Annotated in this window: 52 protein-coding genes, 4 tRNA genes and 2 pseudogenes (1 of these 58 running past the window's edge); 18 read left to right on the top strand and 40 right to left on the bottom strand. The window is 56.1% G+C overall.

Annotated features, from left to right (window positions below; translation table 11 throughout):
* Positions 1–33: 33 nt before the first annotated feature.
* From hemG to pepQ, 4 genes are read right to left on the bottom strand one after another with little or no spacing between them, the layout of a single operon-like run.
* Complete coding sequence (hemG, locus tag AB1287_RS16605; protein WP_435618478.1) at positions 34–585, bottom strand: menaquinone-dependent protoporphyrinogen IX dehydrogenase; 552 nt, start codon at positions 583–585, stop codon at positions 34–36.
* Positions 586–596: 11 nt separating this feature from the next.
* Positions 597–2,048, bottom strand: a complete 1,452-nt coding sequence (gene trkH, locus AB1287_RS16610) for a Trk system potassium transporter TrkH (protein WP_312628837.1) — start codon at positions 2,046–2,048, stop codon at positions 597–599.
* A 40-nt stretch (positions 2,049–2,088) separates the two neighbouring features.
* A complete protein-coding gene (locus tag AB1287_RS16615; RefSeq protein WP_435618479.1) occupies positions 2,089–2,703 on the bottom strand; it encodes an IMPACT family protein in 615 nt (204 codons plus the stop codon).
* Positions 2,703–4,034: a Xaa-Pro dipeptidase gene (pepQ, locus tag AB1287_RS16620; RefSeq protein WP_435618480.1), complete on the bottom strand. Its 1,332-nt coding sequence runs from the start codon at positions 4,032–4,034 to the stop codon at positions 2,703–2,705. Before pepQ ends, AB1287_RS16615 begins: the two co-directional genes overlap by 1 nt.
* Positions 4,035–4,222: 188 nt before the next feature.
* Between pepQ and fadB the strand changes: the two genes are divergently transcribed.
* Together fadB and fadA are read left to right on the top strand one after the other, a co-directional pair.
* Positions 4,223–6,412, top strand: coding sequence for a fatty acid oxidation complex subunit alpha FadB (gene fadB / locus AB1287_RS16625; protein ID WP_435618481.1), 2,190 nt, complete (start codon positions 4,223–4,225; stop codon positions 6,410–6,412).
* 9 nt (positions 6,413–6,421) lie between these two features.
* Complete coding sequence (gene fadA / locus AB1287_RS16630) at positions 6,422–7,585, top strand: acetyl-CoA C-acyltransferase FadA (RefSeq protein ID WP_435618482.1); 1,164 nt, start codon at positions 6,422–6,424, stop codon at positions 7,583–7,585.
* A gap of 119 nt (positions 7,586–7,704) precedes the next feature.
* Here fadA and fre read toward each other — a convergent pair whose 3' ends face one another.
* Both fre and ubiD read right to left on the bottom strand, forming a co-directional pair.
* On the bottom strand, positions 7,705–8,406 hold the full coding sequence (fre, locus tag AB1287_RS16635; protein ID WP_312628827.1) for an NAD(P)H-flavin reductase: 702 nt from the start codon (positions 8,404–8,406) through the stop codon (positions 7,705–7,707).
* A 40-nt stretch (positions 8,407–8,446) separates the two neighbouring features.
* Positions 8,447–9,931: a 4-hydroxy-3-polyprenylbenzoate decarboxylase gene (gene ubiD / locus AB1287_RS16640; protein WP_312628825.1), complete on the bottom strand. Its 1,485-nt coding sequence runs from the start codon at positions 9,929–9,931 to the stop codon at positions 8,447–8,449.
* Positions 9,932–10,104: 173 nt separating this feature from the next.
* Between ubiD and rfaH the strand changes: the two genes are divergently transcribed.
* Positions 10,105–10,593: a transcription/translation regulatory transformer protein RfaH gene (rfaH, locus tag AB1287_RS16645; protein WP_312628824.1), complete on the top strand. Its 489-nt coding sequence runs from the start codon at positions 10,105–10,107 to the stop codon at positions 10,591–10,593.
* Positions 10,594–10,595: 2 nt separating this feature from the next.
* Here rfaH and tatD read toward each other — a convergent pair whose 3' ends face one another.
* The 9 genes from tatD to udp all read right to left on the bottom strand — a co-directional run bounded on the left by tatD (position 10,596) and on the right by udp (position 18,505).
* Positions 10,596–11,378: a 3'-5' ssDNA/RNA exonuclease TatD gene (gene tatD, locus AB1287_RS16650; protein ID WP_435618483.1), complete on the bottom strand. Its 783-nt coding sequence runs from the start codon at positions 11,376–11,378 to the stop codon at positions 10,596–10,598.
* A gap of 39 nt (positions 11,379–11,417) precedes the next feature.
* The gene (tatC, locus tag AB1287_RS16655; protein WP_312628821.1) at positions 11,418–12,194 is read right to left on the bottom strand and encodes a Sec-independent protein translocase subunit TatC; all 777 of its coding nucleotides are present in this window, start codon (positions 12,192–12,194) and stop codon (positions 11,418–11,420) included.
* A gap of 2 nt (positions 12,195–12,196) precedes the next feature.
* The gene (gene tatB, locus AB1287_RS16660; RefSeq protein WP_312628820.1) at positions 12,197–12,733 is read right to left on the bottom strand and encodes a Sec-independent protein translocase protein TatB; all 537 of its coding nucleotides are present in this window, start codon (positions 12,731–12,733) and stop codon (positions 12,197–12,199) included.
* A gap of 3 nt (positions 12,734–12,736) precedes the next feature.
* Positions 12,737–13,000, bottom strand: coding sequence for a Sec-independent protein translocase subunit TatA (tatA, locus tag AB1287_RS16665; protein ID WP_435618484.1), 264 nt, complete (start codon positions 12,998–13,000; stop codon positions 12,737–12,739).
* Positions 13,001–13,075: 75 nt separating this feature from the next.
* Positions 13,076–14,716 (bottom strand): ubiquinone biosynthesis regulatory protein kinase UbiB, encoded by a 1,641-nt coding sequence (gene ubiB, locus AB1287_RS16670; protein WP_312628818.1) that lies wholly within the window; start codon positions 14,714–14,716, stop codon positions 13,076–13,078.
* Positions 14,713–15,318, bottom strand: a complete 606-nt coding sequence (ubiJ, locus tag AB1287_RS16675) for a ubiquinone biosynthesis protein UbiJ (protein ID WP_312628817.1) — start codon at positions 15,316–15,318, stop codon at positions 14,713–14,715. The genes ubiB and ubiJ overlap by 4 nt, the downstream gene beginning before the upstream one ends.
* A 12-nt stretch (positions 15,319–15,330) precedes the next feature.
* A complete protein-coding gene (gene ubiE, locus AB1287_RS16680) occupies positions 15,331–16,086 on the bottom strand; it encodes a bifunctional demethylmenaquinone methyltransferase/2-methoxy-6-polyprenyl-1,4-benzoquinol methylase UbiE (protein ID WP_312628816.1) in 756 nt (251 codons plus the stop codon).
* Positions 16,087–16,153: 67 nt separating this feature from the next.
* On the bottom strand, positions 16,154–17,605 hold the full coding sequence (rmuC, locus tag AB1287_RS16685; RefSeq protein WP_435618485.1) for a DNA recombination protein RmuC: 1,452 nt from the start codon (positions 17,603–17,605) through the stop codon (positions 16,154–16,156).
* Between the two features lie 138 nt (positions 17,606–17,743).
* Positions 17,744–18,505, bottom strand: coding sequence for a uridine phosphorylase (gene udp / locus AB1287_RS16690; RefSeq protein WP_312628813.1), 762 nt, complete (start codon positions 18,503–18,505; stop codon positions 17,744–17,746).
* A gap of 254 nt (positions 18,506–18,759) precedes the next feature.
* Here udp and AB1287_RS16695 point away from each other — a divergent pair, with 254 nt between their 5' ends.
* A complete protein-coding gene (locus AB1287_RS16695; protein ID WP_312628812.1) occupies positions 18,760–19,566 on the top strand; it encodes a dienelactone hydrolase family protein in 807 nt (268 codons plus the stop codon).
* Between the two features lie 98 nt (positions 19,567–19,664).
* Here the strand turns inward: AB1287_RS16695 and metE are convergent, their stop codons facing one another.
* Positions 19,665–21,926, bottom strand: a complete 2,262-nt coding sequence (gene metE / locus AB1287_RS16700) for a 5-methyltetrahydropteroyltriglutamate--homocysteine S-methyltransferase (protein WP_435618486.1) — start codon at positions 21,924–21,926, stop codon at positions 19,665–19,667.
* 117 nt (positions 21,927–22,043) lie between these two features.
* On the opposite strand from metE, the gene metR reads away from it, so the two are divergent.
* Positions 22,044–22,997: an HTH-type transcriptional regulator MetR gene (gene metR / locus AB1287_RS16705; protein WP_435618487.1), complete on the top strand. Its 954-nt coding sequence runs from the start codon at positions 22,044–22,046 to the stop codon at positions 22,995–22,997.
* Here metR and AB1287_RS16710 read toward each other — a convergent pair.
* On the bottom strand, positions 22,885–23,784 hold the full coding sequence (locus AB1287_RS16710; protein ID WP_435618488.1) for a carboxylate/amino acid/amine transporter: 900 nt from the start codon (positions 23,782–23,784) through the stop codon (positions 22,885–22,887). The genes metR and AB1287_RS16710 overlap by 113 nt on opposite strands.
* Before the next feature lie 475 nt (positions 23,785–24,259).
* Between AB1287_RS16710 and AB1287_RS16715 the strand changes: the two genes are divergently transcribed.
* Complete coding sequence (locus tag AB1287_RS16715) at positions 24,260–25,708, top strand: S-type pyocin domain-containing protein (RefSeq protein ID WP_435618489.1); 1,449 nt, start codon at positions 24,260–24,262, stop codon at positions 25,706–25,708.
* A gap of 1 nt (position 25,709) precedes the next feature.
* A complete protein-coding gene (locus AB1287_RS16720; RefSeq protein WP_435618490.1) occupies positions 25,710–25,967 on the top strand; it encodes a bacteriocin immunity protein in 258 nt (85 codons plus the stop codon).
* A gap of 120 nt (positions 25,968–26,087) precedes the next feature.
* Here AB1287_RS16720 and AB1287_RS16725 read toward each other — a convergent pair.
* Positions 26,088–26,856: pseudogene (locus tag AB1287_RS16725) on the bottom strand (Tn3 family transposase); the annotation flags it as partial.
* Between the two features lie 2 nt (positions 26,857–26,858).
* Between AB1287_RS16725 and AB1287_RS16730 the strand changes: the two are divergent.
* Positions 26,859–26,996 (top strand): annotated as a pseudogene (locus AB1287_RS16730) (EAL domain-containing protein); the annotation flags it as partial.
* Here the strand turns inward: AB1287_RS16730 and yigL are convergent.
* Both yigL and pldB read right to left on the bottom strand, forming a co-directional pair.
* A complete protein-coding gene (yigL, locus tag AB1287_RS16735; protein ID WP_312628803.1) occupies positions 26,983–27,789 on the bottom strand; it encodes a sugar/pyridoxal phosphate phosphatase YigL in 807 nt (268 codons plus the stop codon). The pseudogene AB1287_RS16730 and the gene yigL sit on opposite strands and share 14 nt — an antisense overlap.
* 30 nt (positions 27,790–27,819) lie before the next feature.
* Positions 27,820–28,812: a lysophospholipase L2 gene (gene pldB, locus AB1287_RS16740; protein WP_435618491.1), complete on the bottom strand. Its 993-nt coding sequence runs from the start codon at positions 28,810–28,812 to the stop codon at positions 27,820–27,822.
* Positions 28,813–28,922: 110 nt separating this feature from the next.
* On the opposite strand from pldB, the gene rhtB reads away from it, so the two are divergent.
* A complete protein-coding gene (rhtB, locus tag AB1287_RS16745; RefSeq protein ID WP_435618492.1) occupies positions 28,923–29,543 on the top strand; it encodes a homoserine/homoserine lactone efflux protein in 621 nt (206 codons plus the stop codon).
* Here rhtB and rhtC read toward each other — a convergent pair whose 3' ends face one another.
* The 3 genes from rhtC to pldA all read right to left on the bottom strand — a co-directional run bounded on the left by rhtC (position 29,544) and on the right by pldA (position 32,992).
* Positions 29,544–30,164 carry a threonine export protein RhtC gene (gene rhtC / locus AB1287_RS16750; RefSeq protein WP_312628797.1) on the bottom strand — a complete coding sequence of 207 codons (621 nt, stop codon included), beginning with the start codon at positions 30,162–30,164 and terminating at the stop codon, positions 29,544–29,546.
* 63 nt (positions 30,165–30,227) lie between these two features.
* A complete protein-coding gene (recQ, locus tag AB1287_RS16755) occupies positions 30,228–32,057 on the bottom strand; it encodes an ATP-dependent DNA helicase RecQ (RefSeq protein WP_435618516.1) in 1,830 nt (609 codons plus the stop codon).
* A gap of 65 nt (positions 32,058–32,122) precedes the next feature.
* Positions 32,123–32,992, bottom strand: coding sequence for a phospholipase A (gene pldA / locus AB1287_RS16760; RefSeq protein ID WP_312628843.1), 870 nt, complete (start codon positions 32,990–32,992; stop codon positions 32,123–32,125).
* Between the two features lie 155 nt (positions 32,993–33,147).
* On the opposite strand from pldA, the gene yigI reads away from it, so the two are divergent.
* The 4 genes from yigI to AB1287_RS16780 all read left to right on the top strand — a co-directional run bounded on the left by yigI (position 33,148) and on the right by AB1287_RS16780 (position 36,380).
* Positions 33,148–33,615, top strand: a complete 468-nt coding sequence (gene yigI, locus AB1287_RS16765) for an acyl-CoA thioesterase YigI (RefSeq protein WP_312628796.1) — start codon at positions 33,148–33,150, stop codon at positions 33,613–33,615.
* Positions 33,616–33,665: 50 nt separating this feature from the next.
* A complete protein-coding gene (gene rarD / locus AB1287_RS16770; RefSeq protein WP_312628795.1) occupies positions 33,666–34,559 on the top strand; it encodes an EamA family transporter RarD in 894 nt (297 codons plus the stop codon).
* A gap of 110 nt (positions 34,560–34,669) precedes the next feature.
* Positions 34,670–35,656: a fatty acid desaturase gene (locus AB1287_RS16775; RefSeq protein ID WP_435618493.1), complete on the top strand. Its 987-nt coding sequence runs from the start codon at positions 34,670–34,672 to the stop codon at positions 35,654–35,656.
* Positions 35,646–36,380 (top strand): phosphate/phosphite/phosphonate ABC transporter substrate-binding protein, encoded by a 735-nt coding sequence (locus tag AB1287_RS16780; protein ID WP_435618494.1) that lies wholly within the window; start codon positions 35,646–35,648, stop codon positions 36,378–36,380. Before AB1287_RS16775 ends, AB1287_RS16780 begins: the two co-directional genes overlap by 11 nt.
* Here AB1287_RS16780 and corA read toward each other — a convergent pair.
* The 8 genes from corA to lptM form a co-directional block, all read right to left on the bottom strand.
* Entirely contained in the window at positions 36,358–37,308 is a 951-nt protein-coding gene (gene corA / locus AB1287_RS16785) for a magnesium/cobalt transporter CorA (RefSeq protein WP_312628790.1), read from the bottom strand. The genes AB1287_RS16780 and corA overlap by 23 nt on opposite strands.
* A 149-nt stretch (positions 37,309–37,457) precedes the next feature.
* Positions 37,458–37,514 carry a YsgD/CorL family protein gene (gene ysgD, locus AB1287_RS16790; RefSeq protein ID WP_366509402.1) on the bottom strand — a complete coding sequence of 19 codons (57 nt, stop codon included), beginning with the start codon at positions 37,512–37,514 and terminating at the stop codon, positions 37,458–37,460.
* Between the two features lie 148 nt (positions 37,515–37,662).
* On the bottom strand, positions 37,663–39,825 hold the full coding sequence (gene uvrD / locus AB1287_RS16795) for a DNA helicase II (RefSeq protein ID WP_435618495.1): 2,163 nt from the start codon (positions 39,823–39,825) through the stop codon (positions 37,663–37,665).
* A gap of 137 nt (positions 39,826–39,962) precedes the next feature.
* Positions 39,963–40,679, bottom strand: coding sequence for a 5-amino-6-(5-phospho-D-ribitylamino)uracil phosphatase YigB (gene yigB / locus AB1287_RS16800; protein ID WP_435618496.1), 717 nt, complete (start codon positions 40,677–40,679; stop codon positions 39,963–39,965).
* Positions 40,679–41,581 carry a tyrosine recombinase XerC gene (xerC, locus tag AB1287_RS16805; RefSeq protein WP_435618497.1) on the bottom strand — a complete coding sequence of 301 codons (903 nt, stop codon included), beginning with the start codon at positions 41,579–41,581 and terminating at the stop codon, positions 40,679–40,681. The genes yigB and xerC overlap by 1 nt, the downstream gene beginning before the upstream one ends.
* A complete protein-coding gene (locus AB1287_RS16810; protein WP_312628783.1) occupies positions 41,578–42,285 on the bottom strand; it encodes a DUF484 domain-containing protein in 708 nt (235 codons plus the stop codon). Before AB1287_RS16810 ends, xerC begins: the two co-directional genes overlap by 4 nt.
* The gene (dapF, locus tag AB1287_RS16815; protein WP_435618517.1) at positions 42,282–43,106 is read right to left on the bottom strand and encodes a diaminopimelate epimerase; all 825 of its coding nucleotides are present in this window, start codon (positions 43,104–43,106) and stop codon (positions 42,282–42,284) included. The genes AB1287_RS16810 and dapF overlap by 4 nt, the downstream gene beginning before the upstream one ends.
* Before the next feature lie 36 nt (positions 43,107–43,142).
* Positions 43,143–43,346: an LPS translocon maturation chaperone LptM gene (lptM, locus tag AB1287_RS16820; protein ID WP_312628782.1), complete on the bottom strand. Its 204-nt coding sequence runs from the start codon at positions 43,344–43,346 to the stop codon at positions 43,143–43,145.
* A 138-nt stretch (positions 43,347–43,484) separates the two neighbouring features.
* Here lptM and cyaY point away from each other — a divergent pair, with 138 nt between their 5' ends.
* Entirely contained in the window at positions 43,485–43,805 is a 321-nt protein-coding gene (gene cyaY / locus AB1287_RS16825) for an iron donor protein CyaY (protein WP_312628780.1), read from the top strand.
* Between the two features lie 86 nt (positions 43,806–43,891).
* On the opposite strand, the gene cyaA is transcribed toward cyaY, so the two are convergent.
* Positions 43,892–46,438, bottom strand: coding sequence for a class I adenylate cyclase (gene cyaA / locus AB1287_RS16830; protein WP_312628779.1), 2,547 nt, complete (start codon positions 46,436–46,438; stop codon positions 43,892–43,894).
* Positions 46,439–46,774: 336 nt separating this feature from the next.
* Here cyaA and hemC point away from each other — a divergent pair, with 336 nt between their 5' ends.
* The 4 genes from hemC to hemY are packed head-to-tail and all read left to right on the top strand — an operon-like array spanning position 46,775 to position 50,864.
* The gene (hemC, locus tag AB1287_RS16835; RefSeq protein WP_435618498.1) at positions 46,775–47,716 is read left to right on the top strand and encodes a hydroxymethylbilane synthase; all 942 of its coding nucleotides are present in this window, start codon (positions 46,775–46,777) and stop codon (positions 47,714–47,716) included.
* The gene (gene hemD / locus AB1287_RS16840; RefSeq protein WP_435618499.1) at positions 47,713–48,453 is read left to right on the top strand and encodes a uroporphyrinogen-III synthase; all 741 of its coding nucleotides are present in this window, start codon (positions 47,713–47,715) and stop codon (positions 48,451–48,453) included. The genes hemC and hemD overlap by 4 nt, the downstream gene beginning before the upstream one ends.
* 21 nt (positions 48,454–48,474) lie before the next feature.
* Entirely contained in the window at positions 48,475–49,665 is a 1,191-nt protein-coding gene (hemX, locus tag AB1287_RS16845; protein ID WP_435618500.1) for a uroporphyrinogen-III C-methyltransferase, read from the top strand.
* 2 nt (positions 49,666–49,667) lie between these two features.
* Positions 49,668–50,864: a protoheme IX biogenesis protein HemY gene (hemY, locus tag AB1287_RS16850; protein WP_435618501.1), complete on the top strand. Its 1,197-nt coding sequence runs from the start codon at positions 49,668–49,670 to the stop codon at positions 50,862–50,864.
* 645 nt (positions 50,865–51,509) lie between these two features.
* Here the strand turns inward: hemY and AB1287_RS16855 are convergent.
* From AB1287_RS16855 to AB1287_RS16890, 8 genes are all read right to left on the bottom strand, one after another.
* Positions 51,510–51,586: transfer RNA gene (locus AB1287_RS16855), tRNA-Pro, on the bottom strand.
* A gap of 41 nt (positions 51,587–51,627) precedes the next feature.
* A tRNA-Leu gene (locus AB1287_RS16860) sits at positions 51,628–51,713 on the bottom strand.
* Positions 51,714–51,735: 22 nt separating this feature from the next.
* Positions 51,736–51,811 (bottom strand) — tRNA-His (locus tag AB1287_RS16865).
* Between the two features lie 56 nt (positions 51,812–51,867).
* A tRNA-Arg gene (locus AB1287_RS16870) sits at positions 51,868–51,944 on the bottom strand.
* A gap of 102 nt (positions 51,945–52,046) precedes the next feature.
* Positions 52,047–53,432 carry a bifunctional threonine/serine APC transporter ThrP gene (locus AB1287_RS16875; RefSeq protein ID WP_435618502.1) on the bottom strand — a complete coding sequence of 462 codons (1,386 nt, stop codon included), beginning with the start codon at positions 53,430–53,432 and terminating at the stop codon, positions 52,047–52,049.
* A gap of 203 nt (positions 53,433–53,635) precedes the next feature.
* Entirely contained in the window at positions 53,636–54,376 is a 741-nt protein-coding gene (gene wecG / locus AB1287_RS16880; RefSeq protein WP_312628769.1) for a lipopolysaccharide N-acetylmannosaminouronosyltransferase, read from the bottom strand.
* 11 nt (positions 54,377–54,387) lie between these two features.
* On the bottom strand, positions 54,388–55,734 hold the full coding sequence (gene wzyE, locus AB1287_RS16885) for an ECA oligosaccharide polymerase (RefSeq protein ID WP_435618503.1): 1,347 nt from the start codon (positions 55,732–55,734) through the stop codon (positions 54,388–54,390).
* Positions 55,731–56,798: the 3' portion of a TDP-N-acetylfucosamine:lipid II N-acetylfucosaminyltransferase gene (locus tag AB1287_RS16890; protein ID WP_435618504.1), read on the bottom strand. The gene runs 12 nt beyond the window's last position; the window shows 1,068 of its 1,080 coding nt (coding positions 13–1,080); its start codon lies off the right edge, out of view; it ends in the stop codon at positions 55,731–55,733. The genes wzyE and AB1287_RS16890 overlap by 4 nt, the downstream gene beginning before the upstream one ends.

Genomic DNA, 56,798 nt, shown 5'->3' on the forward strand with positions numbered 1-56,798 from the left:
AAAAAAACTTTCTGACCGCTCAAATTCCAGGCTTTACGCTGGTTTTACGCCCGAATTGCGCACAAGTTGCGCGATTTCGTGGGCGAAATGGGTAACCTGCTGCCAGTCGGTATACACCACCTCTTTACTGGTATCCGTTTCGCCGCCGGTCATTTTCATTATCAGGCGGATCATCATGCGGTCATACCAGCTATAGCGCGGGTAACGCAGTGCACCAGCAAAGACGGCGCAGCGATCGGGTTCCCACGGTGAGCTCAGCAAAAACTTGCGAGTATAGTTGTTAGTCTGTGGCGTGCGCTTTTCAGGTTTGCGTGCAACCAGGTTCACGGAATAAAACGCGCTCGGCAACTGCTGCAATGCCTGCTGATTCTTTTTGACAAAGCTCTCCAGCGCGGAATGGAAATGACCGTAACGAATAGATGCGCCAATCACGACGCCGTTGTATTTCTGCCAGTCAATGCTCTCCGCACGATGCAGGTTCACCATGTCGACATCGAAAGCCTGCTCTTTTAATTCTGACGCAAGTGAAGCTGCAATCTCACGCGTTTGCCCGTCCCGGGTAGAAAAGAGAATCAATATTTTCACAAACGCTCCTGTTATTCGCGCCAGAAAGTCGGTGTAAACAGCACCAACAGCGTAAAGACTTCCAGACGACCAAACAGCATATTGGCAATCAGGATCCATTTAGCCACGGGATTCATGCTGGCGAAGTTATCCGCCACTACGCCCAACCCGGGACCGAGGTTATTCAGCGTTGCAACAACGGAAGCAAATGCTGAGAAATCGTCAACGCCCGTCGCAATGATAGCCAGCATACTGACGATAAACACCAGCGCGTAAGCAGAGAAGAATCCCCATACCGCTTCGAGTATGCGTTCCGGCAACGCACGGTTGCCAAGCTTGATGCTGTAGACGGCATTCGGGTGCACCAGGCGTTTTAATTCACGGTTTCCTTGCTTAAAGAGAAGCAGGATACGAATAACCTTCAGGCCACCGCCCGTCGAGCCCGCACAGCCACCGATAAATGCTGAACATAAAAGCAGTACCGGCAGGAACAACGGCCAGCGCGCAATGCTGTCCGTGGTAAATCCTGCGGTTGTCGCCATCGACACCACCTGGAAGAACGCCTGGTTGAGCGTTGTGAGCGCCGAGTTATAGACATCGTGGAACCACAACACCAGCGTACAAATGATAACCAGCGTTAGCTGCACGCCAATAAACATGCGAAATTCCGGGTCGCGCCAGTACACCTTCAAATTGCGACCGCTTAATAAAGAGAAGTGCAGGCCATAGTTACAGCCCGAGATCAGCAAGAAGATAGCAATAATGCTGTTGATGGTAGGACTGTTGAAATAACCCACGCTGGCATCGTGCGTAGAAAAGCCGCCGATAGCGATGGTGGCAAAGCTATGACCAATGGCGTCGAACGCAGGCATCCCGGCAAACCACAGAGCCAGCGCACAAGCGACGGTCAGCAGAACATAAATCAGCCACAGCGTTTTCGCCGTTTCGGCAATGCGCGGGCGCATCTTATTATCTTTCAACGGCCCCGGCATTTCTGCACGATAGAGCTGCATCCCCCCAACGCCAAGAATAGGCAGGATGGCCACCGCCAGCACGATGATCCCCATCCCGCCAAACCATTGCAGCATCTGCCGGTAGAAAAGAATCGCGTGGGGTAAAGAATCCAGGCCCACCAGCGTGGTTGCGCCGGTCGTTGTCAGGCCAGAGAAAGATTCAAAGAAGGCATCAGTGATGGTCAGATTAGGCTGTTCGGCAAAGATAAACGGCAGCGCACCGACGCTGCCCAGCACGGTCCAGAACAGCACAACAATCAGAAACCCTTCGCGGGATTTCAGCTCCCCTTTTTGCTTACGGTTCGGCCACCACAGCATCGCGCCAATCGCCAGCGCGACGAAAAAGGTCTGGGTAAATGCCCGCCCGGCCCCGTCTTTATAGATCAACGCAACCAGCCCAGGCACAATCATGGTGCCTGAAAACAGAATGACCAGCAGGCCGACGATTCGGGTTATGGCACGAAAATGCATCTCTGCCGCTTCCTTTGATAAGCAAAAAGTAGACCGGGGATTATTCGTCAATCCTGCATAATTGCAATGAACCGCGACTAAAATCCGCCAGCTTTGCGGAAAAAGCCGTCAGTTCGGCCTGCGGAAGTGCCACCTTAAGATGCACATCGGCCTGATAATCGCTGCTGACGATTTTCCCGGAAAATTGCGCCAGAAGCGCCTCGATACCGGACAGCTGTCCGTAATCGCACTGCAAAGTATATTCGGTTAACGGCATCTTGCGCTGCGTGGTGAGCTCCGCCAGCGCCTGATGCACGCCGCCGCCGTAGGCTTTCACCAACCCGCCTGTCCCCAGTAAAATTCCGCCGTAGTAACGAACCACTACAGCGGTAATTTCACCGATGCCGCTGCCCATCAGCTGTGCCAGCATCGGCTTGCCTGCCGTTCCGGCCGGTTCCCCGTCATCTGAGAACCCAAGCTGTTGCGAATCGTTGGGCGGCCCGGCGACCCACGCCACGCAGTGGTGGCGCGCATCCGGATGCTCAGCCCTGACGGACTCGACAAACGCTTTCGCCGCGTCCACTCCCTCAGTATGGGCAAGCAGCGTAATGAAGCGGCTTTTTTTGATCTCTTCGACCACGGTCACCGGCGCAGCCGGGATGAGCCAGCTGTCCATCAGGCCAGCTTCAGATCCCGGGTCATGTTTTCAATACTGTTCTCGTGGATCACGACGTTATCTTCGATACGAATACCGCCGAATGGCTTCATTGCTTCAATTTTCTGCCAGTTGAAGTGCTTGCTGAATTGCCCTTCACGCCACGGCGCCAGCAGGGATTCAATAAAGTAGATGCCCGGCTCGATAGTCAGCACCATGCGCAGTTGCAGAATGCGGGTGCAGCGCAGATACGGGTATTTCGACGGCGCTGCCAGATGCGTGCCGGTATCATCCTGCATAAACCCGGCTACGTCGTGTACCTGCAGGCCCAGTGGATGGCCGATGCCGTGCGGCATAAATGGCCCTGTCAGATCGTTTTCGACCATAGCTTCTTCGCTCATATCGGTCACAATCTGATGCTTACGCAGCAGCTTAGCGATGCGCTGATGGAACTGGACGTGGTAGTCAACATAGCTCACACCCGCTTTCAGTGTGTCGATAAGCGCCAGCTGTTCAGCGTTCACATCTTTAATCAGTTGAGCAAACTCGGTATCGCTGTTACCCGCCCACGTACGGGTCAGGTCGGCCGCATAGCCGTTGTATTCGGCACCGGCGTCCAGCAGGAAACTGCGCATCTCAGACGGCGCGCGATGATCAAGTTTGGTGTAGTGCAGAACCGCAGCGTGCTCATTCAACGCGACGATATTGCCGTAAGGCACATCGGTGTCACGATGGCCCGTTGCTGTCAGGTACGCCTGATTGATGTCGAATTCACTCATCCCGGACAGGAATGCTTCCTGCGCCGCTTTGTGTCCGTTCACCGCCGTTTTCTGCGCTTCGCGCATGCAGGAAAGTTCGTAGTCGGTTTTATAAGAGCGGTAGTAGTGCAGGTAATCAATCACCCCTTTCGGATTAATGTTCGCTGCCGCAATATCCAGACCCAGCGCGCGTTCCGCCACAGGCCCAATATAAGCAACGTTGCCGCGCGCCGCAGGCAGCTGGCTGCCGATGCCGTCCGCTTTAGGCAGGGCGATAACCTCAACCTCTTCAGTCCAGAACGAAGTCGGAAGCGGTTCCACGTTGTGCCAGTAATCCACCGGCAGGTAGAACCACAGCTTCGGCTTGTTCACACCGTCCACCAGCAGCCAGCAGTTTGGCACCTGCGTGACCGGCACCCAGGCCTTGAACTGTGGGTTCACTTTGAACGGATAGGCGTGATCGTCAAGAAAGACGTTGAACAGCTCGCCGGAATGAATCAGTAAGGCGTCGAGCTTAAATTTTTCCAGTACGTTACGCGTGCGCTCCTGTAACGTAGCAATATGATTCTTATAGAGTGTGGCCAGTGAATCCATGTTTTACCCTTCTCTTTTTTTGAGGCGAATTCCCGCATCTTAGCACATCGGTTTCACCCTGCGTGATTTCTGCCGAGCGTGATCCAGACGTCATTTTCTTAATGACTAATTTGCATTTTATTAACATAAAATCCACACTCCGTCTCATCTGGTAAGACCAGTAACTCTACTGGATTCAGGAGACTGACATGCTCTACAAAGGCGACACCCTGTACCTCACCTGGCTGGAAGATGGCATTGCCGAACTGGTGTTCGATGCCCCCGGCTCGGTTAACAAGCTCGATACCGCAACCGTAGCCAGCCTTGGCCAGGCGCTGGACGTCCTCGAAAAACAGCAGGATCTGAAGGGCTTACTGCTGCGCTCCGAAAAAGCCGCGTTTATCGTCGGTGCGGACATTACCGAATTCCTCGGCCTGTTCCAGGTGCCACAAGAACAGCTGAGTCAGTGGCTGCATTTTGCCAACAGCGTATTTTGCCGGCTGGAAGATCTTCCCGTCCCGACTATTTCCGCCATCAACGGCTACGCGCTGGGTGGCGGCTGTGAATGCGTACTGGCAACCGACTACCGTCTGGCAACACCAGATCTGCGCATTGGCCTGCCGGAAACGAAGCTTGGCATCATGCCTGGCTTCGGCGGCTCTGTGCGTTTACCGCGCCTGCTGGGTGCCGATAGCGCACTGGAAATCATCGCCGCCGGGAAGGATGTGGGTGCAGACGAAGCACTCAAGATCGGCCTGGTTGACGGCGTAGTGAAGCCAGAAAAATTGCGTGAAGGTGCCATCGCTATTCTGCGTCAGGCCATCAGCGGCGATCTGGACTGGAAAGCCAAACGTCAGCCAAAGCTCGAGCCGCTGAAGCTCAGCAAAATTGAAGCCACCATGAGCTTCACCATCGCCAAGGGCATGGTGATGCAGACGGCAGGCAAGCATTACCCGGCACCCATCACTGCCGTAAAAACCATTGAAGCCGCAGCCCAATTAGGCCGTGACCAGGCGCTGGTACTTGAAAACCAGAGCTTTGTGCCGCTGGCGCATTCAAAAGAGGCTCGTGCACTGGTTGGCATTTTCCTTAACGACCAGTTCGTCAAAGGACAGGCGAAGAAGCTGACCAAAAACGTCGACACCCCGAAACAGGCCGCCGTGCTTGGTGCCGGGATCATGGGCGGCGGCATTGCTTACCAGTCGGCCTGGAAGGGCGTGCCGGTGATCATGAAGGACATCAACGATAAATCGCTGACCCTCGGGATGAACGAGGCTGCCAAGCTGCTGAACAAACAGCTGGAGCGCGGTAAAATCAATGGACTGAAGCTCGCGGGTGTAATCTCCACTATTCACCCGACACTCGACTACGCCGGATTTGATCGCGTGGATGTCGTGGTTGAAGCCGTTGTGGAAAATCCAAAAGTCAAAAAAGCGGTACTGGCTGAAACGGAAGAGAAGGTTCGTCCGGACACCGTCCTGGCCTCCAATACCTCCACCATTCCTATCGGTGAACTGGCAAGCGTGCTGCAACGCCCGGAAAACTTCTGCGGCATGCACTTCTTCAACCCGGTGCATCGTATGCCGCTGGTCGAAGTGATTCGCGGCGAGAAAACCTCTGACGAAACCATCGCCAAAGTGGTCGCCTGGGCCAGCAAAATGGGCAAAACGCCAATTGTGGTCAACGACTGCCCGGGCTTCTTCGTCAACCGCGTACTGTTCCCTTACTTTGCCGGTTTCAGCCAGCTGCTGCGAGACGGTGCCGACTTCCACAAAGTCGACAAAGTGATGGAGAAAGTCTTCGGCTGGCCGATGGGCCCGGCGTATCTGCTGGACGTGGTAGGTATTGATACAGCGCATCATGCACAAGCCGTGATGGCCGCCGGATTCCCGCAGCGCATGCAGAAAGATTATCGCGATGCCATCGACGTGCTGTTTGAAGCCAGCCGCTACGGTCAGAAAAACGGACTCGGCTTCTGGCGCTACAAAGAAGACAGTAAGGGTAAACCGAAGAAAGAAGAAGACGCCGCCGTTGAAGCGCTGCTGGCAGAAGTCAGCCAGCCGAAGCGTGACTTCAGCGACGAAGAGATCATCGCCCGCATGATGATCCCAATGGTCAACGAAGTGGTGCGCTGTCTGGAAGAAGGTATTATCGCCACGCCGGCAGAAGCCGATATGGCGCTGGTTTACGGCCTCGGCTTCCCTCCGTTCCACGGCGGTGCCTTCCGCTGGCTGGATACGCTTGGCAGTGCGAAATACCTCGATATGGCGCAGCAATATCAGCATCTCGGCCCGCTGTACGAAGTACCGGAAGGCCTGCGTAGCAAAGCACGCCACAACGAAGCATATTATCCACCGATTGAACCTGCCCGTCCGGTGGGTGAGCTGAAAACGGCTTAAGGAGTCACAATGGAACAGGTTGTCATTGTCGATGCAATTCGTACCCCGATGGGCCGTTCAAAAGGCGGCGCATTCCGTAACGTGCGTGCAGAAGACCTCTCCGCACATCTGATGCGTAGCCTGCTTTCCCGTAATCCTTCTCTGGATCCGGCGGCGCTCGATGATATTTACTGGGGCTGCGTGCAGCAGACCCTGGAACAGGGCTTCAACATCGCCCGTAACGCTTCACTGTTGGCCGAAATCCCGCATTCCGTTCCGGCAGTAACCGTCAACCGCCTGTGCGGATCGTCCATGCAGGCGCTGCACGACGCAACCCGCATGATCATGACCGGTGATGCGCAGGCCTGCCTGCTCGGCGGCGTCGAACACATGGGTCACGTACCGATGAGTCACGGCGTGGATTTCCATCCCGGCATGAGCCGCAATGTGGCAAAGGCGGCCGGGATGATGGGTCTGACGGCGGAAATGCTGTCGCGCCTGCACGGCATCAGCCGTGAAATGCAGGATCGGTTTGCCGCCCGCTCTCACGCCCGCGCATGGGCAGCCACGCAGTCGGGCGCGTTTAAAAATGAAATCATCCCGACCGGCGGGCACGATGCCGACGGCGTGCTGAAGCAATTTAACTACGACGAAGTGATCCGTCCGGAAACCACGGTCGAAGCGCTCTCGGCTTTACGCCCGGCCTTCGATCCAGTCACAGGAACGGTTACCGCAGGCACCTCATCAGCGCTTTCCGATGGCGCTGCCGCAATGCTGGTCATGAGCGAAAGCCGCGCCCGCGAACTGGGACTGAAAGCGCGTGCACGTATTCGTTCCATGGCAGTCGTGGGCTGCGACCCGTCCATTATGGGCTACGGTCCGGTTCCGGCGTCGAAGCTGGCGCTGAAGAAAGCCGGATTGTCGACCAGCGATATCGACCTGTTTGAAATGAATGAAGCGTTCGCCGCGCAGATCCTGCCGTGCATTAAAGATCTGGGGCTGATGGAGCAGATCGACGAGAAGATCAACCTCAACGGCGGCGCGATTGCTCTCGGCCACCCGTTAGGCTGCTCCGGTGCCCGCATCACCACCACGCTCCTGAACCTGATGGAACGCAAAGATGCCCAGTTTGGTCTGGCAACAATGTGTATCGGACTCGGTCAGGGGATTGCGACGGTGATAGAGCGCGTCTGAGACAGCAAAAGCCGGGGCGATGCCCCGGCTTTGAAAGGGTAATGCGTAAGAGTAATACTGTTTAGTTGCCGTTTTTCCCGCCTGTCAGGGGCGGGTTTTTTATTTCTGCTTTTTCGCTGTTAAATAAACGCGAATGCATCACCAAACAGACGATCTTCACGCGCGCCGCGCTCATTGCAGAACAGGTCACGGGCAATTTTTGCCATCTCAAAACGACCGGCGATATAGATATCGTGCTCTGCCAGCGTACCGTAATCCTGCAGCACTGCGGTCAACACGGTTCCGGAACGCCCGCGCCAGCCCTCTTCCGGCTGTTCAACCACCGGCTCAACGCGCAGGTTTGGATGAGTCACGCTCAGCGATTCCAGTTCGGACAGGTCATACAGATGCTTCTCTTCGCGACCGCCCCAGTAAATAGCAATCTCGCGGTTTGGGTTCTGCGCCAGCGCGGCCAGCAGAATTGAGCGTACATAGGAGAAGCCAGTCCCGCCGGCAATCAGCACCAGCGGGCGCTCTTCATCGTCGCGCAGCCAGGCTTCACCGTGAGGCATATCGACGACAATTTCACGCTCTTTGAGGATCCTGTCCATCACCGCCATCGCGTACAGATTCAGCTCGGAGGCGCCAATGTGCAGCTCGATGCTGTTCTGCTCAGCAGGCGTAGAGGCCATGGAGAACGGGCGCTTGTCGCGCTCATCCATCACCACCATCAGATACTGTCCCGCGCGGAAGGAAAAGGCCGCTTCCGGTTCTAAACGAACGCGGTATACCGTGTCGGTAATGGCATCTACCGAAGTGACTTTACAGCTTAAGGTTGTCATGCGCTCCCTCTGTCGGGTCTATAAGCAAACACGGCGGCGCTCAGGCGCTCTTGCCGTCGTTAAAGATGGCCAGCTCATCCCAAATGGCGTCGATGCGTGCCGTCACTTCGGGATCTTTCTTGATCGGACGTCCCCACTCGCGTTGGGTTTCACCAGGCCACTTATTGGTGGCATCCAGCCCCATTTTCGAGCCCAGGCCGGAAACCGGCGAGGCAAAGTCCAGATAATCAATCGGCGTGTTTTCTACCAGCACCGTATCACGGGCCGGATCCATACGCGTGGTGATGGCCCAGATAACGTCGTTCCAGTCACGGGCGTTCACGTCATCATCGCAGACAATCACAAATTTGGTGTACATAAACTGGCGCAGGAACGACCAGACGCCCATCATCACGCGTTTGGCATGCCCGGCGTACTGTTTTTTCATCGTTACCACCGCGAGGCGGTAGGAACACCCTTCCGGTGGCAGATAAAAATCAACGATTTCCGGGAACTGCTTTTGCAGAATCGGCACGAAGACTTCGTTCAGCGCAACGCCCAACACCGCAGGCTCATCCGGCGGACGGCCAGTATAGGTTGAGTGGTAAATAGCATCTTCGCGCTGGGTCACATGGGTAACGGTAAATACCGGGAAGCTATCGACTTCATTGTAATAACCCGTGTGGTCGCCATAGGGCCCTTCCGGCGCCATTTCGCCCGGCTCAATGTAGCCTTCCAGCACAATTTCAGCGCTGGCAGGCACTTCCAGATCGTTCGACAGGCATTTCACTACTTCCGTTTTGGTGCCGCGAAGCAGACCTGCGAAAGCATATTCTGACAGCGTATCCGGCACTGGCGTGACCGCGCCGAGAATTGTCGCCGGATCGGCGCCGAGCGCCACGGATACCGGGAACCGCTCACCCGGGTGAGCCGCGCACCACTCCTGGAAATCCAGCGCGCCGCCACGATGGGAAAGCCAGCGCATGATAAGTTTGTTCTTGCCAATCAGCTGCTGGCGATAAATACCCAGATTCTGGCGATCTTTGTGCGGACCGCGGGTCACCGTTAAACCCCAGGTGATCAGCGGCGCGGCGTCTTCCGGCCAGCAGGTCATGATGGGAATGCGGGTTAAATCGACGTCATCGCCCTGCATTACTTTTTGCTGGCAGGGCGCGCTACGCAGGCGTTTGGTCGGCATGTTCAGGACTTGCTTAAACTGCGGCAGCTTGTCGAACAGATCCCGGAAGCCCTTCGGCGGCTCCGGCTCCTTCAGAAACGCCAGCAGTTTTCCCACTTCACGCAGCGCACTGACCTCTTCCTGCCCCATCCCCAGCGCCACCCGGCGCGGTGTGCCGAACAGGTTGCACAGCACTGGCATGTCATAGCCCTTCGGATTCTCGAACAGCAGCGCCGGACCGCCCGCACGCAATGTGCGATCGGCAATTTCGGTGATTTCCAGATGAGGATCAACCGGCAGAGAGATACGTTTCAGCTCGCCCTGCTGTTCCAGCTGTGTCAGAAAGTCGCGTAAATCATGGTATTTCATGGGGTCAGTCATGGCCTCTTTGTAAGCGCCTCATTATACGGCCTTCGGGCGCGGGATGCTGTAATTTTGTTAAATTCGCGTGAATTCCTGGCACCTGAAACGGCGACAATCCCTTTCGCTATCGGGCCTGGCTTTTGTTATGCTTCCCCACAGATTCACGGAAAAGAGCCATTATGCAAGCCTGGTATTTACTGTACTGCAAACGCGGGCAACTTCAGCGTGCCCAGGAACACCTTGAGCGCCAGGCGGTGAATTGCCTGATGCCGACTATTGCTCTGGAAAAAATCGTCCGGGGTAAGCGTACTACCGTGGATGAGCCGCTGTTTCCCAACTATCTGTTTGTGGAGTTTGACCCGGAAGTCATTCACACCACCACCATCAACGCCACCCGCGGCGTCAGCCATTTTGTTCGTTTTGGCATGCAGCCTGCAACGGTGCCTTCGGATGTCATTCATCAGCTCTCCATTCATAAGCCTGAAGGAATCACCGATCCGCAAACGCCCTATGCGGGCGATGACGTGGTGATCACTGAAGGCGCCTTCGAAGGGCTACAGGCTATTTTCACCGAGCCTGACGGCGAAGCACGCTCCATGCTGCTGCTTAATCTGCTGAATAAACAGGTATTACAGAGCGTGAAAAACACCGATTTCCGCAAAGTCTGACGTTAAAAATCTATCCCAAACAAGCGCTTCACATTTTCATCAGTACGTATGGAAAGTGCCTGTGCATCTTCTCCGCGCCATTGCGCAACGCGTTGTATAATATGCGGCAGATGCGCGGGTTCATTACGACGGGAAGCAGGTTTAGGCGACAAATCTCGCGGTAGCAGCCATGGTGCATCGGTTTCCACCATCAGCCGGTCGGCAGGAATGAGCGGCAGCATGTCCCGCAGCCCGAGCCCCCGCCGCTCATCGCACACCCACCCCGTAATACCGATATAAAGGCCGTGGTTAAGGCAATCCACAAGCTCTTCTCGCGTTCCGGTAAAGCAGTGGAGAACGGCACCGGGCAGCTTATCAAGCCAGGGTTTTAATAACGTCATGAACCGCTCATGCGCTTCACGGCAATGCATAAAGACAGGCATATTCAGCTCAGCTGCCAGCACCAGCTGAGCGCTGAACGCCGCTTCCTGCTCATCGGGAGTGGAGAAGTTACGGTTAAAATCGAGCCCACATTCCCCCACAGCTACCACGCCGGGCAGCTGAGCCAGGCGACGAATTTTCTCTTCCACAGCCAATGACCAGCGGCTGCTGTCATGCGGATGAACGCCCACCGTTGACCAGCATCGGGTATAGCGCTGCGCCAGTTGCTGCGCGGCTTCGCTTTCTTCAGGATTCGTGCCGGTTATCAGCATCCCACTAAGGCCTGCTGAAAATGCAAGGGCTACCACTTCATCACAATCATGGGAAAACTGGGCACTGGTAAGGTTAACGCCAATATCAAACATGGTGACTCCATACAACAACCGCCCTTTCGGGCGGCTGGATTACTCTTCTTTTTCGGCGGCTTCGTTTTCCGCCGCTGCGTCTTCATCACGCGACAGTCGTTTGCCGGTGTAGAAGCGGGCAAAGAACACCCCGACTTCAAACAGACAGTACATCGGGATGGCCAGCAGCGTTTGCGAGAACACATCCGGCGGCGTTAACAGCATTCCGACAACGAACGCGCCAACCAGTACATAGGGGCGCTTCTTGCGCAGATCGTCCGGCGTGGTAACGCCAACCCAGCACAGCAGCACGATGGCCACAGGCACCTCAAACGCCACGCCGAAGGCCATAAACAGCCCCATGACGAAATCGAGATAGCTGCGGATATCCGTCGACACCTGTACGCCAACCGGCGCGGTGTGCGTCAGGAAACCAAACGCCAGCGGGAAGACAACAAAGTAGGCGAACGCCATACCGATATAGAACAGCAACGTGCTGGACACCAGCAGCGGCACCACCAGACGGCGTTCATGCTTGTACAGCGCCGGGGCAACAAACGCCCACACCTGATACAGAATCACGGGAGCCGAAAGGATCACCGACACCATGAACGTCAGCTTAATCGGCGTAAAGAACGGCGACGCCACGTCGGTGGCAATCATCGTTGCCCCGGCCGGCATCTGGTTGATCAGCGGTGCAGAGACCAGCTGATAAATGTCGTTAGCAAAGTAAACCAACGCCAGGAAAATCACGAATACCGCGATGATGCAGTTGATGAGGCGCTTACGCAGCTCAATCAGATGTGCAATCAGCGGTTGAGTCTCTTCTACGCCCATGGTTACGGTTTATCGCTGTTTGCAGGGGAGGAATCGGAAGCCGGTGCGGCCGCTGGCGATTTCATTTTGGCCTCGGTCACAGCGGAATCCGGCGCTTTTTCGACGGTTTCAGCCGGTGCCTGAGGCTCAGCGCTGGCCTGATGTTCCGCCGTCACCGGCGTCACGCCTTCGCGCTGGGCTTCGCTACCCTTCACCAGTGGATTCAGAATGGTGTTGGCTTCATCGCCTGCACGCTCCGCATCATGCTGAGTGTAAGAACGCTTCATGGACTCCGCCGCTTCGCGCAGTTCGTCCATCGACTCTTTCAGCTCAGGAGAAAGGTTACCGATGCTCGCCTTCTCCACCTTCTTCAGGCTGTCCTGAAACTCCTGGAGCTTCAGTTCCTGAGCCAGTTCATTTTGCACCGTCGTCGCCAGCGAGCGAATCGCCCGGATCCAGCCTGCAACGGTTTTCACAGCCACAGGTAAACGCTTAGGCCCAAGGACAATCAGGCCAATAACGAAGACCAGCAGCAGTTCACTGAAACCAATATCGAACACGAATTACACCTGCTCTTTATTGTGGCGTTTTGCATCGTCTTTGCTGGCGTCATCCTGCTTTTCGGAAAGCGATTTCGCCGGGAAATCAGCATCCTGTGCAGATGACTCTTTTTTATCCTGCTTGTCGTCATCATCACCCATGGCTTTTTTGAAGCCTTTGATAGACGCGCCCAAATCGGAACCCAGTGAACTCAGCTTTTTCGTCCCGAAAAGCAGAACCACAATCACGACGATAATTAACAACTGCCAAATACTGATACCACCCATACCTCTTCCTCCGTGTCAGATGATAGTGAAAAACCGGCGTGCAGCTTACACACCGACGTCCGAATGATGCAAAAATCAGCGGCTTTTAAACCAGCCGAGAAGCCAGACAACGATCCCCGCGCCCATGAGCCCGGTGGGCTGAAGCCCCAGGTCAGGACGGGTAATCATTAACAGCGTACCGCTCAGCATGAAGACAGCCCCTACGCCAAACAGATAGCGGGATTGCCCCTGCCGGACCCGGTTCGCGCCCAATTCGTACGCGATTTTATCAATGCTTCGCTGAAGACTTTTGCCCTGGCGCAAGCTGTCATAGATCAGTTCAGGCATTTCCGGCATTTTTTCAATCCAGAACGGCGCTTTCTCTTTAAACGCACGCACCAGCGCCGGGATCCCAACCTGATCTTTGAGCCATGATTCGAGGAAAGGTTTCGCCGTCTTCCACAAGTCTAACTGAGGATAGAGCTGGCGTCCTACCCCCTCAACGTAAAGTAGTGTTTTCTGAAGTAAAACCAGCTGCGGCTGCACTTCCATATTGAAACGGCGCGCGGTGTTAAACAGATTGAGCAGAACGTGACCGAACGAGATTTCTGCCAGCGGCTTCTCAAAGATAGGCTCGCAGACGGTGCGGATAGCAAATTCAAACTCTTCGACGTTAGTATCCGGCGGCACCCAGCCAGAATCCACATGCAGTTCAGCCACCTTGCGGTAATCGCGGTTGAAGAAGGCGATAAAGTTTTCCGCCAGATAGCGCTTATCATCCTTGTTCAGTGAGCCGACGATGCCGCAGTCGATGCCGATATACTTCGGATTTTCCGGGTGCTCGTAGCTGACAAAAATATTGCCCGGGTGCATGTCCGCATGGAAGAAGCTGTCGCGGAACACCTGAGTGAAGAAGACCTGCACGCCGCGCTCGGCCAGCAGCTTCATGTTGGTATTCTGTTTTTCCAGCGTCTCGATATCCGACACCGGAATGCCGTAAATCCTTTCCATCACCAGCATGTCTTCACGACAGTAGTCGGAATAGACTTCCGGCACGTACAGCATCGGGCTGTCTTCAAAGTTGCGGCGCAGCTGAATGGCGTTAGCCGCTTCACGCAGCAGGTTTAGTTCATCCAGCAGCGTTTTTTCATATTCGCGGACCACTTCCTGAGGGCGTAAACGGCGACCGTCCGGCAGCAGGCGAGGCACCCAACGTGCCAGGCGGTAGATGAGCTTCATATCCGCTTTGATAACCGGCAGGATATCCGGGCGAATCACCTTGATGACCACCTCTTTGCCGTTTTCTTTCAGGCGCGCGGTATGCACCTGGGCGATGGAGGCTGAAGCCAGTGGTTCAACCTGAAAATCGTCAAACCAGCTTTCGACGGGAATATCGCCCATTGATTTTTCGATTTGCTGCTGCGCCAGCCTTCCGTCAAACGGTGCGACGCGATCCTGTAGCATCGCCAGTTGATCGGCAATAAGCGGAGGGAAGAGGTCGCGGCGGGTTGAAAGCATCTGCCCGAATTTGATCCACACCGGGCCAAGCTCCTGCAGCGCCAGGCGCAGGCGTTCGCCTAATGGCTTATCTTTATGGCGGTTAGGCATCCAGAACAGCATCCGCCGCCAGATTCGTAGCGGCAGCGTGATACGCATTTTGGGAATGAGCTCATCAAGCCCGTAACTCAAAAAGGTGTGGATGATAAAATACAGGCGCCGCATTTCCCCTGGCGTCATTTCCCCTCCAGTTTTTCCAGCCTCTTGCTTAACGCTTCCGTCGCACGCTCCACGGCGGCGCATTCTTCAGCAAACCAGGCGACTTCAAGCTGACCTGGCGCCATCCGCCACTCTTCAGTGATGGCCTCAGCCACATAGCGCTGCTGACGCTGCAGGCCCCGCTGCAAAAATTTCGCCCCGCCGCGAAGCACTTTACTGACGCCTTCGGCCGCAATATCACCGGTATAGGGAGCCAGCAGTTCTGCGGGGTCAAACTCGGCTAAATCAGCCAGCGCGACAAAGTTCTGCACCACCTGGAGATCGCCCTGGACTTCAAGATCGCCCGAGCGAATCAGAGTTGTCAGCTGCTGGCGATTACGCAACTGCGGCAGCACGCCGAGGCGGGTGCTGACGGTACAGTCCGCCTCGCCTTCCCAGGCGCTCAACACGTCAATCTGCTGCGCGCTGAATGCCAACACCAGCGGAGAGGTGAACTCTTTAAGCTCAATACGCAACACTTTGCCCAGCAAACGCTGCCGGGCCGGCTGCAGCGCGCGTTCGCGCCACAGAAACGTGTTGAGCGCACCCTCAATGCCTGCGGTGACCAACGGTTGAAAAGGCATGGCGGACTCCTGTCAGAACTTATAGCCGCGATGCAGGGCGACGATACCGGCCGTCAGATTGTAGTAATCGACGTTGTCAAAACCAGCGTCCTGCATCATCGCTTTCAGGGTTTCCTGATCCGGATGCATGCGGATAGATTCCGCCAGATAGCGATAGCTTTCGCCATCTTTTGCCACCACTTCGCCGACTTTCGGCAGCACGTGGAAGGAGTAGGCATCGTAGGCTTTACTCAGCGGCTCGATAATGGGTTTGGAGAATTCCAGCACCAGCAGGCGTCCGCCTGGTTTCAGCACGCGATACATGGAACGCAGCGCTTTATCTTTATCAGTGACGTTACGCAGGCCAAAAGAGATGGTGATGCAATCAAAGGTGTTATCGGGGAACGGCAGTGCTTCAGCGTTGGCCTGAACGTATTCCACATTGCCAATCACGCCAATGTTGCGCAGCTTTTCACGGCCCATCTTGAGCATGGAGGCGTTAATGTCTGCCAGCACCACGTTTCCGGTTTCACCGACGAGGCGTGAGAATTTTGCCGTCAGGTCGCCCGTACCGCCTGCCAGATCCAGCACTTTTTGCCCACGGCGCACGCCGCTGCAGTCGATGGTGAAGCGCTTCCACAAGCGATGGATCCCGAACGACATCAGGTCGTTCATGACATCATATTTAGCGGCAACAGAATGGAATACATGTGCCACCATGTCCTCTTTCTGCGATTTGGCAACCGTCTGGAAGCCAAAGTGCGTCGTTTCCTGTGAATCCTCAACCATCTCAATGCCTGCCTTTGAAGAAAAGATTCCCCGGAGTGTAACAGATTGAGCGCATTTCCCCTACGCCTCAACCGTGCCGCGACACCCGTACAGACGCATCATCAGGCGGCGCGTCCGGCGCGAATAAATTCTCTTCGCTATCATTTAGCGCCTTACGCTCAGCGTCAAAAGCAGCCTCTTCAGCAGTAGCTTGTTCAACCAGTTCCGGATTAATCTCACGCTTCACCTCCACGCCCAAATCGCGGAACGATTCGGCCTGCGCCAGCAGATTTCCACGCCCTGAAGCGAGCTTTTTCATCGCCTGACGATAGTTATCCTGCGCTTTATCGAGCCCCTGGCCAATGGCGGACATATCGTCCACGAACAGGCGCATTTTGTCGTACAGGCGGCTTGCACGGTCGGCAATTTGCTGCGCGTTACGACTCTGATGCTCGTAGCGCCAAAGGTTAGCTATGGTGCGCAGCGCCACCAGCAGCGTGGTGGGGCTGACCAGCATGATGTTGTTCTTCAGCGCTTCAGTAATGAGCTCCGGCTGCCTGTCAATTGCCAGCAGAAAAGCGGGCTCAACCGGAATAAACATCAGCACGTAGTCGAGCGAACGCAGCCCCGGCAGCTGCTGATAGTCTTTACGCCCCAGCAGGCGAATATGGTTGCGAAGAGACGCGATATGCTCCTGAAGCGCCGACTCACGGGAGTATTCATCTTCGGCGTTAAAATAGCGTTCGTAGGCGACCAGGGTCATTTTCGCGTCGATGACCACGTCTTTACCCTGCGGCAGGCGCACAATGACGTCGGGCTGCATACGTGCACGAGCTTCGGTTTCGATGCTGACCTGAGTCTGGTATTCGTACCCTTCCCTCAGTCCGGACGCTTCAAGCACGCGAGTCAGCACGACTTCGCCCCAGTTCCCCTGGGTTTTATTGTCGCCTTTCAGCGCCTTAGTGAGGTTGACGGCTTCCTGCGCCATCTGCGCGTTCAGCTGCTGAAGATTACGAATTTCATGGGCCAGCGTATGGCGCTCCTGCGCCTCTTTACCAAAGCTGTCCTGGACCTGGCGGCGGAAACCATCAAGCTGTTCACGCAGCGGCGTCAGCAAGCCGTGCAGACTTTGGCGATTTTGCTCATCCACTCGGCGATTGCTGTGCTCAAAAATACGGTTAGCGAGGTTTTCAAACTGCTCGCTCAGGCGCTGTTCGCTGTTGACCATCTGGCGGATTTTGTCTTCGGCATGCTGCTGAGTGGATTCAAGACGGGTAGTCACCTCACGCAGATCGGCTTCCAGCGAGGCATTGATATCCCGCAGGCTGCGCAGCTCGTTGTTCAGCAATTCACACTCGTCGCGCCAGTGGGCATGCTGAGCCAGCTGTTGTCTGGCCGCGCTGAGCTCCATTTCCAGCTCGTGGCGATCTTCAAGGAAATCGGCCCGCTGCCTGTCCGCATGGGATTTTGTGGCTAACCAGCCAAACACGCCCCCGACAAGCAGTGCTACCACTGCGCTAATGATGATTGAAATGTCCACCGCTCCCCCTGCGTCAACGACTTACCGGCACAACATAGAATTGTGCTGTATAAACGTCCAGTTGGAAAGGTCTTTCCTGCGAGGCAATACGCAAAAAGAAAGGCCGAACGCGTCGGCCTTTTATCGAAGAGAGGAAAACTACAGCAGACGACGGGCCGCTTCGACCACGATTTTGACCGCGTGGCTTTCCGTTTTCTTCATCGTTTCCGCATTAGGGATTTCTTGCTGGGTGCGGTTGACGATAACGCCCGCAACCATCCCGGCGCGCAGGCCCTGGCTGGAGCACATGGTCAGCAGAGTGGCGGACTCCATCTCGTAGTTCATCACGCCCATCGACTGCCACTCTTCCATGGAGCCTTTGTAACGGCTGACTACGCGACCAGAGAAGGTGTCGTAACGCTCCTGACCCGGATAGAAGGTGTCGGAAGAAGCGGTCACGCCGATATGGGTGGTTGCGCCAACGGATTTCGCCGCTTCGACCAGCGCGGTAGTACAGGCAAAGTCAGCCACCGCCGGGTATTCCATCGGCGCAAAATGCAGGCTTGCGCCATCAAGGCGAACGGATGCGGTCGTCACCAGCACATCACCAACGTTGATGTTTGGCTGAATGGCGCCAGTGGTACCCACGCGCAGGAACGTGCGGATACCAAGCTGAGCCAGTTCTTCCACCGCGATAGAGGTGGACGGGCCGCCGATACCGGTTGAGCAGACGATAACGGGTTTACCATCGAGTTCTGCACGCCAGGAGGTGAATTCACGGTGCGATGCCAGCTTAACCGGCTTATCCATCAGCGCGGCGATCTTTTCCACACGCTCCGGATCACCCGGGACGATCGCGAGCGTTGCCCCTTGTAAATCGTTCTTGGTGAGGCCGAGATGAAAAACATCAGACTTAGACATAAAAAACTCCTCTCTGGATCGGTTTATCAGCAGAAGCAAAAACGCACTTTACCGAAGCTTCAGGCACATTTTAGTGACACCCATCACTATGGATGAAAATGTTTGCATTGATTTTCTTTATAAAAGTGATTTACATCACATTAACAAGCGATAACGATGAGCACTGCACATAAGATAGCCGTTTTCTGGCACTGTGAATCGTCAACCTGCGGACTATATTTACCACTGCGCTAATTATTGGTACGGAGAATGCCATGACTGAAAAAACTGGCTTTGCACCTGCTGCGGCCCCTCACGCCTCGACCATCGTTCACACGCCTGACGATGCTATCGTCGCGGGAGAAACCTCTATTCCTTCCCGCGGCGAGAACATGCCTGCTTATCACGCCCGCCCCAAAAATACCGGCGGCCCGCTGCCGGTGGTCATTGTGGTGCAGGAGATTTTTGGCGTGCATGAACACATTCGCGACGTCTGCCGCCGACTGGCGAACGAAGGCTATCTGGCGATTGCACCTGAGCTCTACTTCCGTCAGGGCGACCCGAACGATTACGCCGATATCCCTACCCTGTTCAGCGAGCTGGTAACGAAGGTGCCGGATGCGCAGGTGCTGTCCGATTTAGATCACGTCGCCAGTTGGGCTTCACGCAACGGCGGTGACGCCAATCGCCTGCTGATCACCGGCTTCTGCTGGGGCGGGCGAATTGCCTGGCTCTATGCCGCCCACAACCCGCAACTGAAGGCTGCGGTGGCCTGGTACGGCAAACTGGTGGGCGAAAAGTCCCTGAATTCCCCCAAGCATCCGGTTGATGTCGCCACTGACCTCACCGCCCCGGTGCTTGGCCTGTATGGCGGGCAGGACACGGGTATTTCACTTGAGAGCGTGGAGACCATGCGCCAGGCGCTGCGGGCCGCCAATGCGAAAGCCGAGATCGTCGTCTACCCGGATGCCGGGCACGCGTTTAATGCAGATTATCGCCCGAGCTACCATGAAGAATCCGCCAAAGATGGCTGGCAGCGTATGCTGGCGTGGTTCAGCCAGTACGGCGATAAAAAAGCGTAAAAAAAGCCCGGTGGCGGTTACGCCTTACCGGGCCTGGGATGATTTCAACGTCCTTGTAGGCCGGGCAAGCAATGGCGTCGCCCGGCAATTCATCTCCACTACGCGTGACGCAAATTCTGCGCCGCCTGCACCATGTTCGCCAGTGCAGCGCGGGTTTCAGGCCAGCCGCGCGTTTTCAGACCGCAGTCCGGGTTCACCCACAGGCGTTCGGCCGGAATACGCTGAGCGGCTTTCTTCAGCAACGCTTCAATCCATTCCACGCTTGGCACGTTCGGGGAGTGAATGTCGTACACGCCCGGCCCAATTTCGTTCGGGTAGTCAAACTCTTCAAACGATTCAAGCAGTTCCATATCAGAGCGTGAGGTTTCAATAGTGATCACGTCCGCATCCAGCGCCGCGATAGAATCCATAATGTCGTTGAATTCGCAGTAGCACATGTGTGTATGGATTTGCGTTTCGTCTTTCGCCACGGCGGCGTTGATGCGGAAAGCTTCCACGCCCCATTGCAGATACGCCGCCCAGTCGCTGTGCTTAAGCGGCAGGCCTTCGCGCAGGGCCGGTTCGTCAATCTGAATAATGCCGATACCTGCGGCTTCCAGATCCGCCACTTCGTCACGCAGCGCCAGCGCGATCTGCTTAGCGATAGTTTCACGGCTCACGTCTTCGCGCGGGAAGGACCAGCAGAGAATGGTTACCGGGCCCGTCAGCATGCCTTTAACCGGTTTGTCAGTCAGAGACTGCGCATACTTCGCCCATTCAACGGTGATGGCTTCAGGGCGGCTGATGTCGCCGATCACCACAGGCGGCTTCACGCAGCGGGAGCCGTAGCTCTGCACCCAGCCGTTTTGGGTAAAGACGAAGCCGTCGAGGTGTTCGCCAAAGTATTCCACCATGTCGTTACGCTCTGCTTCACCGTGCACCAGCACGTCCAGACCTAAGCGTTCCTGCTCGGCAATCGCCTGTTTGATATGTTCAGCGATCCCGGTGCGATAGTTATTGGCATCCAGCGCGCCTTTTTTGAAGTCCAGGCGCAGGCCGCGAATCTCAGTGGTCTGCGGGAAAGAGCCGATAGTCGTTGTCGGCCAGGCTGGCAGCCTGAAACGTGCGCGCTGCGCTTCAGCACGGACTTCGTACGCATTTTCGCGCTGGCTGTCTTTTGCGGTGATCGCCGCCAGACGCTGCTCTACCGCCGCATTATGCACGCGGGTGGAGTGACGGCGAGCCTGAATCGGCGCGCTCCATTCTGTGATGGCTTTAGTATCACCACTGTTCAGCGCATCTCGCAGCAGGGCCAGCTCTTCGCATTTTTGCAGGGCAAAGGCAAACCAGCTCTTCACTTCTGCATCCAGGCGGGTTTCCACGCTGAGATCGATCGGGCTATGCAGCAAAGAACAAGAAGAAGCCACCCACAGATCGCGTTTGCCGACGATGTCCTTAATTTGCGTATATTTCTCCGTCAGATCGGCACGCCAGACGTTACGGCCGTTTACCAGGCCCGCAGAGAGCAGCCAGTCAGCAGGCAGACGCTTGTGCAGCTCAGACACGTCATCTTTACCATGCACCAGATCGACATGCAGGCCCTGCACCGGCAGCGCGGTGATGGTGTCCAGATTTGGCGTCACGCCTTCGAAATAGGTCGTCAGCAGCTGTTTTGTTTTGCCCTGCAATGCGTCATACGCAGGCTGGAAGGCGTCGAGCCATGGGCGCGGGAGTTCCAGCACCAGGATTGGCTCGTCGATTTGCACCCATTCCACGCCGCGTTTTGCCAGCTCCGCCAGCACCTGCTGGTAAACCGGGAGAATATCTTTCAGGAGGCTCAGGCGGTCAAACTGTTCACCTTTCACTTTACCCAGCCACAGATACGTCACCGGGCCAAGCAGCACAGGCTTCACCTTGTGGCCGAGCGCCAGCGCTTCGTCCACTTCATCCAGCAGCTGTGTCCACGTCAGTTTGAATTCCTGACCTTTGGTGAATTCCGGCACCATATAGTGATAGTTGGTGTTAAACCACTTAGTCATTTCAGCGGCTGCGGCTGGTTCGCCGGTTGGCGCACGACCGCGACCGATGCGGAACAGAGTGTCGATATCCACTGAGCCGTCTTTGTTCTGATGACGAGCCGGCACGTTGCCCAGTAGCAGGCTGGTGGTCAGAACATGGTCGTACCAGGCGAAATCGCCCACCGGCAGTAAATCCACACCGGCGTCTTTCTGCTGTTGCCAGTGACGGGTGCGCAGCTCACGCCCGGTGTTCAGCAGCTCTTCACGGGAAATGTTGCCTGCCCAGTAGCTTTCCTGAGCTTTTTTCAGCTCGCGGCGCAGACCAACGCGAGGAAATCCGAGGGTATGGTTTTTGATAGTCATGTCGTTGCCCCTTGAGGAAATTTGTTATTTGGACGTCCAGATGTTTACACATCCATAATTGGCGGTTACTGTATATTCCTCAAGCGCAACATTTTCATGCCGAAGTGAAGGACTTTCATGATCGAGATTAAACACCTGAAAACGCTGCAGGCGTTGCGGAACAGCGGCTCGCTTGCGGCAGCAGCGGCAATGCTGCACCAGACGCAGTCGGCGCTTTCACACCAGTTCAGCGATCTGGAACAGCGCCTTGGCTTCCGGCTGTTCGTACGTAAAAGCCAGCCGCTGCGCTTTACGCCGCAGGGCGAGATCCTTTTGCAGTTGGCGAATCAGGTATTGCCGCAAATCGGCCGTGCTTTACAGGCCTGCAATGAACCGCAGCAAACGACTCTGCGTATCGCCATTGAGTGCCACAGCTGCATTCAGTGGCTGACGCCCGCGCTGGAGAACTTCCGCGCAGCCTGGCCGCAGGTGGAGATGGATTTCAAATCCGGCGTGACGTTCGACCCACAGCCAGCCCTTCAGCAGGGCGAGCTGGATGTTGTGCTGACCTCCGACATCCTGCCGCGCAGTGGCCTGCACTATTCGTCGATGTTCGATTATGAAGTGCGTCTTGTGCTGGCCCCGGAGCACCCGCTGGCGTCACGAACCCGTATTACGCCGGAAGATATCGCCAGCGAAACGCTGCTGATCTACCCGGTGCAGCGCCAACGGCTTGATATCTGGCGGCACTTTCTGCAACCAGCAGGCGTCAGCCCGTCGCTGAAGAGCGTCGATAACACGCTGCTGCTGATTCAGATGGTAGCGGCGCGGATGGGCATTGCGGCTCTGCCGCACTGGGTGGTGGAAAGTTTTGAGCGCCAGGGTCTGGTGGTCACCAAAACCCTGGGCGAAGGTCTGTGGAGCCGGCTGTATGCTGCGGTGCGCGACGGCGAGCAGCGCCAGCCGGTAACGGAAGCGTTTATTCGCTCAGCGCGGAACCACGCCTGCGATCATCTGCCGTTTGTGCGGAACGCGGAGCGACCCAATGGCGATGGACCCACAGTGAAGCCACAATCACCAGCGCCCCTGTGATAAAGCTCGGCCAGTGCGGCTGCTGTTGCCAGATGGCGAAATTCACCAGCAGCCCGGCAGGCACGTGCATGTTATTCATGATGCCAAGCGTGCCGGCGTCCACCTGCGTGGCGCCATAGTTCCACATAAAGTAGCCAATCCCGGAAGCCACCACGCCGAGCCACACCAGAATGCCCCACTGTAGCCCCGTCGTCGGCAGCTTTTGCGGATTCCCCAGCGTAAACCACGCCACCAGCGCCACAAGAAATGCCCCCATGTAGAACCACGCGAAAGCGTTATGCTGCGGCATCGGGTGAATCTCCATCAGGCGTTTGTACCCCACCATACCGATAGCAAAAGTGATATTGGAGAGCTGTACCAGCAGCAGGCCCGTCCAGAAATGCGGGCTAATGTGATCATAGCGAATGATGGCTGCGCCAATCACCGCGAGCCCCGCGCTCAGCAGGTAGCCCCAGCGCAGCCGACGCTTGCTGATTAAGTCATAAATCAGCGTGATATAGAGCGGCGTCAGCACGGTAAACAGCAGGAATTCAGAAACGGTCAGGTAGAGATAGGCGCGGAACGCCAGCAGATACATGATGCCGAGCTGCATCGCGCCCACCAGCATATACAGCACCAGCACCCGCAGCGACTGACCACGGGCGCGCAGGAACGGTAAAAACACCAGCGCCGCCAGGGCCACGCGGACCAGCACGGAGAAAACGCTGTCGACGCTGCCCGCCAGGTATTCGCCAATCAGGCTGAAGGAGAATGCCCACAGCACGGTGGTGATAATCAATAATGCCACGATGAAACTCTCTGAGGTGAGTGAGCGCTCATTGTAGCGGAGTCCCCGGTTGACAACTGAACAAATGACAAGCAACCACGCCTTATGCCAGCCTTTTCCCAAAATAAAATAGGGTCGATTACTGATAGTTAAATGAATCGCCACGAATAATCTAAATAGCTGCGCCGAATGCCGCTACAGTTGGCTGTGTAGCACTATTCCGCGCAGCTATTCAGGATTCGAGTCACTGTAAGTCGTATCGCTGAAGGTATTGAGTGACACACCAGTAAGCCGCCCTGACGGCCCGATTACTATCATATCTGTCAGCCGCTGTTACCTCGCAATCATTACGTCCACTAAAAATCCTCTAATTAACTGAATGTATTGACAATAAAATATCCACAATATTTAAATGGTCTAATGAACCTTGTAGCCAGAGATTTATCAGGACAGGGGCTGAACCATAGCCTCCGGATTTCAGACAAAAGGAAGTCACATGGCAATCATCCCAGCGTACTACAAAGATGGCATACCTTATGATTCGAATGGTAAAGCCATCGTCTCTCCCTCCGGTAATCCTCTCCCCGAAAAGGAACCACTTGTCATCAGCCTCGGTGACGGAAAATATAAGTTCAGGTCAAAGAAAAAAGCCTGCTACCAGATGTACTTTCAGGCTCTGGGCATGCAGTGGGTGATGGACAGGGATGACGGAAAAGGTGTGGCGATGTGCTACGCCACTGACACTGAAAAGCACGTTGCGATTAACCTGATGACCGGACAGATGCCCGTTCCTGAATTTACTCCGGAACAGGCTCAGGGCGCCATATCGCTACTGGGCGGGCCCGGCATACTGGCCCTGAACAGTGGGCAGGAAGGAATACAGTTCGCAGTAGCCGGCGATGGCGTCATGGGCATTGCAGGAGAGCTTTTATCCACTCTGGCTGCGGCCATCAGCCGGGCAGTTTCCCTGCTGACAGCCAGCACGGCAGGGCCGATGGTGGCAGCGGCATCAACGATTCTGTTCTCACCCTCAGCAGGCCAGGGCAGCGACCGGATACCCGGTCGCGACGTTGAAGCCATGGTCGCGATGAATGCCCGGATGATGGTGGAAAAGAGGGTTTCCATTGAGCCAGGGACACCGACCGTTAATTTGCCGATTCGTGGCGCACTGATTAACCAGGACGGTCAGATGGCACTGACGCTGATAAAAACGGGCGAAGGTGCCCCATCAGAGGTCCTCGTACTGGAATCTGTGCGCGATACATCGACGGGTCTGGATGTCATAACACTGCCGGCGATGGGCGGGGAGCCATCGAGGACTATACTGATTAACCCGGTACCCGCCCCGTCGACTCCTTCTGATACGGGAAACCAGGCTCCCGCTCCGGTTATACCCCAGCATACCGGAACGGCAGTAAAGCCGGTAGACACTATAACCGTAACCACATTTCCGGGGGCAGACGCACAGGAGCTGTATGATTTTATCTACTGGCGCCCGGATGCAGCGGGGACCGGGGTTGAACCTGTCTATGTAATCATAAGCCGCGCCCGCGATATGGAGGGGACGGTGACGGGACGGGGGCAAACTGTAGGGGATAACTGGCTTTACGAAGCAGGCAAAGGTACGGGAGTACCCATTCCAGCCCAGATTACTGAGAAACTGCGTGGGCGTAAATTTGCGAATTTTGATGCGTTCAGGAGAGCCTTCTGGACGGAAGCAGGGAAAGATCCAGATCTACTTAAGCAACTCAAAAGTCAAAACAAGACGAGCGTTAAAAATGGCAAGTCACCATTTGTTCCTGTATCAGAGCGAGTTGGAGGACGTCGACGTTTTGAACTTCACCATGTTAATTTGATTAAAGATAATGGCGCAGTGTATGACATTGATAATATTCGCGTGATAACTCCTAAGCGTCATATCGAGATCCATAAAGAAGGTAAGTGAGATGAAAAAGAACACGATTTCTGATTATAACGAAGCTGAGTTTCTGGAATTTGTCAGAAAAATTTGCCGAGCAGAAGGGGCCACGGAAGAGGATGATGACAAATTAGTCGATGAATTTGAGCGATTAACTGAGCATCCAGACGGTTCTGATCTTATTTATTATCCAAGAGATGATCGTGAAGACAGTCCTGAGGGGATCGTAAAAGAAGTTAAGGAATGGCGAGCCAAAAACGGCAAGCCGGGATTTAAACAGTGCTGATGCCTACGGCTAAAGGATTAGCTGAAATAAGTATGAATACCAGCTGTTCGGGGATGAATAGCTGGTATTCCCTCACGACAGGGAGAAGTTATGAAAAAGACAGGACTGGCTCTGGCCACCTTATTTTTTGAGCTTCTCGACTATGGCTGGTCTCAGTCGACGAAACTTACCGGAAGCCGGTATCCTGTTGCTTTTCCAGATATAATCGCCTGCCAGATTGATGTGCTCCCAGACTAACGGCGACAAATGCGACAGCAGCTGCTCGTTGATCTTCAGACCTTTACGCTTCAGGGCATCGACCGCTCTTTCCATATACACAGTATTCTACAGGAAGATCGCTGCCGTCAGCAGCGTCAGTCCGCTGGCGCGATAGCTCTGATTTTCTGGCTTTCGGTCCCTAATTTCCCCCAGACGGGGCATGAATATCGCACGCGCCAGCGCGTTACGGACTTCACCTTTATTCAGCCCCGCCTATATCCGCCGACGCAGTGCAGGATCGCGGAACCAGTCCAGCATAAACAGCGTTCGCTCAATGCAGCCAATTTCTCTCAGCGCTTTTGCCAGGCCATTTTGTTTGGGGTCGCTGGCCAGTTTTTTCAGCATCAGGGATGCCGTTACGGTTCCCTACTTTATCGAGGTCGCCAGACGCAGCACCTAACGCCTGTGAATCTCGATCTCTTTCAGTTCAGACTGGTCGTGGATATCAGCAACTGAAGCGCCGGGTATTGATCCGCTTTCCCTTTGATAAACAGCTCTTTATCGTGGAAGTCCTGAATTCGTGGACAGAACACAAATCCCAGCAGATGCATCAGGGCAAGACATGATCGGTGAAACCCGCTTTACCGGTGTAATGCTCCCTGATTTCCAGGAAGTTTTCGTGGCACAACAGGAGGTGTGGAAACGCAGGCCCAGGCTGCATGGCTGAAAGCCCACGGCGTGAAATACGCCCAGGGCTGGTTATACAGCAAAGCCCTGACGAGCAGGGCTTTTATGCGCTGGTGTGAAATGCGCTGCGTTACGGCTGATTGAGATAGAGACGACGCAGGTAATGCGGCACGGCGTCATCGGCATTGCTGCCAATCACTTCCAGCTCAGGGTGGGAATCTTTCAGGCGCTGATGCGCGTTTTCCATGATGCAGCCCTTGCCCGCCATTGAGAGCATCTCGGCATCATTCATACCGTCGCCAAAGGCGATACAGTCCTGCAAACCGTAACCCATCATCTTCGCCACGGCTTCCAGCGCGTGCCCTTTTGACACGCCGCCCGCCATCACCTCCAGGCAGGTCAACGTTGAGAAGCTCACGTTCACCCTGTCGCCCCAGCGTGCATTGATGGCCTGCTCAAGCGGCAGAAGCACCTCATGGTCTGGCGAAGTGAAGAAAACTTTGCTGACGCCCTCGGCTTCCAGCAGGCCTGGCTCGTACAGCTCGTAGTTGAACACCGCTTCCTTGAAGAAACGCATCTCTTCCGGACGATGGCGGTTCATAAACCATTCGTCGTTGCGATAAACGTTGGTCACGATATCCGGACTGTTATGCACCACGCCGAAGAGATCGGTAGCGATATCGGAATCGAGGTTATGGGCAAACACCAGATTGCCATCAGTGTCGTGCACGCGGGCACCGTTGGAGGTGATCATAAACGCCTTGATGCCAAGGCCGTCGCGGATCTGCCCAACGTCAATATGGTGGCGGCCAGTGGCGAACACAAAGTTCACACCTTTGGCGGTCAGCAGCTTCAGCGTTTCTTTGGTGTAGGGGGACAAACGATGGTCGGGATTAAGCAGCGTGCCATCTAAATCAGACGCAACAACCTGGTACATAGAAAATTTAACCTCTGGGTAAGAGCAACATTAATTATGTCGATCAAAAAACTCGACGATGGTCTGCAGCGCGACTGAGCGCATATCGTCCTTTTCAAAAAGGATCTCATGATAAGCACCTTGTATGACAAGCGGGCTGTCATCTTCGCAAGGGTGACCTGCGGCGGCGCGAAGCTCGCAATAGCGATTGTGCATGCGGTTATCCACAACCCGTTCTTCTTCCGCCTGAATCAGCAACGTGGGCGTGTCATCATCCGCAGCCCCGGCCAGGATCTGTTCCCCGGCAAGCACCCCTTCACGCACCCAGTGATACGTGGGCCCGCCGACGCGGATATACGGGTTATCCGCATAAAAACCCAGGTTGCGCCGATAGCGTTCCCGGCTGTGGGTCAGGACATTCAGGCCGAACGGCAGCGCATGCCAGCGCCCCGTGCCCATGGCGTAGCTTTCTCTTATCCGCTGATGGCCCTCAGCAAAATCAAGAATGTGCCGCACCATCCAGTCCGGCAGGCGCATGATGATACCGAACATTGGCGCACAAAGCGCGAGCGCATCGCACTGGTGAGGATTGCGCTGTGAGAAGAGTGTGGCAATAGCCCCGCCCATCGAGTGGCCCAGAATATAGCGTTTACGCCACGGGCCGGGCTCGACTTCCTGCTGCCAGAAGGCGGTGAGGTCATCAACGTAATCACTGAAATTCACGACGTGCCCGCGGTGGCTGTCGTCGAGCATACGGCCTGAGAGCCCCTGACCACGGTGATCGATAATGAGCACATCAAAGCCGCTGTGGAACAGATCGTATGCCAGCTCCGCGTACTTTACGTAGCTTTCGATCCGCCCGGGACAAACCACAATCACCCGGTCGTGGTTTTCAGCACGAAAGCGGACATAGCGTACCGGAACACTATCCACGCCTGTAAATTGTGCCTTTTCACGCTGGCGCCAGAAGGTATTCAGCGGCCCCATAGTGAACGCGGCATACGCGTTTTCTCTTGTTTTCCAGTCCATTTTCTGCCGAAACATCGGCTATCCACCCCTGCTTACCGCGGAAGATCGTATTTTAATTGGCTTCACTTACAGCGCCTGCACAATAGCGTATTGTGGCATAAAAACAGGCAATTCGGGAGTTTCACATGACCTTTGAGTGGTGGTTCGCTTATTTGCTGACGTCCATAATCTTAAGCCTTTCCCCCGGTTCCGGGGCCATTAATACCATGACCACCGCTATCAACCACGGCTATCGCGGCGCGGCGGCATCCATTGCCGGGCTGCAAACCGGGCTCGGCATTCACATCGTGCTGGTCGGCGTCGGGCTGGGTACGCTGTTCTCCCGCTCCGTGATGGCGTTTGAGGTGCTGAAATGGGCCGGTGCGGCGTACCTTATCTGGCTTGGCATTCAGCAGTGGCGCGCGGCAGGCGCAATCGATCTCAATGCCGTCGCGAAGACTCAGACGCGCGGGCATCTTTTTAAACGTGCAGTGTTTGTGAATCTGACCAACCCGAAAAGCATCGTGTTTCTGGCCGCCCTTTTCCCACAGTTTATCGTGCCGCATCAGCCTCAGGTGATGCAGTACGTGGTGCTTGGTGTGACGACTATCGTGGTCGATATCATCGTAATGATTGGCTACGCGACGCTGGCGACGAGGATTGCAGGCTGGATCAAAGGGCCTCGTCAGATGAAGGCCCTGAATAGAGTGTTCGGTTCGCTGTTTATGCTGGTTGGCGCGCTGTTAGCTTCCGCGCGCCATGCCTGATTAGCGCGAGATAATAAGGTGGATACCGAACCCGGCAAACAGGGTACCGGCCACGCCATCAATCCATTTGGCCATACGCTGATAGCCGCGGCGCATGGCTGGCATTGCAAACAGGCTCGCCACCACGGTAAACCACGCAAAGGTTTCCACGATAATCAGCAGGAAAATACCCCAGCGCTCTGCGCCGCCGATGTCGTCTCCGACGAACAGGGAAAATACCGAACCGAAATAGATAATCGCTTTTGGGTTGGCGAGGTTGGTCAGCAGCCCTTTCAGGAAACTCTTGCCGCCCTGCGCCAGCTCCACTTCCGGGGCTTCCGCAGGCGCTTCGCTTTTCTTCAGCGCACCGCGCAGCATCTGATAGCCCATCCAGCACAGGTACAGGCCACCGCCAACCATAATGATGTTATGCAGCCAGGCCATTTTTTCGAGGATAAGGTGTAAACCGAGCAGCGCCACGCCCGCCCAGACCATGACGCCTGCGGTAATGCCGAGCACGCCCATCATCGCCTCTTTACGGGAGCGGCTGACGGCGGTTTGCGACACAAAGAAAAAGTCCGGGCCCGGGCTCATCAGCGCAATCAGATGCACCATCGCCACGGTGAGAAAAAGCATCAGCATAGAAATAACTCGCGGGAGAATGATTCAGTGAGTGATTATCCTGACACCTTTTTGTTCGCTTGACTACTCTTCATCATCCCCGTCGACATGCGAGCGAATCAGCGCGAGAAACTCCTGCCCGAAGCGCTCCAGTTTACGCACGCCTACGCCGTTGACGCTGAGCATTTCGCCCGGGCTGGTCGGCATCTGTTCGGCCATCTCGATGAGCGTGGCGTCGTTAAACACCACGTAAGGCGGAATGTTTTCTTCGTCGGCGATGACTTTTCGCAGCTTGCGCAGTTTGGCAAACAGCTTACGGTCATAATTGCCGCCGTAGGATTTCTGCGCCACGCGAGGCTTGAGCGCCAGCACGCGCGGCACGGCCAGCTGTAAAGGTGTTTCAGCGCGTAAAACAGGACGCGCGGCTTCGGTGAGCTGCAGCGCCGAATGCATCGCAATGTTCTGCGTCGCAAAGCCAAGGTGAATCAGTTGGCGGATCACGCTCACCCAGTGTTCGTGAGTTTTATCGCGCCCCATTCCGTAGACCTTGAGTTTGTCGTGGCCCATTTCACGGATACGCTGGTTATTCGCCCCGCGCAACACTTCCACCACGTAGCCCATCCCAAAACGCTGGTTGACGCGGCCAATCGTTGAAAGTGCTATTTGCGCGTCGTTCACGCCGTCATACTGCTTCGGCGGATCGAGACAGATATCGCAGTTGCCGCAAGGCTCCTGACGCCCTTCACCGAAGTAGTTCAGCAGCACCAGACGGCGGCAGGTTTGCGCTTCGGCAAACGCGCCCATCGCATTGAGCTTATGTCGCTCAATGTCCTGCAACTGGCCGGCAGGCTTTTCTTCGAGACAGCGGCGCAACCACGCCATATCGGCCGGATCGTAAAACAGCATCGCTTCAGCGGGCAGGCCGTCACGCCCGGCGCGGCCCGTTTCCTGGTAGTAGGATTCGATATTGCGTGGAATGTCGAAGTGCACCACGAAGCGCACGTTTGGTTTGTTGATGCCCATGCCGAAGGCCACGGTTGCGACCACGATTTGCAGATCGTCGCGCTGGAAGCGCTCCTGCACGTCCGCGCGAAGGTTGCTCTCCAGCCCGGCGTGGTACGCGCCCGCGCTGATTCCACGGCTTTGCAAACGCGCTGCGGTGTCTTCCACCTTCGCGCGGCTGTTGCAGTAAATAATGCCGGACTTGCCGCGCTGCTCCTGAACGTAACGCATCAGCTGGTCGAGAGGCTTAAATTTCTCCATCAGCATGTAGCGGATGTTCGGGCGGTCAAAGCTGCTTATCTGAATCAGCGGATCGTTGAGGCCGAGCAGACGGACGATGTCGCTGCGGGTGGTGTCGTCGGCGGTAGCGGTGAGCGCCATAAACGGCAGCGTCGGGAAGCGCTGGCGCAGCTGGCCAAGGGCGGCATATTCAGGGCGGAAATCGTGGCCCCACTGGGAGATACAGTGCGCCTCATCGACCGCCAGCATCACCGGGTTCCAGTGGCTGAGGTTGTCGAGGAAGTTATCGAGCATCAGGCGCTCAGGAGCGATATACAGCAGGCGGATTTTGCCGGTGCGACAGCCCGCCATCACGTCCTGCTGCTGTTCGCGAGTCTGAGTCGAGTTAAGACAGGCCGCCGCCACGCCGTTCGCAAGCAGCTGGTCGACCTGGTCTTTCATCAGAGAAATCAGCGGTGAGACGACCACCGTGAGGCCATCAAGCACCAGCGCGGGGATCTGATAGCACAGGGATTTCCCGCCGCCGGTCGGCATCACCACCAGACAATCGCGTCCTTCGAGCACCGTCTCGATGATGGTTTCCTGACCCGGGCGGAACTGCTGGTAGCCGAAGGTTTCCTGCAAAACCTGCTTTGCCAGCGTTACCTGATTGATCACTTCCGCCTGCGTCACGCTCACCCCTACCCTGAAATAAAAACAGGCGCTATTTTCAGCGCCTGAGAGTCAGAGTGCAACGATTAAAACAGATCGTTAAGCATTACGCCGACGCCAACGCGGGTCTGGTTGAAGTTGTAATCAATCAGAGATTCGCCGTAGCCGCTGTAGACCTGAGTATAAAGACGCATATGTTTGGTCACCGGATAGCTGATGCCAAGCTCAGCGCCGCCGTAGCCGGTATTCCAGTTATACTGCCCTTTGGCGCTCAGCACCGCATCGCCCAGCTGGTAGCCAATTTTCAGCTGGTAGTAGCCCATGTATTTGGTGATATCCGGGTTGTCGTCGGTGTCGCCAATCACAAACCACGGCTTCACTTCGACCATCATGTTGCCATTTTGCGCCATCAGGCGAGTGTACATGCGGTTCCAGCTGCGTGAAGTCGGGTCTGAGCGTCCGTTGGAGTCGTGGTTATAGCCGACCTCCACATCGCGTAACGTCCAGTCGCCAAGACGGTAGTCGGTCGCAAACCCGACGAACACCTGCGGCTCGTAGTTGGTTTCGCGGAAGGGGGAAGATTCCCCGGTGTTGGAAAGCTGCCACCAGGATTTTTGCGTGTAGGACGCACCAAAGACGGAGTTATCACCAAAGATCCCACGCCAGATGGGGAACGCCAGGCTGAGCTGATATTTCACCTCATCCTTACGCGCGTTGTCCGCCCAGTTATAGGTCTGGATCGCTTCTTTGTTGATGTCGCTGCTCCAGGTATAGAGCAGGTAGTTGGTGTCATATGGATAGAGCGTGAACGGGTTGTCGTGCTCCTGTAACAGGTTAGCGATGATGCTGCCGCGCACGGCGGGCGTATCATGCACGTCCTTGATTGTTGCTTCCTTCGCGTAAACGCTAAGCGGCAGCCCTGCCACCGCCAGTAACCAACCCAGCCTGGTTCGCATCACGATGTTCTCCTGAGAAATTTTTTTATTAAGATTTATGCTGGGCGTCATTCTACATACTTATCGGCATCTTGAGCGGTAATCGTTTCTGAAAGTAGCAATCAACATTTCATAGGCATAAAATCAACATTTCATTAACCAATGGACAGGTTGCTATGTCGAAAGAATTGACCGCCGAAGAAGCGCTAAAACTGGTCGGTGATATTTTTGTGTACCATATGCCCTTCAACCGCGCGCTGGGGCTCGAACTGGAGCGCTACGAAAAAGCCTTCGCCCAGCTCAGCTTTAACAATCAGCCGATGATGGTTGGCAACTGGGCCCAGAGTATTCTGCACGGTGGCGTGATCGCCTCCGCGCTGGACGTAGCCGCAGGCCTGGTCTGCGTGGGCAGCACGCTCACCCGCCACGAGACGATCAATGAAGATGAACTGCGCCAGCGCCTGTCGCGGATGGGCACCATCGATCTACGCGTCGACTACCTTCGCCCCGGTCGGGGAAACCGCTTTACGGCCACCGCCAGCCTGCTGCGCGCGGGTAACAAAGTTGCGGTAGCGCGAGTCGAGTTACATAACGAAGAGCAGCTCTATATTGCCAGCGCAACCGCCACTTATATGGTGGGTTGAGGGCAGAAAATCGGGTAACATCGGTTTACTTTTTTGTAACGGATTTTCCCATGGATGCTAAACAGACGCGGCAGGGCGTGCTTCTCGCCCTGGCCGCTTATTTTATTTGGGGCGTGGCACCAGCGTACTTCAAGGTGATCCACTACGTGCCTGCCGATGAGATCCTGACCCACCGTATCATCTGGTCATTTTTCTTTATGATTGCGCTGATCTCCATCAGCCGTCAGTGGAGCGGGATCAAACGCCTCTGCCAGACGCCCAAAAAAATCCTGATGCTGGCCGTTTCCGCGGTGCTGATTGGCGGCAACTGGCTGCTGTTTATCTGGGCTGTTAACAATCAGCATATGCTCGAAGCCAGCCTCGGCTACTTTATTAACCCGCTGGTTAACGTCGTACTGGGGATGATTTTCCTCGGCGAGCGCTTCCGCCGTATGCAATGGCTGGCGGTGATCCTGGCAGCCTGTGGCGTACTGGTGCAGCTCTGGACGTTCGGCTCACTGCCGGTCATCGCGCTGGGCCTGGCCTTCAGCTTCGCATTCTACGGCCTGGCGCGTAAAAAAATCGCCGTCGATGCGCAGACCGGGATGCTGGTCGAAACGCTGTGGCTGCTGCCGGTGGCAGCGATTTACCTGTTCGGCATTGCCGACAGCGCCACCAGCCATATGGGGCAAAACCCGTGGTCGCTGAATCTGCTGCTGATGGCGGCAGGCGTGGTCACCACCATCCCGCTGCTGTGCTTTACCGGTGCGGCAACTCGCCTGCGGCTTTCCACGCTGGGCTTCTTCCAGTACATCGGCCCAACGCTGATGTTCCTGCTGGCGATCGTGTTCTACGGAGAAACCCCGGGCGCGGATAAAATGATCACTTTCGCCTTCATCTGGGTCGCTCTGGCCGTATTTGTGATGGATGCAATTTATACCCTGCGCCGCACGCCAAAAGGCTGACATCTCAGGCTTTGCCGGTTTCCGGCAAAGCTCTTCCGGTAAAATTCTTTGTGATTTCAACCGGCTTCTCACATCTTCAGGGCATGTGCTCTTAACGATATGAAAGCCGGATGCAGCTCCCCAATACTGATAAACGCGCCGCCTGGCTTGATGACGAACAGCGGCAGACCGTGCGGCTCCTCGCCAGAGGCTGGCTGTGGCGCAGCGAACTGCCCACCTGGCTGTTGATGGGCGTAATTTACGGCGGCTGGTTTACGACGGTTACGTATCACGCCACGCTGGGGCTTTTTGCCTCGACCACGCTGCTTATCTTCTTCACCACCTGGTATATGTCTTTCCAGCACGAGCTGATTCACGGGCACCCAACGCGCTGGCCGCGCGTCAATCAGCTGTTTGGCCTTTTGCCGCTGGCAGTGTGGTATCCCTTTGGCCTCTATCGCGATTCTCATCTTGCCCACCATCGCAATCAGCTGTTAACCGTTCCGGGCAAAGATCCTGAAACTTATTACTTTTCTGCCGAACGCTGGCAGCGGTTCAGCGAGTGGCAGCAGCGTGTTATTCACCTGCGGAACACTTTTCCGGGCCGCCTGCTGTTGGCCCCGCTGCTGGATATTTTTGGCGTGCTGGCGGGCATGGCAACCTCCTTCCGGCAAGGGGAGCGACGCGCGATAGCGATGTGGCTGGTGCATTTCTCACTGCTGGGGCTGATGTGCGCCTGGCTGGCACAAAAGGAGTTTTCCGTTCTCTGGTATCTGCTGGCGGTCAGCTACCCGGCGCTGGCTATGACCAAAGTGCGCTCGTTTCTGGAACACCGTGCAGCGGAAGATCCGCTGGCCCGATCGGCCATCACCGAAACCTCGCTGCTCTGGCGTCTGCTGTTTCTCAATCTGAACTATCATTCGGTACATCACGATTTGCCCGGCGTGCCGTGGTACGGCCTGCGTAAAGTGTGGCTGCGCGATAAAGCACGCTACGCCACGCGCAATCAGGGTTTCGTGGTAAAAGGCTATCGCGAATGGTGGCGCAATTATCGGTTCCGGCCGGTGGACGTCACCGTTCATCCGGCAAGCGGCGGGGGAGAACAGCATGAGCGCTAATATTGCCTTTCCGATGTACGACATTCAGCCTGCCGCCACCGATGCGCTGGCGAAAGCCGTTCAGCGCTATTTTCCCGGCGCACGCTTTCAGCGTCCGGCCGATCTGCTTTCACACTGGCGTGATGACGATTTACTGCTGAGTCAGACCTGCGGCTATCCGCTGGTCACGCTGCTGCCGGACGTTCAGGTCGTTGGGCAGTTTCACTACACGGCTCCGGGCTGTGAAGCGGGAAACTACCGCAGCACGCTGATGGCGAGGCGGGAAGATGCCGGGCAATCGCTGGCCGATTTTCGCGGGCGAATTGCTGCTGCAAACTCACCTGATTCACAGTCGGGCTATCATGCGCTGCGCAACAGCACCGGCCACGACGATGCGCATTTTCGCTCAATTGTCTGGAGCGGCAGCCATCGCCACTCGCTGGCTTTGCTGCAAAACGGCACTGCGGATCTTGCCGCTATCGACTGCGTCAGCCTGGCGCTTTTTGAACATTACATACCGCAGGCGCTTACTGGCCTGAAGGCGATCGGTGAAACGGCGTTAACGCCGGGCCTGCCACTGATAACCTCAAAGCACACCTCGGCAGAAACGCTGGCAGCGCTGCGAGAAGTTTTAGGCAAGCTGGCAGGAGAGAAGGCGATCGCGGAACCGTTGCTTATCGGCGGCTTCAGCGCTGCAAGCCGCCGTGATTACGACGTAATACTTAAAGCCAGTTCTTACGCTTGAAGTAGAGGTACGGGGCAAGGCCCGCGAGGATCATCACCACAATCGCCGCCGGGTAGCCGAAGCTGAAGTGCAGCTCGGGCATAAACTCAAAGTTCATCCCGTAGCTTGAAGCCACAAGCGTCGGCGGCAGGAACACCACCGAGACCACCGAGAAGATCTTGATGATGCGGTTCTGCTCAATGTTGATAAAGCCCATCGCCGCCTGCATCAGGAAGTTCACCTTCTGGAACAGGGATTCGTTGTGCGGCAGCAGAGATTCGATATCTCGCAGGATTTCACGCGCCTGCTCCAGCTGAACGGCCGGTAAACGCGCTTTGCGCACCAGGAAGTTCAGCGCTCGCTGGGTATCCATCAGACATAAACGCACCTTCCAGCCGATATCTTCCAGCTCCGCCAGGGTGGAGAGCGCTTCATCGTACTCATCGCCCTGATGGCCTTCCATGATCACCCGACTCAGCTTTTCCAGATCGCTGTAGATGTTTTCGATTTCATCCGCCAGCTGTTCGATTTTGGTTTCGAACAAATCGAGCAGCAGCTCAAACGCGTTGCCGTCCACCATCTCCTGGTTGCGGGAACGCATGCGATACAGGCGAAACGCGGGCAGTTCGCGCTCGCGCAGGGTGAACAGACGGCCTTCGCGAATGGTGAACGCCACGGTAGAGTTCCCCGCGTGATCGTCCGCATCTTCAAAGAAGAAGAAGGAGTGAATATGCAAACCGTCTTCGTCTTCAAAGAAACGAGCGGACGCTTCGATGTCTTCCAGTTCAGGGCGTGTTGCCAGGTTCTGACCGAGCTCTGTCTGTACGCGGTTACGTTCTTCATCGTCCGGCTCCACCAAATCGACCCACACCGAGGTGGCGAGGTGCTTGATGTCATCGGACTCAAGACGCGTTAAGCGGTTGTTTTCCAGTTGAAATGCGCTCAGCATGACCGGGACTCCCAATGCAAAAAATGATCGGACGGTACGTTGGGCACACAGAAACAATGGGGGTTTCAGACCATTAAGCCTGACTCAGTGCGACGGGAAAAACGCGTGTCGCTGACAACCTCTAAGGCCATCAGCGTTGGGTGATAGCCTTAGGAGTTGTTCCTGGATTGCAGGAAGTTGAGCCAGCATCTACTGGGTGTGTCCAAGGTATCAGTCCTCTTAGCGTAATCGTGGGCGCATGTTACGCCAGCCTAAATGAAGCGTCAACACGCAACGAAACGCCAGAGAGTTTTTCCTCCCCTCTGGCCAGTAAGATTAGCAGAACGTTGCAAATTTATGATGAATTTCTGAAAGTTACGCGTTTTCGAGACGGGCGTAGGCGGCGACCAGCCATTTGATCCCCTGCCCCTGAAACGCCACCTGCAAACGGCTGTGCTCACCGCTGCCTTCCAGATTGACGATGGTGCCTTCGCCAAATTTCGGGTGCCGTACGCGCTGGCCCAGCTTGTAGCCGGTGTCGTTTTCCGCCATCGGTGTGCCCATTCGCTGATGGCTAACCGGGCGGCTCACCGTAGCGCGAAGGCGGACTTCCTCGACGCAGGCTTCCGGCAGCTCGCCGATAAAGCGTGACGGACGGTGATACACTTCTTTGCCGTAAAGGCGGCGGGTTTCTGCGTAGGTCAGCGTCAGCTTCTGCATCGCACGCGTCACGCCGACGTAGGCCAGACGGCGCTCTTCTTCCAGGCGCCCGCCCTCATCCAACGACATCTGGCTCGGGAACATGCCTTCTTCCATGCCAACGATAAACACCTGCGGGAACTCCAGCCCTTTCGCCGAGTGCAGCGTCATCAGCTGAACCGCGTCCTGCCAGGTGTCCGCCTGCCCTTCGCCCGCTTCCAGCGCCGCGTGGGACAGGAACGCCTGCAGAGGCATCAGGTCTTCTTCTTCATCGTTGTAGCTGAACTGGCGCGTCGCCGTCACCAGTTCCTCTAAGTTTTCAATACGGGTCTGGCCTTTTTCACCCTTCTCCTGCTCGTACATCATGAACAGGCCGGAATCTTTGATTACGCGGTCAGTCTGCACGTGCAGCGGCATATCCGCCGTTTCCTGGGAAAGCGCTTCGATAAGCTCCATAAAGCGCTGTAACGCGCTGGCTGCACGCCCGGCAAGCGCCTTGTCTTTCAGCAGCTCACGGCAGGCCTGCCACAGCGTCAGCTGGCGATCGCGCGAAGTCTGGCGCACCACGTCGAGCGTACGATCGCCAATACCGCGCGTTGGCGTGTTGACCACGCGCTCAAACGCGGCGTCGTCGTTGCGGTTGGCAATCAGGCGCAGGTAGGCGAGCGCATCCTTGATTTCCTGACGTTCGAAGAAGCGCATACCGCCGTAGATGCGATACGGCATGCTGACCTGCAGCAGTGCCTCTTCCAGCACGCGCGACTGGGCGTTGCTGCGGTAGAGAATGGCGCACTGTTCCAGCGCGCCGCCGTTGTCCTGCCAGGTTTTGATGCGGTTGACCACGAAGCGGGCTTCGTCGAGTTCGTTGAAAGCGCAGTAGAGTGAAATGGGCTCACCGTCAACGCCGTCAGTCCACAGCTTTTTGCCCAGTCGCCCGTTGTTGTTTTCAATCAGGGCGTTAGCAGCGCTAAGGATGTTGCTGGTTGAGCGGTAGTTCTGCTCAAGACGAATAGTTTCCGCACCGGGGAAATCATTGAGGAAGCGCTGGATGTTTTCCACCTGCGCGCCGCGCCAGCCGTAAATGGACTGATCGTCATCACCGACGATCATCACCTTGCCGGTGTCGCCCGCCAGCATGCGGATCCAGGCGTACTGAATGTTGTTGGTATCCTGGAATTCGTCGACGAGAATATTGGTGAAGCGTTCGCGGTAGTGCTGAAGGATATGCGGCTTATTGAGCCACAGCTCGTGCGCGCGCAGCAACAGCTCGGCGAAATCCACCAGCCCTGCGCGATCGCACGCCTCCTGGTAAGCCTTATAAATACTCTGCCAGGTCTGTTCGACCGGATTGCCGAAGCTCTGAATATGATGCGGACGCAGGCCTTCATCTTTCTGGCCGTTGATGTACCACATTGCCTGCCGTGCGGGCCACTGCTTCTCATCAAGGTTCATCGCCTTCATCAGGCGCTTCAGCAAACGCAGCTGATCTTCGCTGTCGAGGATCTGGAAATCCTGCGGCAGGCTGGCATCCAGATGGTGCGCACGCAGCAGGCGGTGCGCCAGCCCGTGGAAGGTGCCCACCCACATGCCGCCCTGTGACGAGCCCATCAGCTGCGCGATACGGTGACGCATTTCCGCCGCTGCTTTGTTGGTAAACGTCACCGCCATGATCGAATACGGCGAGCAGTTCTCCACGCTCTGTAGCCAGGCGATGCGGTGAACCAGCACGCGCGTCTTACCACTGCCCGCCCCTGCCAGCACCAGCAGGTTAGTGCGTTTAGCCGCCACGGCTTCGCGCTGTTTGTCATTAAGGCTGTCGAGCAGGTAAGAAACGTCCATTGGCACCGCCGGGTTGAAATAGGGTAAACAGCGGAACGCCCGGTGGCGCTTCGCTTACCGGGCCTACGCGATTGTAGGGCGGATAAGCTTGTGCGCCTCCGCCAAAACCCTGGAATTTTATACAGAACTGCTGGTGATTATATCAGCGTGGTGAGGGATGCCAACCGTGAAATTTCGATGTGCGGCAGAAGGCGGCTGTCGCGGATTTGCATCAGATCGCCGTCGAGCAAATTGATCCAGCAGGCCTGCATCCCGCAGCGAACAGCACCGGCGACGTCCGTTGTCAGGTCATCACCGACGTGTAAAATCTGCGACAGCGGCACATCCAGTCGCTCTGCCGCCAGATGGTACATGTCGCTGAACGGCTTTGAGCGTCCATCCGGGCCCGCGCGCAGAACAAACTTAAAATAGTCGTTCAGGCCAAACAGTTCAGGCTGCGCGTTGCCGTTGGTGATCGCTACAAGCGGCCATTTTTCCGCGAGCTTCGCCAGCGCGTCGTGGGTTTCCTGCGGCACGTCAATGGCGCTGCGCCATTTGGCGAAGTTCGCCATCGCCGCGTTGACGCCCACGTCAGCTTCGCTGGCCGAAAGCCCGGCGTTGAGCATCGCCTGCTCCACCGCCCGGCGACGCCATTCGGTCACGTCGTGGTAAATTTCTGGCTCCGCCTGGCGCAGCGCATTGCGCAGTTGCTGAAAATCGCTGTTCTCAATCTCGCTCAGGGCGGGATGGTAGCTACGCACGAATGCCAGCAACTCTTTCTCCGTGCGGCGAATCACCTGGCGGTTATCGTAGAGCGTGTCGTCAAGATCGAACGTCAGGGCAGCTATCTGGCCCAATGGACGGTAAAAACGCATTATTTCCCCCGTTTTGCGCGTGGATGCGCTTTGTCGTACACCGAGGCAAGGTGTTGAAAATCAAGATGGGTATAGATTTGGGTGGTCGACAGATTAGCGTGACCGAGCAGCTCCTGCACGCCGCGCAGATCGCCGCTGGATTCCAGCATGTGCGTGGCAAAGGAGTGGCGCAATTTGTGCGGATTCACGTGGCTGTTCAGCCCTTGCTTGATGCCCCACTCCGCGAAGCGCTTCTGCACGTTACGCGCCGAAATACGCTTGCCGAGCTTCGATAAAAAGAGCGCGTCTTCTTCCGTGCCAAACAGCCCGCGCAAATCCAGCCAGTGCTCGATCCAGTGCACCGCATTGCGGCCAATTGGCAGGCGGCGCTCTTTGCTGCCCTTGCCCATCACCCACACTTCACCGGACTCCAGATCGAGATGCTTCAGATCCAGCCCAACCAGCTCCGATAAACGCAGGCCCGCGCCGTACATCACTTCCAGCATCGCGCGGTCGCGTACCGCCAGTGGGTCGTTGAGATCAATATCCAGCAGACGGTTCACGTCGTCGACGTCGATATTTTTCGGCAGATGGCGCGCGGCCTTCGGTGCAGAAACGGCTTTGGCCGGGTTCGCCGGAAGTTCGCCCTGGCTGACCAGCCAGTCAAAGAAGCTACGCAGGGCAGAAAGACGCAATGAGAGGCTTGCCGGGCTCAGGCCTTTACGGCGGCTGCGTACGGCGAAACTGCGAACGATAGCCACGTCGCATTGCTGCCAGCTCGTGACCCGCATCTCTTCGGCCAGTGCAATGATGGCATCAAGCTGGCGCTGATAGTTGAGTAAGGTGATCGGACTGAGCTGGCGTTCGACGCCGAGATAGCGCAGGAAGCGCGTGGTCGGTTCCGTCAGCGCTGCGGGCGTCATACGCGCTCGACCCAGCGTTCCAGCAAACCGGGCAGTAGCAGAGAGATTTCCTGCAAGAGATGCGTGCCCTGGCCCGCCTGATAGTGGTGCGCGTCGCGGCTGCTGAACAGCACCACGCCAAGATCGCCGTCGCTGCCGAGCATCGACATGGCAACGGAGCCAATCGCCTTCGCTTCCGGCATCATCACCAGCAGTTCCGGGCCGTTCAGCGAGCCAAGGAAATGCCGCTCATGCCCGAGGCGCTGGATGCGAATCGGTTCGAACGCCTGGCGGGATAGCGCCAGCTGAGTAAATTTTGACGGAGCGCCAATGCGCCAGCGATCGGCAAACAACCGCACGGTGGCGCCCGCAAGGCCAAGCTCACGTGCCCAGCGGTGAAAACGGTTGAGCATATCATCGAGGCTTTCGGCCGCCGCCAGACGCGTTTGCAGCTCCAGCAGACGGTAGAACAGGCTTTCGTTGGCCGTCGCCTGCTCCACCAACAGCGTCATGTTTTCTTCCAGCGCGTTAATGTGATTTCGCGCGCGCGCCATGTGCCATTCAACCAGTGATACCGTGCCGCGCACCGGGTGTGGAACACGCATGTGCTCCACTACCGGGGCGTTACGAATGAAAAATTCAGGATGTTGCAGCAGATAGTCGACGACCGCGCGGTCATCCAGCGCGTTCAGCTCCGTCAGTTGCTCTTCCCCTGGCTGTTTCATAAATGTATAAATCCGTCGTAGACGTGTGCCGCCGGGCCAGTCATATACAACGGTTGACCCGGTCCTTTCCAGGCGATATCAAGACGCCCGCCTGGCAATTCCACGCGTACCTCTTCGGCCAGCAAGCCTTGCTGAATTCCGACCGCCACCGCCGCACATGCGCCGCTGCCGCAAGCCTGGGTTTCCCCTGCGCCTCGTTCATAAACGCGCAAGCGGATGTGATTGCGGTTCACCACCTGCATAAACCCGATATTGGCACGCTCCGAAAAACGCTCATGGCTTTCCAGAACCGGTCCTAATGTTTCTACCGCAGCGGTATCGACATTATCGACCTGAATGACGCAGTGCGGGTTGCCCATAGAAACTACGCCGCACAATACTGTCTGCTCAGCCGCACGCATAATATAGGTCTTTTCCGCTTTGTTGGCGCGGAACGGTACCTGTGAAGGCTCAAAGTTGGGCTCGCCCATATTCACCCGCACCAGGTCGTCATCCGTTACGCTTAATACCATGCGCCCGTTGGCGGTACTGACGCGAATATCACGTTTATTGGTCAGGCCTTTGATACGCACAAAGCGTGCGAAGCAGCGTGCACCGTTGCCGCACTGGGACACTTCGCTGCCGTCGGCATTGAAGATGCGGTAATGAAAATCGAGGTCGGGATCGTACGGCGGCTCCACCACCAGCAGTTGATCAAAACCCACGCCCAGATGCCGATCGGCCAGACGGCGGATCAGATCCGGAGAAAAGAATACATTCTGCGTTACCGCATCGACGACCATGAAATCGTTGCCCAGGCCGTGCATTTTAGAGAACTGCATCATTGATTCCACCCACGCAGAAATAGGGCTCAGGGATCAGTAGTTCACCTGAGTCGGGCCACCGTTATCACCCCGATCGTTACGGGTCGGTTCGGTGCTCTGGGTACCAGGATTGACCGGTTGCGTCGGCGGCGCGGCCGTTTTATCGGCCGGCGGGAAATAGAGCGGCCCCTTCAGGCCACACCCTGAAAGGGTCGTTAACGCAGCCAAAAGGATCAGCGGTCGAAAGAGGTTGTTCATGCTTAGAGTGCCTGTGGTTGATGCTTTCTGCTTTCTATCATCGCAGGAGAAGACGTAAAAGCAAGCGTTTAGCACCGGACTGCAACGGGAATTGTTTCGCGTTATACTGCCGCCATCACCTGATAACGGAAAAGAACAATGAACGACAGTGAATTTCATCGCCTTGCAGACCAGCTGTGGATGACCATCGAAGAAAGCCTCGATAGCTGGGACGGCGACAGCGATATCGATTGTGAGATCAACGGCGGCGTGCTGACGCTAAGCTTTGAAAACGGCAGCAAAATCATTATTAACCGTCAGGAACCGCTGCATCAGGTGTGGCTTGCCACCCGGCAAGGTGGCTATCACTTTGATCTGAAAGATGACGAATGGATTTGCGATCGCAGCGGGGAGACATTCTGGGATTTGCTGGAGCAGGCGGCAACGGCGCAGGCCGGTGAAGACGTGAGTTTCAATTAAATCGGAATTGCCGGGCGGCACGTTGTTAGCCCGGCCTACGGCCATGATGCCAGACCCGGTAAGCGCAGCGCCACCGGGCATAATTTTTAAGAGAAATACTGCTGCAATAGCGGGGCCGCAGCATCCTGGTTGGCTGGCGCAACGGCAGCAATGGCCTGCGTACGGAACGGAATGACCTGAGCGCGGTTGTCCACTTTCACAATCTGATAGAACTGCGGCAGGTTGAAGTTGATAAAGCTTGAGCCGTAGGTAAAGCGGTCGTGCGACGAGGAGTAGAAACGACTCACATCGCGCACCAGCTCTTCTTTACTGCCTTCGCAGTGATGGTAAATCTCCGCCCGGTTGCTCTCATCCAGAATATAGATGTTAAAGCCGTTGTCATCGCTGGTGTCTTCAAAGAAGAACTGAATGATCCCTTCGCTGGCAAAACCATCCACTACCGGCGGCAGCTGCACTTGATTGGTTTCCACCTGCACCGACAAGCCGTGCAGTTTGTTATGGGAAATCGCGCCGTAAAACTCGATGGCATTTTCCAGCTTCTGCACTGAAACGTTGAGACGCTCGAAGAACAGTCCCCAGGTTTGCCCTGCCACGCGCAGCGCTTTGAAGCGCCCGGTTTCCTGACGCGTGCTGGAAAGACGCAGCTCAATACATTCTGAAACCAGCTGCTGCACGCGGGTACGAATCAGCCCGCGCAAGTGCTGGCTATAGCAGAATACGTCAACGCTGTCCGGCGGTGCGGCATCCTGATGCATTTTGCCGAGTATCGTTTTCAGCGCCTCAATCATGGCCTGCTCGCCGTTGAAGTGCAGCGTACGTACCTCATTCCACGAGTTGCGGTACAGCAGATCGACGCTGCCCACGAGGCAGTTTTGCTCTTCACCGAAGCTGAAGACGTCAAGCTTACGGAAATCAAAATGCACGACCTGATTGCGGAACGCCGCCGTCGGGTCATATTCAAGATTAACGATGATCGCCAGATGGCGGATTTCGCACGGGCTGTAGAGCGCTTTTGGCGTCGGTGCCGGCAATCGCAGCGGGAAGTGATGCGACACGTCAGCCACCATTTCCTGAAGCTTAGCCAGGTCGGCTACGCCGTTGCCCTTAATAAACAGGCGGGTGCGGGAAGTCAGCAGGCCGTTGAACCAGGCCCACGCCACCAGCTTATTAAGATAACGGTTATATTCGAGCGGCTGATGGCTGACGATCGATTCCATGTTTGGTGCACGGTTGTAAAGGTACCAGCCTGTGCGGTTGGCACGGCCCGGCGGCACATGGATAAAGGTCAGGTTCGGCTCGGAGAGATCCGGAGAAATCTGCGGGTTCACCAGCGTGACTTTGCCCGGCAGCGCTTCGAATGCAGCGTACAGCTTACGGGTCAGCACGCCGATATCCTGCGGGCTGGCGGAGACGCTAAGGTTGTTGCGACGCGCGAAGCGGATCAGATTGCGATAGCTCTGCATCATCGCGTCGAGCAGTTCGTTGTGCGCATCGCGTACTTCGTCAATCTTCCAGTTGGCGCGGTTGTCGAGCATCGACAATCGCTCTTCGCTCCAGCCCCACTCTTTCACCAGTTGACCGATAACTTCACGACGCCAGCCCACGCAGGCGCGCTCGCGGCTCAATTTTTCGCACACTTTCAGGTAGAAACAGCGGCGCACCAGATCCAGACGCGTGGTGTCATCAATCGCCTGCAGATAAGTCGTGACGCGTTCCAGCATCATGCAGTACGGGTCAAGACCGAATGAGACGATCTCGCCGTCGTGCAGACGCTGCTTGATGTCTTTCGCCAGCAGGCGGCTGTTCGGGTACTCCCAGGAATAGGCTTCGAGCAGCAGAGTTTTCAGCACCGCTTTGTACGGTGAGTCGATGCTCTTATACAGCTGCCACAGGCTCGCGCCGAAGTACTCTTCCGCGGAGAGCGTGCTCAATCCGCCAAGGTCGAGCCATTCATTCGGCGTCAGTACGCCCTGGGCGTAAAGCTTCATCACGTACTCGTCGTAATGCTCCTCTTCTTCGCACGGCACCATATTCCACAGAATACGTTTGCCCGCGAGGCGCACGGCGGTACGGTAAAATTCATCGAGGAGTAAAATGTGCTGCGTTGAGCCGCAGTCTTCACCGCCGAGGCTGCCGCTTTCGTTATGGCGGAAGCGGTTTTCGTCTATCAGGAAGAAACTGACTTCTACGCCGAGCGAGGCGGCCCAGCTCTCCAGCAGACTGCATTTGCGCTGTAGCAGCTGACGCTCTTCGTTATCCAGCCAGGCCTGATGACAGACCCAGATATCGAGATCGGAAGAACAGCTCTGGCCGACCGAAGAAGTACTGCCCATGGAGTAAACGCCGGTAATCGGCAGCTCGCCTTTGGCGGTGTCCTGACGCGGCATGCCGCGGTGCAGCTCCAGCTCATCAAGGTAGTGGCGTTGGGTTTCATCAGGCGTGTAGAGGCAAATGCCTTTGGGTACGTTACCGTCGAGGTAACCCGGCATCAGCGGATGATGGTAATGAAGCAATGTCGGCAGAAGACTATAGACCTGCTGGAAAGCCGGCCCCATGGCAGCAAGCGCGCGATCCACGCGCAGTTGATTGATGGCATCCAGTCTCTGTTTCAGTGTCTCAATATAGAGGTACAAGACGTATCGCCTGATGTTAAACCTGAGTATTGCGAAGGCGGTGCATGGCCTGGAATACGAAGGCTTTTAGAATTTCAACAAGAACCGCTACCGTCTGTCGCCATGATGGTGTTGGTGCGGGCTAACAAACGGTTTAAAACGTGATCAATTTAACACCTTGCCGTTTGACCGTAAAGAAAGTTGCGCTACTCATCAGTTTAGCACTGATTAACAGCTGTAAATTCTTTGACACGTCAAGCGACGCCCTCATTTCGCTTTTTCAGAAAAACTCGAAAACTAACATCCTTATAGCAACAATGTTAGGATGACTGGCGGACGATAACGACGGTAACAAGCATGTTAGACAAAGTTTTAAGAATTGCCACACGCCAAAGTCCTCTTGCACTTTGGCAGGCACATTATGTGAAAGACAGGCTGATGGCGTGCCATCCAGGGCTCACGGTTGAACTGGTGCCGATGGTGACGCGCGGTGACGTGATCCTTGATACGCCCCTCGCGAAGGTGGGCGGTAAAGGGCTGTTTGTCAAAGAACTGGAACTTGCGTTGCTTGAAAACCGCGCCGATATTGCCGTCCACTCCATGAAGGATGTCCCGGTCGAATTCCCGCAGGGGCTGGGCCTGACCACGATCTGCGAACGCGAAGATCCACGCGATGCGTTTGTCTCAAACCGCTTTGATTCTGTCGACGCCTTGCCGGCAGGCAGCGTGGTTGGCACGTCAAGTTTACGCCGACAGTGTCAGTTGGCCGCCCAACGTCCGGATCTGGTTATCCGCTCATTGCGAGGCAACGTCGGCACGCGGTTAAGCAAGCTCGATCATGGCGATTATGATGCGATTATTCTGGCAGTGGCCGGACTGAAACGACTGGGCCTGGAAGACAGAATTCGCCAGGCATTGTCGCCGGAACACTCTCTTCCAGCCGTCGGTCAGGGCGCGGTGGGTATTGAATGCCGTCTCGATGACGAAAACACCCGTACACTGCTTGTCCCACTGAACCATGCGGAAACCGCGGTGCGCATTAGTGCCGAACGCGCGATGAATACTCGCCTGGAAGGAGGCTGTCAGGTACCGATTGGCAGCTATGCTGAATTAAGCCACGGTGAAATCTGGCTGCGTGCGCTGGTCGGTGCGCCCGATGGCTCGCGGATGGTTCGCGGTGAGCGCCGCGGCCCTGCCGATCGGGCAGAAGCCCTTGGCATTTCGCTCGCGGAAGAGCTGCTGAACAACGGCGCCCGCGAGATCCTCGCCGACGTGTATAACGGAGAAGCCCCCGAATGAGCATTCTGGTCACTCGCCCGTCTCCCCAGGGGGAAGCACTGGTCAGCCGCCTGCGCGCGCTGGGGCGAGAGGCCTGGAGTTTCCCGTTAATAGAATTTACCCCCGGCCGCGAGCTGGCAAAGCTTTCCGGGCATCTTGCGGCTTTAGGCGATGGCGATTTGCTGTTTGCCCTTTCGCAGCATGCGGTCGAATTCGCCCATGCACACCTGCAACAGCAGGGGAAAGGCTGGCCGCCTGCGCCGGGTTATTTTGCCATTGGGCGAACCACCGCCCTCGCGCTGCATAAAGTCAGTGGCATCGACGTTCGCTATCCGCGCGATCGGGAAATCAGCGAAGTCTTGCTACAATTACCGGAATTACAAAACGTTGCCGACAAGAAAGCGCTGATTATGCGCGGCAACGGCGGGCGAGAACTGCTTGGCGAGACGCTGCAAAAACGAGGCGCCTCCGTAACGTTTTGTGAATGTTACCAACGCAACCCACGTCACTATGACGGGGCAGAAGAAGCCATGCGCTGGCAATCACGCGGTGTAAACCGACTGGTGGTCACCAGCGGGGAAATGCTGCAACAGCTCTGGTCGCTGATTCCCCAATGGTATCGGGAGCGCTGGTTGTTACTCTGCGAGGTGCTTGTGGTGAGCGAGCGTCTGGCACAACAGGCCCAGGAGTTGGGCTGGCGGAATATCAGGGTGGCCGATAGCGCCGACAACGACGCGCTGCTGCGTGCTTTACAATAACTCTCAACATTGGAAGCCATAATGACGGAACAGAAAGAGAACGCCGCCGTGGTTGAAGAGACCAGGGAGGCCGTGGAAACGACGCCACAGCCAGAAAATGCTGAAAAGAAGACCGCCGGAAAGAAAAACGGCAGCAGTAAAGCCCCGCTGGCGCTAAGCGTGGTAGCTATCGCCATTGCCCTGACTGCAGGCACGGGTCTGTATAACCTGGTCAAAAAGCAAAACACCAGCCAGACGTCCACCAACGACACGCTGGTGACTCAGGTCACCGCCCTGCAGAAAGCGCAGGAGTCCCAGAAAGCCGAGCTGGAAGACGTGATCAAGCAGCAGGCAGACCAGCTGACGGCCGCAAAACAGCAGCAGGACGCGACGGCAAAACAGCTTGATGAGCTACAGCAGAAAGTTGCCACTATTTCCGGCAGCGACGCTAAAACCTGGCAGCTGGCACAGGCTGATTTCCTCGTTAAGCTGGCAGGTCGTAAGCTGTGGAGCGATCAGGACGTCACCACCGCCGCTGCGTTGCTGAAAAGCGCCGACGCAAGCCTTGCGGACATGAACGACCCGAGCCTGATTAACGCCCGCCGCGCGATCACCGAAGACATCGCCAGCCTCTCCGGCGTGGCGCAGGTCGATTACGATGGCATCATTTTAAAGGTCAATCAGCTGTCGAATCAGATTGATAACCTGCGTCTGGCGGACAACACCGACGACGATTCCCCAATGGATTCTGACAGCGGTGAGCTTTCCAGCTCGCTCGGCGAGTGGCGCGTCAACCTGCAAAAAAGCTGGCAGAACTTTATGGACAGCTTTATCACCATTCGTCGTCGTGACGAAACGGCGGTTCCGCTGTTAGCCCCGAATCAGGACGTTTATCTGCGCGAAAACATTCGCTCACGCCTGCTGGTCGCCGCGCAGGCGGTACCACGTCATCAGGAGCAGACCTACAAACAGGCGCTGGATAACGTCTCCACCTGGGTTCGCGCGTACTACGATACCGATGACGCCACCACTAAAGCCTTCCTCGATGAGCTGGATGCGCTAAGTCAGCAGAGCATCAATATGGACGTGCCGGAAACGCTGCAAAGTCAGGCGATTCTGGAAAAGCTGATGCAGACTCGCGTGCGTAATTTGCTGGCTCAGCCTTCGGTCGCACCAGGCACAACGCCTCAGGCTGAAGCCGCGCCTGCCGCCGCCGCACCGCAGGGAGAATAAGCATGTTAAAAGTACTCTTACTCTTTGCGCTGTTGATCGCCGGGATCGTGGTTGGCCCAATCATCGCCGGACATCAGGGCTATGTCCTGATCCAGACCGACAACTACAACATCGAAACCAGCGTCACCGGTCTGGTGATCGTTATGATCCTGACCATGGTGGTGCTGTTCGCCATCGAATGGCTGCTGCGCCGTATTTTCCGCACCGGGGCACACACCCGTGGCTGGTTTGTCGGCCGCAAGCGTCGTCGCGCCCGCAAACAGACCGAGCAGGCGCTGCTGAAGCTGGCAGAAGGTGACTACCAGCAGGTTGAGAAGCTGATGGCGAAAAATGCCGATCACGCGGAACAACCGGTGGTGAACTACCTGCTTGCGGCAGAAGCCGCCCAGCAGCGCGGGGATGAAATGCGTGCCAATCAGCATCTGGAGCGTGCGGCGGAAAGCGCCGGTAACGATCTGATTCCGGTCGAAATCACCCGCGTTCGCATCCAGCTGGCCCGCAACGAGGATCACGCGGCACGTCACGGCGTGGACAGGCTTCTGGAGGTCTCTCCTCGCCATCCGGAAGTGCTGCGCCTGGCCGAACAGGCTTATATCCGTACCGGCGCCTGGAGTTCGTTGCTCGACATTATTCCGTCCATGGCAAAAGCCAACGTCGGCGATGAAGCGCATCGTGATGCCCTGGAACAGCAGGCCTGGATTGGCCTGATGGATCAGGCCCGCGCCGATCAGGGCAGCGACGGTCTGCGCGAATGGTGGAAAAACCAGAGCCGCAAAACCCGTCAGCACGTTGCGTTGCAGGTTGCCATGGCCGATCACCTTATCGAGTGTGACGATCATGACACCGCACAACAGATCATCATCGACGGCCTGAAGCGCCAGTACGACGATCGCCTGCTGCTGCCGGTGCCGCGCCTGAAAACCAACAATCCGGAACAGCTGGAAAAAGTGCTGCGCCAGCAGATCAAAAGCGTCGGCGATCGACCGCTGCTGTGGAGCACGCTTGGCCAGTCGCTGATGAAGCATGGCGAATGGCAGGAGGCGACCATCGCCTTCCGCGCGGCCTTAAAACAGCGCCCGGATGCGTTTGACTACGCCTGGCTTGCCGATGCGCTCGACCGCCTGCATCAGCCGGAAGAAGCCGCGACCATGCGCCGCGACGGACTGTTGCTGACGCTGCAGAACAACCCACCTTCCTGAATCAGTTTTGTGACAAGGGGCCATTCTGGCCCTTTTTTTTGGGCTCTCATTTTACTGGTTTACATTATGATGCTTGCGCTGTCCGCTAACACCGGCACAGCACTGGCGGTGATTTTTGTGTGTCATTCTGCTCGCTCATTCTGGTTAGCGGCATATTATTCCGCTACCGAAATTAACCCATAAAAAAACGCCTGCTCTGAAATCAGGGCAGGCGTTAAAACAGGTCTGATTGACAACAATAGGTGCTTCACTCAACGTTATGTCCATGGTGTCTGATGAGGCCGAAGCGACATCTGTCGGTGGACGATAAGCACCGTAAACGGCTCTGCGTCATTCCTGGGTTTATGAGGCGTAAACGCGAACATAAGAGATGGAATGAGCATCTACGCGCATATTATTGCACAGGTCGTGCCACTCTTGCACCTCTGAATATCAGGGGGTTAAGCTATTTAGGACAATTGGATATGTCGCTGAATGGCGACGCCAGAATACAGAAAATACGATTCAATTCAAAATCAGGGAATTAAATGTCGTCGTCCGGAGACATATTTTTCTGAACAGAATGATGGGCGGGGAAAATTATTCTTCTGCAATGAATCGCTGAATTCAGAATAGAAAAAACCCCGCCGAAGCGGGGTTCAAAATTGGTCGGCGAGAGAGGATTCGAACCTCCGACCCACTGGTCCCAAACCAGTTGCGCTACCAAGCTGCGCTACTCGCCGATGTACTGCTTTTTGAATTTTCGTTCAATTCTTTAGAGTTATGGTGCGAGGGGGGGGACTCGAACCCCCACATCCTAAGGACACTAACACCTGAAGCTAGCGCGTCTACCAATTCCGCCACCTTCGCATTGCCACAAACTCTTAAATAATGGGGTGGCTAATGGGATTCGAACCCACGACAACTGGAATCACAATCCAGGGCTCTACCAACTGAGCTATAGCCACCACTGCAAATCTTTTCTACGCGGTCAGAAACCACCGCAGCTCCAGCACCGGGTAAATGGTGCGCCCGACAGGATTCGAACCTGAGACCTCTGCCTCCGGAGGGCAGCGCTCTATCCAGCTGAGCTACGGGCGCTTAGCGCCGTTGCGGGGTCGGATAATACGGACTTCGTGCAAAGCTGTCCAGTCTCTTTTTAAAGAAATTTTCCGTTTGGTTATGCTTTGCACGTTTTGCCGCTTAATCCTGCAATTTACGGGCTTCACCAGCCTGGCCGAGGCGTAAAACCTGATACAGCACCGTCACCAGTGCAAGGAAGATAATCCCGACAAACAGCGACATGCGCGTATCGTCGTTGAAGCCCATACCGATCAGCACGCAGACCAGAAACGCCATCGTCAGGTAATTCGCCCAGGGGAACAGCACCGAGCGGAACGGATGATTCACCAGAGCCTGTTTATGCGTTGCACGAAAACGCAGCTGGCTAATCAGGATCACGAACCACGGCACCATGCCCGGCAGCACGCTGGCGCTGTAGACATACACAAACACCCGCTGCGGATTGGGAATAATATAGTTCAGACACGATCCCAGCAGCAGAATGGCAATTGACACCGCCACGCCCATCACCGGTACACCGTTACGCGAGACTTTTGCCATTGCGGCTGGCAGCTGACGGTTTTTCGCCAGGGCATACAGCATACGACCACAGCTGTACATGCCGCTGTTACAACCGGAGAGCGCCGCCGTCAGCACCACAAAGTTAATGATACCTGCCGCCGCCGTGATGCCGATTTTGGCAAAGGTGAGCACGAACGGGCTGCCGTTGCTGCCAATCTCATTCCACGGAAAAATGGTGACGATAACGAAAATTGCGCCGACGTAGAAAATCAGGATGCGCCACAGCACCTTACCCACCGCGCTGCGCAGCGTGACCTGCGGGTTTTTCGCTTCGCCTGCGGTGATGCCGATAAGCTCAACGCCCTGGTACGACGCCACCACGATACAAAGTGCGGTCAGGAAGCCTTTCCAGCCTCCGGCAAAAAAGCCGCCGTGTTCTGTCAGGTTGCCAAAACCAATCGCATGCCCGCCGTTGCCAAGACCAAAGAAGATCACCCCAACACCCACCACGATCATCACGATAATGGTGGTGACCTTGATCATCGCAAACCAGAATTCCAGCTCACCATAAAGACGTACGGCTGCGAGGTTCGCAAGCCCCACCAGCGCGACCGCAATCAAAGCAGGTATCCATTGCGCCATCTCGGGGAACCAGAACTGCGTATACACGCCGATGGCGGTAATCTCGGAAATCCCTACCGCCAGCCACATAAACCAGTACGACCAGGCCGTCAGATAGCCAAAGAACGGGCTCATATATTTATGCGCGTAAACGGCAAATGACCCGGTGACCGGTTCGAGGAACAGCATTTCGCCCATCGAGCGCATAATGAAGAACACAAACAGTCCGGCAATAATATAGGCCAGTAATACCGACGGACCGGCCCATTTCAGCGTGCTCGCCGAGCCCATAAACAGGCCTACGCCGATGGTACCCCCGAGGGCGATTAATTCGATGTGTCGCGCTTCCAGCCCTCGCTGTAGCGTCGGTTGCTTCTCAGCCATAGATCCTCATGTGTTTGCCATTTTCCGGTCAATGCCGGTTATTGTTATCAGCAGTTTTACCTGCCATCTAGCCTCCGGAACGCACGCTCGCGCAGACTCCAGGGGCGGGAATGGTTGAATAAAATGGGTGAAATGGCAAACAAAGTATTAAATATACGAATGTATTGCACAATTAATGCGCAATACATTGTTGAGGGGAAGGATCAGAGCTGGCCGGTATAGTGCCAGCGAAGGTAGCGCAGAAGGCGTAGCTGTCGGGTGAGACGACCAGGCTGTGACAGCAGACGATAAAGCCATTCCAGACCAAGCCGCTGCCAGACTTTTGGCGCGCGCTTCACGTGTCCGGTAAAGACGTCATAAGTGCCGCCAACGCCCATATACAAAGCGTCCGGATGCACCATCCGGCAGTCGCGCATAAAGATTTCCTGCTTCGGCGATCCCATCGCTACGGTCACGATTTTTGCGCCGCTGGCCTGGATTCGCGCAAACAGCGCCTGCCGATCTGCGGGTTTGAAGTAGCCGTTTTGGCTGCCCACGATATTGACGTTCCACTGCTGGCGCAGCTTTGCTTCGGTTTGCGCCAACACTTCGGGTTTTCCGCCAATCAGAAACACTGGCGTTCCTTCCGCACCGGCACGCGCCATGAGCGCTTCCCAGAGATCCGCCCCGGCCACGCGCGAAACGTTGGCTTCAGGGTATTTTTTCCGAATGGATCGCACCACGCTGATGCCATCGGCATATTTAAACTCGGCGGCGTCGATCAGCGTGCGCACTTCGGCGTTATCCTCCGCCGTCAGGACTTTCTCCGCGTTGATCGCCACCAGCGTGCCTTGCCGCATTGTGCCATCAGCATAGAGATAATCCAGCGCGTGCTGCATATCGCGCCATCCGATGAGCTGCAGGCCGCGGACGGTATAAAGCGGTGCAGCAATTGGATCCATCATGTGTTCCCTTATCAAACCAGAGGTTGTGGCAGCGGCCTTGCGCGCTTATGGATAAGCCCGGCGCTGTCCAGCAGCCAGTAAAGCAACTTGGCAACCAGCAGGCACAGCCCGAAAATCACCAGGAAAAAGACCACGCGTGAGACAAACGAATCGAGCCCCTCGCGGGCCAGCACAATCATGTTGAAGATAGCCCCAAAGCAGAAACTGTGCAGGATAGCCGCCTTATAGCGGTTCGTTTCGCGGTTGCCAAGCTGATACAGCCAGTCAAACCACTTAATAATCAGACCCACCGCTACCGCCCCCAGCGGTATAAACCCTGCGCCGCCCATCACCAGCAGCGAGCCGATAAGCGTCGGTGAAATCGCCAGCCCCGAATGGTTGTTCAGCACTTCCCAGGTAAAGTAGTTGGCGGTGTTGAGCACCACGCCCGGGCGAGTCGGCCACAGCCAGGTCGGGATAAATACGTAGAAATCCCGCACGATTGGCGCCAGGCCCTGAAAATCAATTTTGTCGTAGTTCTGCAGCAGCAGCGCGAGGTTTTCCCACGGCGAGAAGGTATCGCGTGTCAGATAGAGGAACGTATAAAAAGCCTCATCGCCGCTGACGTTCAGGCCATAGCGTTTCAGCGCCAGCCAGAACATGCCGACAATTCCCAGCACGCCGGCCGCCGCCAGCATCCACAGGGAGATCCAGCCGCGAATAATGCCAATGAAAAGAAAGATAGCGAACGCGATGATGATATTGGCACGCGTCCCACCAACGATCACGTAAGTCAGCAGGCCAAACGCCACGGTGCTGACGAGGAAGAACAGCCACGCTTTGCTGTCCTGACGCAGGAAATAGACCACCAGCATCGCCGGAATGAAGAAGTAGAAGAAGCGCTTGAGGGCCACGCCGGATACTTCGCTGGAGAAAATCTGGCTGTAGGAGTGCAGCCTGAACAACAGGAACCCGTTGTGCGCAAAGAAGATACCAACGCTTACCAGCGCAATCAGCGCCAGCAGGACCCACATAAGATGGGTTTCTACCCGGTTCATAGTAAAAAGCGGACGTCGCTCAGCCTCAACGCGTGCGGCACGCAGTCGCGTTTTATACGCTACGTAATAGATCGCATAGAAACACACCGCGGAAAGCTGTGCCTGCAGCAGGATTTCCGGTGGCGCAATGCCGACGTCAAAGCGAAAGACCAGCGTCATCGATAGCGGAAAACCGAAGAAAAAGGTCAGCAAAAACAGCAATGAGAAGAAGACGTTAAAGTTGAAGCGCACGCGGCGAAACTCGAAGTACGTCAGCGTCGCGATAAACAGCGATGAAAACAGCCACACCACAAGCAGGCCGGTAAACTGCATCAGGCTCATTGCGCCTCTCCTGCTGCAATTTGCAGCGCGCGGTGCCACGGTTGAAGATAGGCCGGACGGAAAAACGCAATCTGTGTTTTATCCACATTCAGCAGCTGCCGCTGCGCTTCGCGCACGACGGCGACGTCCAGCTTATCGGTGGTAAACAGCACCGGAATGTGCTGTTCCGTCATGTCCTGCCAGAAAGGATTTTCCCGGTTGAGCACGCAAGGAATTCCCGCCTGAATCAGCAGGCAGAGCGTGCCGATGCCCTGCTGGCGTGGGAACAGGAAATAGCCCAGATCGCAGCGGCGCAGCAGGGCAAGATAGTCATCAAACTCCAGCTTCTCGCTGAGGATTTTCAGATGCTCGCCGCTAAACAGCGCTTCGCCCGATGTACGCACTTCACGAATATAGTCATCATTGTTAGCCGGATAGCCCATCGGCAGCACGACATTTACCGTATCGCCAAACTGCTGGTGAATCGCTTTCAGCGCCGCAATGTGGTCATTGCTGCGATCCCCGGAATTCCCCACCAGGATGGTCAGGGTGTCGGTATCACGCTTTTCTGGCCCCAACTCATTCAGCGCAGGATCCATTCTGGTCGGGAAATAAAGCAGCTCCTGCTGCACATGAGGATGCGCTTTCCCGAAGGTGTTTAAATCCCCACGGGTGGCAAACACGCAGCCAACATGCCCCTGAGCCAGGCGACGAAGCGGGTAAAACAAGCGGAATTTCAGGCCGCGGGAGACTTCATACAGATCGGCCCCCCAGATATGCCAGTTAAACTGTGCAGGCTTGATCCCGCCACTCAGCAGCGCCAGCCACAGGCCGGTATTAAACTGGCCGTGAAAGAAGAAACGCTGCCCGCGATCCGCTTTAGCTTTCGCCACAACGGCGGTCGCGAGGGATTTTTTGTCTCTGTAAAAATGCAGCGACAGGTTCGGACCTGCGGCACGCAACCCACTCTCCTCGCCCACGACCATAAACTCGCGTGCATGCTCGCTGCCTGCGGCCAGCTCTTCGCTAAAAAACCGCAGCACGGTCTGGTTGTGGTGCGGGATATCCGATCCCAGTACGTGTAT

Origin of the sequence: Scandinavium sp. UTDF21-P1B (assembly GCF_040750395.1) — a bacterium.
GTDB lineage: Bacteria > Pseudomonadota > Gammaproteobacteria > Enterobacterales > Enterobacteriaceae > Scandinavium.

What these genes read in the sequence shown, in the direction of transcription:
- cyaY (WP_312628780.1), top strand. Translation starts at nt 43,485, where the DNA reads ATGAACGACAGTGAATTTCATCGCCTTGCAGACCAGCTGTGGATGACC.
- AB1287_RS16775 (WP_435618493.1), top strand. Translation starts at nt 34,670, where the DNA reads ATGCAGCTCCCCAATACTGATAAACGCGCCGCCTGGCTTGATGACGAA.
- metE (WP_435618486.1), bottom strand. Translation starts at nt 21,926, where the DNA reads ATGACTATCAAAAACCATACCCTCGGATTTCCTCGCGTTGGTCTGCGC.
- trkH (WP_312628837.1), bottom strand. Translation starts at nt 2,048, where the DNA reads ATGCATTTTCGTGCCATAACCCGAATCGTCGGCCTGCTGGTCATTCTG.
- lptM (WP_312628782.1), bottom strand. Translation starts at nt 43,346, where the DNA reads ATGAACAACCTCTTTCGACCGCTGATCCTTTTGGCTGCGTTAACGACC.
- hemC (WP_435618498.1), top strand. Translation starts at nt 46,775, where the DNA reads ATGTTAGACAAAGTTTTAAGAATTGCCACACGCCAAAGTCCTCTTGCA.
- ubiD (WP_312628825.1), bottom strand. Translation starts at nt 9,931, where the DNA reads ATGAAATACCATGATTTACGCGACTTTCTGACACAGCTGGAACAGCAG.
- tatC (WP_312628821.1), bottom strand. Translation starts at nt 12,194, where the DNA reads ATGGGCGTAGAAGAGACTCAACCGCTGATTGCACATCTGATTGAGCTG.
- ubiE (WP_312628816.1), bottom strand. Translation starts at nt 16,086, where the DNA reads ATGGTTGAGGATTCACAGGAAACGACGCACTTTGGCTTCCAGACGGTT.
- fadB (WP_435618481.1), top strand. Translation starts at nt 4,223, where the DNA reads ATGCTCTACAAAGGCGACACCCTGTACCTCACCTGGCTGGAAGATGGC.
- AB1287_RS16695 (WP_312628812.1), top strand. Translation starts at nt 18,760, where the DNA reads ATGACTGAAAAAACTGGCTTTGCACCTGCTGCGGCCCCTCACGCCTCG.
- corA (WP_312628790.1), bottom strand. Translation starts at nt 37,308, where the DNA reads ATGCTGAGCGCATTTCAACTGGAAAACAACCGCTTAACGCGTCTTGAG.
- AB1287_RS16720 (WP_435618490.1), top strand. Translation starts at nt 25,710, where the DNA reads ATGAAAAAGAACACGATTTCTGATTATAACGAAGCTGAGTTTCTGGAA.
- hemY (WP_435618501.1), top strand. Translation starts at nt 49,668, where the DNA reads ATGTTAAAAGTACTCTTACTCTTTGCGCTGTTGATCGCCGGGATCGTG.
- AB1287_RS16810 (WP_312628783.1), bottom strand. Translation starts at nt 42,285, where the DNA reads ATGAAACAGCCAGGGGAAGAGCAACTGACGGAGCTGAACGCGCTGGAT.
- hemX (WP_435618500.1), top strand. Translation starts at nt 48,475, where the DNA reads ATGACGGAACAGAAAGAGAACGCCGCCGTGGTTGAAGAGACCAGGGAG.
- yigB (WP_435618496.1), bottom strand. Translation starts at nt 40,679, where the DNA reads ATGCGTTTTTACCGTCCATTGGGCCAGATAGCTGCCCTGACGTTCGAT.
- AB1287_RS16875 (WP_435618502.1), bottom strand. Translation starts at nt 53,432, where the DNA reads ATGGCTGAGAAGCAACCGACGCTACAGCGAGGGCTGGAAGCGCGACAC.
- rhtB (WP_435618492.1), top strand. Translation starts at nt 28,923, where the DNA reads ATGACCTTTGAGTGGTGGTTCGCTTATTTGCTGACGTCCATAATCTTA.
- udp (WP_312628813.1), bottom strand. Translation starts at nt 18,505, where the DNA reads ATGTCTAAGTCTGATGTTTTTCATCTCGGCCTCACCAAGAACGATTTA.
- fadA (WP_435618482.1), top strand. Translation starts at nt 6,422, where the DNA reads ATGGAACAGGTTGTCATTGTCGATGCAATTCGTACCCCGATGGGCCGT.
- rarD (WP_312628795.1), top strand. Translation starts at nt 33,666, where the DNA reads ATGGATGCTAAACAGACGCGGCAGGGCGTGCTTCTCGCCCTGGCCGCT.
- AB1287_RS16715 (WP_435618489.1), top strand. Translation starts at nt 24,260, where the DNA reads ATGGCAATCATCCCAGCGTACTACAAAGATGGCATACCTTATGATTCG.
- pepQ (WP_435618480.1), bottom strand. Translation starts at nt 4,034, where the DNA reads ATGGATTCACTGGCCACACTCTATAAGAATCATATTGCTACGTTACAG.
- hemD (WP_435618499.1), top strand. Translation starts at nt 47,713, where the DNA reads ATGAGCATTCTGGTCACTCGCCCGTCTCCCCAGGGGGAAGCACTGGTC.
- ubiJ (WP_312628817.1), bottom strand. Translation starts at nt 15,318, where the DNA reads ATGCCTTTTCAACCGTTGGTCACCGCAGGCATTGAGGGTGCGCTCAAC.
- uvrD (WP_435618495.1), bottom strand. Translation starts at nt 39,825, where the DNA reads ATGGACGTTTCTTACCTGCTCGACAGCCTTAATGACAAACAGCGCGAA.
- yigI (WP_312628796.1), top strand. Translation starts at nt 33,148, where the DNA reads ATGTCGAAAGAATTGACCGCCGAAGAAGCGCTAAAACTGGTCGGTGAT.
- tatA (WP_435618484.1), bottom strand. Translation starts at nt 13,000, where the DNA reads ATGGGTGGTATCAGTATTTGGCAGTTGTTAATTATCGTCGTGATTGTG.
- fre (WP_312628827.1), bottom strand. Translation starts at nt 8,406, where the DNA reads ATGACAACCTTAAGCTGTAAAGTCACTTCGGTAGATGCCATTACCGAC.
- wzyE (WP_435618503.1), bottom strand. Translation starts at nt 55,734, where the DNA reads ATGAGCCTGATGCAGTTTACCGGCCTGCTTGTGGTGTGGCTGTTTTCA.
- ubiB (WP_312628818.1), bottom strand. Translation starts at nt 14,716, where the DNA reads ATGACGCCAGGGGAAATGCGGCGCCTGTATTTTATCATCCACACCTTT.
- AB1287_RS16615 (WP_435618479.1), bottom strand. Translation starts at nt 2,703, where the DNA reads ATGGACAGCTGGCTCATCCCGGCTGCGCCGGTGACCGTGGTCGAAGAG.
- yigL (WP_312628803.1), bottom strand. Translation starts at nt 27,789, where the DNA reads ATGTACCAGGTTGTTGCGTCTGATTTAGATGGCACGCTGCTTAATCCC.
- pldA (WP_312628843.1), bottom strand. Translation starts at nt 32,992, where the DNA reads ATGCGAACCAGGCTGGGTTGGTTACTGGCGGTGGCAGGGCTGCCGCTT.
- AB1287_RS16780 (WP_435618494.1), top strand. Translation starts at nt 35,646, where the DNA reads ATGAGCGCTAATATTGCCTTTCCGATGTACGACATTCAGCCTGCCGCC.
- rhtC (WP_312628797.1), bottom strand. Translation starts at nt 30,164, where the DNA reads ATGCTGATGCTTTTTCTCACCGTGGCGATGGTGCATCTGATTGCGCTG.
- pldB (WP_435618491.1), bottom strand. Translation starts at nt 28,812, where the DNA reads ATGTTTCGGCAGAAAATGGACTGGAAAACAAGAGAAAACGCGTATGCC.
- wecG (WP_312628769.1), bottom strand. Translation starts at nt 54,376, where the DNA reads ATGATGGATCCAATTGCTGCACCGCTTTATACCGTCCGCGGCCTGCAG.
- metR (WP_435618487.1), top strand. Translation starts at nt 22,044, where the DNA reads ATGATCGAGATTAAACACCTGAAAACGCTGCAGGCGTTGCGGAACAGC.
- tatD (WP_435618483.1), bottom strand. Translation starts at nt 11,378, where the DNA reads ATGTTTGATATTGGCGTTAACCTTACCAGTGCCCAGTTTTCCCATGAT.
- dapF (WP_435618517.1), bottom strand. Translation starts at nt 43,106, where the DNA reads ATGCAGTTCTCTAAAATGCACGGCCTGGGCAACGATTTCATGGTCGTC.
- xerC (WP_435618497.1), bottom strand. Translation starts at nt 41,581, where the DNA reads ATGACGCCCGCAGCGCTGACGGAACCGACCACGCGCTTCCTGCGCTAT.
- rfaH (WP_312628824.1), top strand. Translation starts at nt 10,105, where the DNA reads ATGCAAGCCTGGTATTTACTGTACTGCAAACGCGGGCAACTTCAGCGT.